Here is a 57,671-nt window from a genome sequence, read left to right as displayed (position 1 = left end):
TAAAACTTTTGCCGGAGAGTTTTCAACGCTAATTTCACGAATTCCCGGGCCACGCAATTTATTTTTCTCGATATCCAGCTGAATACCGAAGAACTCCATTTCGCTGCAAACTAATTCCCTGGTATAGGCATCATTTTCTCCTACACCGGCTGTGAAAACAATGGCATCCAATCCGCCAAGTGCTGCTGCGTACGATCCAATATACTTTTTGATCCGGTAAGCATACATATCATAAGCCAGCCTTGCTTTGTCATTGCCTTCATTCATCGACTTAGTAATATCCCGCATATCACTATACCCGGTTAAACCAAGCATACCGCTGCGCTTATTAAGCAGATTGCTCACCTGTTCTATATCATAACCCAGGTGCGACACCAGGTGGAACACCACTGAAGCATCAATATTTCCGCTCCTTGTACCCATTACCAGGCCGTCCAGAGGACCCAATCCCATACTGGTGTCTATGCACTCGCCGGCTTTAATAGCCGCCATGCTGCAGCCATTCCCCAAATGGATAGTAATAACTTTGGCATCCGGATTATTCAGATATTGCAGCGCCTGTCCCGATACATACTTATGACTGGTTCCATGGAAACCATACACTCTGATACCATAGTCCGTGTAATAAGATTCCGGAATGGCATAACGATAAGCCTTCTCGGGCATGGTTTGATGAAAGGCTGTATCAAATACAACAATTTGGGTAGCCTTTGTGAAGATCTTTTCGGCTACTTCGATCCCCAGATAGTGCCCCGGATTATGCAGAGGTGCAAGCGGAAACAACTTTTTTATCTCCTCTTTAACCTGTGGTGTAATAACTGTAGTTTCCGAAAAGCTCTCTCCTCCATGCACCACCCGGTGCCCTACTACCTCTATCTCTTCCGGATTTTGTATAACTCCTATTCCCGGCTCTGTCAGCAGGTGTCCAACCTCAAGCATACCAGCCTCATGATCCGCCAAATCTAAAACCCTGCTGATAACTTTTTCTGAACCATCTGCATATACCTTATGGGTAATGATGGAATTTTCCAGTCCTATTCTCTCTACGAGGCCGCTGCAGATGGGCTGTTCCGAGGGCATTTTAAACAACTGGTATTTGATGGAACTGCTGCCTGAGTTAATTACAAATATATTCATGTATAAGATTCATTTTAAGCTTCCTGACTTTGAATAGCGGTGATAATAACCGTATTAAATATATCGTCTACAGTACAACCCCTGCTCAGGTCGTTCACAGGCTTATTTAAGCCCTGTAACATAGGGCCGATTGCTAAAGCTCCTGTTTCCCGCTGAACGGCTTTATAAGTATTATTTCCTGTATTCAGATCGGGGAAGATTAGAACACTTGCCTGACCGGCTACCGGAGAGTCAGGCATTTTTTGCTTACCAACAACCGGATCTACCGCCGCATCATACTGGATAGGCCCTTCAACCTTCAGATCCGGCCGTTTTTCTTTTACGATCTCCGTGGCACGGCGCACCTTATCCACATCCTCGCCTGCCCCCGAAGTGCCCGAGGAATAAGAAAGCATAGCTATTCGAGGTTCAACACCGAAACGTTTACTCGTTTCCGCTGAAGAGATGGCTATCTCAGCCAATTGTTCCGCAGTCGGATTGGGGTTCACCGCACAGTCGCCGAAAACTGAAACACGGTCCTCCAGGCACATAAAAAACACTGAAGAAACCGTCGATATTCCGGGTTTGGTTTTTACAAACTGCAGCGCAGGTCGTATCGTATGCTGAGTAGTGTGTGTAGCCCCCGATACCATGCCATCGGCATGGCCTTTGAAAACCATCATTGTTCCGAAATAAGACACGTCTGTCATTAAATCTCGCGCCATTTCGAGGGTGACGTTTTTGTCCTTTCTTAAATGGTAAAGCGTGTTCACATAATCATCATAGTACTCGGAATTTGCCGGATCGATGATCTGAATTTTAGCGGGATCCGGTGTAAGACCCAGTCGTTTAAACGAGGCAGCAATGTCTACCGGGTTACCTAAGAGCGTAAGCGTAACCACATCCTGTGCAATCAAACGCGCGGCAGCTTTTAAAACACGGTCGTCATCTCCTTCAGGCAAAACAATGTTTTTTATTTTCTGCTTCGCCCATTTACCCAGCTGATACTGGAACATGTGAGGTGTAATTCCTTCCGATTCGTAGGTTACAATCTTCTTTTCGAGAGAAGAAACATCCATGTGTTTATTGAATGTATCTATAGCGAGCTGGATCTTCTTCACATTATCCGGCGTAATCCGCGGTTTCACAGCAGCTATATCAGTAATCGTTTGAAATGTGCCGGTTTTTACAGACATAATCGGGACCACATTCTGCAATCCATTTATTAAACGGACAATAGGCTCTTCAGGTTCAGATCCAGCAGTAAGAACAATGCCGGCAACCTTTGGATAACTGGTTGAAAGATTGGCCTGCAAAGACCCTATAATAATATCACCGCGGTCCCCAGGAGTAACGATCAATACATTCTCTTTAATGTGATTCAAAAAGTTTGGAACGTGCATGGCTCCCGTAACGAAGTTATCCACCTGGTTGGAAAGATATTCCTCACCAAACAGCAATTTTCCATTTAGTTCCTGGTATATATCCTTAATTGTTGGACTTTCAAGCCCCTTATCAGAGGGGATCACGGCTAGTATCGTACCTGCCGGTAACTGACTCTCCAGCAAGCGCCGAACATCGTCGGCTTGCTCCTGCTCAATTTTATTGGCAACAATAGCCAGCACCTGAATTTCCCTCGCTTCAAAATTCCGCAACATGTTTAGAACGTCGTTGACGATCTGTGATGTAGTTTTTTTTCCACCGGAAACCACAAGTATGGCGGGGGCACTTAAGTTTTTCGCGATCCTTACATTGGTTTCAAATTCAAAAGCCGCTCCTTCTCCCTCAAAATCGCTGCCTTCCAGGATGGTGAAATCATAGTTTTCCTCCAGTTTTTTGTACTTACTGATAATCGTATCGATCATCTCCCCCTGACTTTCACTTTCGAGATGCTGCATCGCCTCCTGGCGCGTAAACGCATAAACATCATCGAAATTAACCGGCAAATTGAAATGTTCTATGATGGTCTGGATATGGACATCCTTAATCTCCCTGGGATCATGATTTATGATAGGTTTGAAGTAACCAACCTTCTGAGCCTTTCCCAGCAACATATTGACCAGGCCCAAAGCGACAATTGATTTACCGCTGTAGGGCTCTGCTGATGCTATAAAAATTGTTTTAGTCATACTCTTAAACTTATGCGCAAATTACGGGAGCATCTGATCCGAATACTATGACTCAGGTCATTTTTGTTCATGATCCTTCCCCGTTATTGCCGGGAACAAAATAAACGGTTTCAGGTTCGTTATCTCAGGAATTATTTTTGTGTGATAGGCTCGATGCTCACCACCTCTATTCCATATCCCTTCAATCCGGCCCTTTTCTTGGGATTGTCTGAAAGCAATCTCATCTTCGATATGCCAAGGCTTCGTAATATCTGAGCACCGATACCGTAGTCTCTCTGATCAACAGAGGGCGCTTCACCATTTACAGCAAAACCGTGCTCTTTGCCATTATATTTATATAGTTTGTTTAGGAGACTGCCTCCAAAACTTTCGCGGTTCATATAAATGACAACGCCTTTACCTTCCTTGTCTACCCGTTCCATAGATTCATGCAATAGATTACTGCAGTTACACAGGCACGAACCAAAGATATCTCCCGCGATACAAGATCGGTGAACCCGGACTAAAACCGGTTCTTCAGGTTCCCACTCTCCTTTTATCAAGGCGATGTGATGATCACCGCTGTCCAGTTGTGTATAGGCTACCATATCAAAATTACCCCATTGAGTTGGCATCTTTACAGACACTTCCTTTTTAATCAAAGTTTCTGTGCGGAGACGATAGGCTATCAAATCTTTGATGGAGATGATCTTAAGCTTAAACTTTTGGGCTATTTCCAGAAGATCAGGCAGGCGGGCCATCTCTCCATCCTCTTTCATGATCTCTACAATCACTCCTGCAGGTTCAAGGCCGGCAAGCACAGCCAGATCCACCGTGGCCTCGGTATGTCCGGCCCTTCTTAACACGCCTCCATGTAAAGACCTGAGAGGGAAAATATGTCCTGGTCTCCCTAGTTCGGCCGGAGCAGTCTGTGGATCAATTAAAGCACTGATAGTTTTGGACCGGTCAGAAGCTGAAATGCCAGTGGTACAGCCTTTGCCGATCAGGTCGACAGAAATTGTAAAATTGGTTTCGTGTGTGGCTGTATTTTTTCCGACCATTAACCCTAACTCCAGTTCGTCACACCGTTCTTCTGTTAAAGGTACACATATTAAACCTTTGCCATGTGTTGCCATAAAATTGATCACTTCAGGCGTAGCAAAACGAGCTGCGACCATAAAATCACCTTCGTTTTCGCGGTCGTCATCGTCGACTATGATCACCACCTTACCGAGCTTAATATCATTTATAGCCTCTTCTATAGAGTTTAAGATATTTTCCATTTTAACAAATCTAATTTTTTTATGAGATATAGTTTAGTATTCAGGGAAGTATTGAGAAAATATCCAGAGTTTCTTTCGAATTTTTACGATTTATCAAGAAAAAGAATATTTCATTGAATTACAAAGATCAAACCGCACTTAATAAAATCATCCTAGCCATTGACAAAACTTTTTATTTCGATATATTTGAAAAACCAAAAATAAACGAAAGAAAACGAAAATTTCAAATACTTAGTAAGAACCAAATTTGATTTCTTCGTCATCCTGAACTTGTTTCAGGACCTCTTGAATAAGCTGAAGCGCTACACATAGTTCAAGAGATGCCGAATCCTGAACTTGATTCAGGACTGGCATGACGACAGCAACATTTAAAAACACATTGCCGGCTTGCCGGCAATCACAACAACATATATGCTTCCTAACCAAAGAAGAGATAAAATACTGGAACTTCTCAAAGAAGACGGTTCTGCTAAAGTGATCAACCTCGCCAAAGTATTTAAGGTGACAGAGGTAACGATCAGGCAGGATCTGGAAAAAATGGAAAAAGATGGCTTGTTGTTTCGTGAACATGGAGGTGCTCATCTCAAGAACATTGAAGATCAGGTGCGCAGCCTTTCATTAAGCCACCAGGATAATCTTGATAAAAAAGAAAGGATAGCCACCAAGTGCCTCGAGTATATTGAAAGCGGCGACAGCATTATCCTGGATTCAGGATCTACTACCACAGAGATCGCCAAAAAGCTGAAGGGATTTAAAAACCTCAGGGTGATCACCAATGCATTAAACATTGCAATGATGCTCGGCGCAGAACCAGGGATAGACCTGATCGTCACCGGCGGGGAATTTAAGCCTCCCACCTTGTCTCTTACCGGACAAAAAGCAGCCGACTTTTTCCAGGGCCTTAACGTCCAGAAACTATTCCTGGCAACCGCTGGACTGTCGCTCAAAGCAGGACTCACTTATCCGAGCATCAGTGATATTGTAGTTAAAAAAGCTATGATTGAAGCGGCGGAAACGACATTCCTGGTAGCCGACTCTACAAAGATCGGCAAAACTTCTTTCGCAAGCCTTGGCGCATTATCGCTGATCAACTACGTCATTACCGACTCAGGCATCAGTGAGCGCAACAAAGAGCTTTTCGAAGACAATGAAATTGAATTAATTCTAGCAAAATAAACCTATATGAAAGAAAAGGCAAGCATCGGGATCATTATCGGAAACAGAGACTTTTTTCCCGATAAGTTAGTATCTGAGGCACGTTTGGATATTATTGAACAATTTGAGAAATTAAACCTGAACTACGTGATCCTCGACGAGTTTGAGACTAAACTCGGAGGTGTGGAAACGTTCAGAGACGCACAAAAATGCGCTTCTTTATTCAAGAAACACGAAGATGAGATAACCGGAGTACTGGTGATCCTTCCAAACTTTGGCGACGAACGGGGTGTGGCTGAAACTTTAAAGCTTTCAGGTTTAAATGTTCCTGTACTTATTCAGGCATATCCTGACGAATTGAATAAGCTCGATGTAGCCCGCCGGAGAGATTCATGGTGTGGCAAGATATCCGTTTGTAACAACCTTTATCAGTATGGTATTAAATACACCATCACTGAAAAACACGTGATTCACCCAAAAGATCCTGCTTTTGCGCAGGAGTTACTGAACTTCGTTGCTGTCTGCAGAGTAGTAAGAGGCTTACGAAAAGTACGAATTGGGGCCGTTGGTGCAAGGCCAGGAGGCTTTAACACCGTTAGATACAGCGAAAAGATCCTTCAACGAAATGGCATATCAGTTACTACAGTCGACCTTTCTGAAATTCTTGGCAGGGCGAATAAACTAGACAAAGACCATACTGAGGTTAAAGCTCACCTGGATAAAGTACTTGCATACGCATCCAGGGGAAACACTCCCGACGAGGCGCTGATCCAGATTGCCAAACTCGATGTGGTACTCAACCAGTTTATGGAAGAAAATTACCTTGACGCTACTGCCATACAATGCTGGACATCCTTGCAACAGAATTATGGATGCAATGTATGCACCAGCATGAGTATCATGAGCGAAAACATGCTCCCGAGTGCCTGCGAAGTAGATGTAACAGGAACATTGAGCATGTACGCCATGCAGTTGGCATCGGGTTCGCCAAGCGCCCTGGTCGACTGGAACAACAACTATGCTGATGATGACAGCAAATGTGTGCTATTCCATTGCGGAAACTGGGCCAAATCCTTCCTGCCGGATATTCAGATCAGCAACGCACCAATCCTTGGGACCACCGTGGGCGTCGAAAACACCTACGGTGCACTGGACGGCCGGACCCCGGCTTCGCCCCTTACCTATGGCCGCATCAGCACAGACGATCCAAAAGGAATCATTAAAGCCTATATCGGCGAGGGGTTCCTTACAGACGATGCGCTGAACACTTTCGGAAACCGGGCCGTGGCTCAGATACAAGATCTGCAAGGTTTAATGCAATATGTTTGCCGCAACGGGTTTGAACACCATGTGGTGATGAACGCTTCAAAAACAGCAGGGATTTTAGAGGAAGCCCTTGGAAATTATATGGGCTGGGAAGTATACCATCATAAATAATTAACATTTACACTATGACTGAAAACGAACTGGCTCAAAAATCCAATCAATATCGGCAGCGGATATTGAAATATATTGTTGGTGCTAATGCAGGGCATACCGGCGGAAGCTTATCCTGTATAGATATCCTCAATGTACTATACAACTACACCTTGAATGTCAGCCCGCAAAACTTTTCATCGCCAGACCGCGACCGCTACATTCAAAGTAAAGGACATTGTGTGGAAGCGCTTTTCGTAGTGCTCGCCGACAAAGGCTTCTTCCCTGAGGAGGACTTAAACACCCTTTGTAAATATCAATCGCACTACATAGGCCATCCTACCAAAAAAGTTAAAGGCGTAGAGCAGAATACCGGTGCACTGGGGCATGGATTACCCATTAGTGTAGGTAATGCCCTCGCCGCTAAAATGGATGAAAAGGATTTCCGCGTGTTCACACTTATGGGCGACGGCGAACTTCCTGAAGGTTCAAACTGGGAAGCTGCTTTAACAGCAGCACATTACAAGCTGGATAACCTTTGTGCCATCATTGACAAAAACTCGCTTCAGATAACTGGCTCCACGGCCGACGTATGCAATACCGATCCCATAGACGAAAAATTTGAAAGCTTTGGATGGGCCGTTAAACATGTCGACGGCCACGACCTCAAAGCATTGAAAGAAGCGTTCGACAGCCTCCCTTTTGAAGCGGGAAAACCGAGTCTGGTTATCGCGCATACGGTGAAAGGCAAAGGAGTAAGCTTCATGGAAAACCAGATCAGCTGGCACCATGGCGTACCATCCAAAGAACAGTATGCAGATGCCCTTAAAGAATTAAGCGAAGCGTTATAAATATTAACCATTAAAGATAATTATTATGGGAAGTCCCCTTGTTGAAAGTCAAGTAGGTGCAAAACCTAATCTCGAAGTATTCTCCTCTACTTTACAGGAACTGGCTGAAACAGACAAAGATATTGTAGCTGTTACCAGCGATTCGCGGGGATCAGGAAAACTAGTACCATTCGGAAAAAAATACCCGAAGCAGATCGTTGAAATAGGAATTGCAGAACAAAACCTCGTGGGTGTTGCAGCCGGACTCGCCTCTGCTGGCAAAAAAGCCTTCGCTGTTTCGCCAGCCTGCTTCCTTACTGCCCGGGCTTTGGAGCAAATAAAAAACGATGTGGCCTACTCAGACAACCCGGTGAGGCTGATCGGTATCAGTGCGGGTGTAAGTTACGGAGCCTTGGGTTCAACTCATCATAGCTTGCACGATTACGCTGCACTCCGCGCCATCAATAATCTTATTGTTGCAGCTCCTGCCGACAATTATGAAACCGAACAGGCCATTAAACTGGCTGCAGCAAGCAATAAGCCGCTTTACCTGCGTTTCGGCAAAAAGAATATGCCATTGCTAACAACAGATGAAGAGGTTCCCTTTCAATTTGGTAAAGGCAGAGTGATCTGCAAGGGTTCTGATCTGACATTTATTGCTTGCGGGGAAACCGTTTACCCGGCTCTTCAGGCAGCAGAAAAGTTAAGGAACGAACAGGGCATTGAAGCTACTGTCATCAGTATGCATACGATTAAACCCTTGGATAAGGTTTTATTACAAGAGATTGCGGAGAGTACAGGCGCTATCATCACCGTAGAGGAGCATAGTATTTACGGGGGACTTGGGGAAGCCTGTGCATCCTTCCTGCTGCAAAATCAATACAACAAGCCCTTCAAAATTGTAGGAATACCTGATGAATATACGGTCACCGGCTCCCAGGTAGAGATCCTGGATCACTATGGCATTTCTAAAGAGGGCCTGAGCAATACAGCATTAAAACTATTAGGAAAAATGTAAAAAAAATATAAATAGACACCGAAAAGCGTCGCAAACCCAATAAACCTATTAAACCAACCAACATACAACCATTATGAAACTAATCACAGCAGTCTTGCTGGTCCTTGTGCTGGCAGCTTGCTCCTCTTCCGATAAAACCAGGCAACCAAATAAAATTGCCATAGTTGTTTCCACGCTGAACAACCCCTGGTTTGTTTTTCTGGCGGAAACCGCAGCAAAAAAAGCCAAAGAACTCGGATACGAATCAAAGATCTTCGATTCGCAGAATAACACAGCACTCGAAAGCGATCATTTTGAGAACGCTATTGCCGCTGGTTATGATGCCATCCTCTTTAATCCTACTGATGCTGCCGGATCAGTGGCAAGCGTTACCAAAGCGAAAAAGGCTGGAGTGGCAGTATTTTGCATGGACAGGGAAATAAATTCTAAAGATGCCGCTGCTTCCCAAATTCTCTCTGACAGTTATTCAGCCTGCATAGAACTCGGTAAACTCTTCGTAAAATCATTAAACCAAAAAGGAAATTACGTAGAGCTCCTGGGGATCGTTTCTGACAACAACACCTGGAACCGTTCAAAGGGGTTCCATAGCGTGGTAGATAATTACCCCGGCTTAAAGATGGTTGCACAGCAAAGCGCTGATTTCGACCGAAACAAAGCAATGGAGGTGATGGAATCCATTTTACAGGCGCATCCGGATATCGACGGCGTGTTTTGCGGAAATGATGCCATGGCAATGGGCGCCTACCAGGCTCTGGTTGCAGCGGGAAAAGCCGATAAAGTTAAGGTTTATGGATTCGATGGTGCTGAAGATGCTATTAACTCTATCAAAGAAGGAAAGTTAACGGCAACTGCTATGCAGTTCCCTAAAGTAATTGCTGAACTGGCAGCTACTTATGCCGACGAATTCTTCAAAGGAAAGACAGACTTCCCCAAAAAACTACCTATTCCCGTGGAAGTAGTAACCACCGAAAACATCGACAAATTTATTGCTTACGGAAAAAAAGACTAAACGATGCTACATATGAAGAAAGGAATTAAATACCTGCTCATAGCTGTCTGCTTTGTATTACTTGCCTATAACTCAGTTTATGTGAAAAAGCTAAGTGATATGAAAAAAACTGAAGAAAAAGCTTTTGATGCCTATGCATACGCAAAGGACTTCCTGTACAAAAAGGTACCGGCCGGAAAAGATAAGGCTTTAGACCTAAGCCAGCTTCTTGCAGATCTCAAAAACAATCCACGCCAGGCATTTTCCAATTCCCACGCACAAAACAACGGCGACATCCGCTTTTTTATGGTCAAAGGTAAGGGGCAAATTACCAGGATCGATGACAGCAATACTTATCTCTCGCTTCCTGGCAGCTCCGCACAAATTGCGCTTGCCACCGAATATATCATAGGCAATGCCGCACGGGATGGCTCAGGCATTATTTCCGTAGACGAATTTACCACCACCATGGATATGAATACGGTTTCGGAAGAGCTTAATAAACTAATCAGAGCCGAGGTACTGCCGCCTTTTGAAGCGAAAGCGAAACAAGGCGATATCGTTGATTTTACCGGATGTATTGAATTGAATCAAGCCAGAAGCCTGCCCGATACGATTGAGGTGATCCCTCTTATTCTCGAAGTAAAGTAAGCTATCAAATGACAACATGTTAGTAGCAGAAAACATAGGTAAACGATTTTCGGGGGTGATTGCCCTGAACAACGTCAGCATGGATTTACCAGGCGGAAAGGTGACTGCAATAATCGGGGAAAACGGCGCAGGGAAATCTACCTTGATGAAGATCCTTTCGGGAGTATATCCTGACTATGAAGGAAGGATCATATTTAAGGGGCAAGAAGTACATTTTGCCAATCCGAAAGAAGCGCAGCAGCTCGGCATAGGAATTATCCATCAGGAACTGAACCTTATCCCCGATCTTAGTATCCGGGAAAATATTTTCCTGGGCAGGGAAATAGTAAACAGCTGGGATATCCTCGATAAAAAAGCTATGCAGCAAAAAACGCAGGAGCTCCTAAACAAACTAAAATTAAATGTTAGTCCGGATACCCTTATCCGGGATCTCAAAGTAGGACAGCAGCAGGTTGTGGAAATTGCAAAAGCACTGCTTACAGATTCGGAGGTAATTATCATGGATGAGCCTACATCCGCCATTAGTGATCACGAAGTAGAGATCCTTTTCAGTATTATCGAAGATCTTCGAAACGAAGGAAGGGCTGTTGTTTACATCTCGCATAAGCTGGATGAGCTGTTCCGCATTGCCGATCGTTACATTGTGCTCCGCGACGGGCAGGTTACTGAAAGTGGTAGCATGGATGAGGTAAATCACGACACCATCATCAAAAAAATGGTTGGCCGTGAGATCAAAACGATCAGCAAGGTGCACCGGGAATCCGCAACGGGAGAACTACTGGATATCCGTAACCTGAGCCTCGCAACCCAAAATGGCACAAAAAAAGTATTGCTTGATAACGTTTCATTAAAACTGAACAGCGGTGAGATATTAGGCATCTTTGGTTTAATGGGAGCCGGACGAACAGAATTATTAGAGACTATTCTCGGCTTACATAACAGCTCCAGCAATGGGGTGATAACTATGGAAGGCCAGCCTTTAAAAATAAATTGCCCGCAGCAGGCCATCAAAGCCGGCATTGTACTGGTGCCGGAAGATCGTAAAAAAGATGGTTTGGTTTTAGGCCTGGATGTAAAAACAAACATCAGCCTCAGTACACTTCATGACATACAGCAGGCTGGCTTACTGAGTAAAGGGAAAGAAATGCAGCTTGCTGAAAAATACACAGCATCGCTTTGCATCAAAACCCCGTCCCCCCATCAGCAGGTAAAAAATCTGAGCGGCGGAAATCAGCAAAAAGTAGTTCTGGCCAGGTGTCTTGCCACAAAACCTAAAGTGCTGATGCTTGATGAACCAACCCGGGGAATAGATGCGAACGCCAAGAACGAGATTTACAAACTGATTATGGAACTATCTGAAGCCGGACTGGGTATCATTGTAGTGTCCTCAGAATTGCCTGAAATCCTGGCTGTCTCAGACAGGGTCCTGGTGATGTCGGAGGGTAAGATCACAGCTGAATTCAGTTCTTCTGAAGCAAACGAAGACAATATTTTAAAGGCAGCAATCCCTAAAACCATTTAACAGATATTAAAATGAGTATTTCTAAATACCGTTCAACACTCACAAAATTCCAATCATCCATAGCTCTCTTTTTACTTTGCCTTGCGTTAAGCTTACTCTCAGACAAATTTCTGACTGTAGATAACGGATGGAATGTGTTACGCCAGATCTCGGTAAACATTTGTATTTCTGTAGGTATGACCCTGGTGGTTCTTACTGCAGGAATCGACCTTTCTGTAGGTTCCATGCTGGCTTTAAGTGGTGCCATTGCAGCCGGCCTTTTGAAGTTTGGCATTGAACTGCCCGACAACGATCTGTATATAGGTTTTACTATACTGGGCACTATAGTTACAGGAATTTTAACCGGCTCAGCATTGGGTTTCTTTAACGGCTGGGTAATTACAAAATTTAAAGTGCCGCCCTTTGTTGCCACCCTCGCTATGTTAACCATTGCCCGTGGTTTGACCATGTTATGGACAAAAGGTTACCCTATTTCCAGCCTTGGAAATGAATTCGGTTATATTGGCACCGGATGGTTTTTAGGCATCCCGGTTTTGGTGTGGATTGCAGCGATCATCATCGCAGCCTCCATCATTCTCACCAACAAAACTTCCCTTGGACGCTACATTTATGCTATTGGAGGCAATGAAAATGCCTCGCGCCTTTCCGGAATCAACATCAATAAAGTTAAAATCATTGTCTATACGATAGCCGGAGCCCTGGCCGCTGTCGGGGGAATCATGGTTACCTCACGATTGGATTCAGCCCAACCGAACGCCGGTATGAGTTATGAACTCGATTCTATTGCAGCGGTGGTAATTGGGGGCACTTCCCTTTCCGGGGGAAGAGGAACCATCATGGGAACCGTTCTTGGCGCAATCATTATCGGAGTACTAAACAATGGATTAGTACTTCTTGACGTATCGCCCTTCTGGCAGCAGGTGGTAAAAGGATTTGTGATCCTTCTGGCTGTAATTATTGATAAAGTAAACTCCAAAGCAGAGTAATGACAAAAAGAACAAATTCTTTAATCCTGGCCATTGACCAGGGCACAAGCAGTACAAAAACAATTGTTTTTAATCATACAGGCCAGGTTTTAGCCAAAGCTACTGTACCTCTTAAAACCCATTACCTGGAAGGTGGCTGGGTGGAGCAAAACCCAGAGGATATTTACCGAAATGTCATCGACTCCGTACAGGCCTGCCTTAAGACCTTCGAAGGTAATGGTGGTGACCTATCCGAGATCAAATCCTGCGGCATTTCCAACCAGAGAGAAACATTTGTCCTTTGGGATAAAAGCGGAAAACCTTTATATAATGCAGTAGTATGGCAATGTAAGCGCTCTATCCAAATCTGTTCTGAGCTTAAAGCGCAGGGATTGGAAGAAATGGTCAAAAGCAAAACCGGCCTCATTATCGACCCCTATTTCTCAGGAAGTAAGCTCATCTGGCTAAATCAGAATAATGAAACCGTTCAAAAGGCTATTCAGTCAGGGGATGCTTTTTTTGGAACGATAGATACCTGGCTCCTATACAAATTAACAGGTGGCGAACAATACCTTACAGATCATAGCAACGCCTCACGAACTTTGCTTTTTAACCTCAAAAGTCTCGATTGGGACAAACAGTTAATTGACAGCTTCGGCCTGGCAGGTATCAACCTCCCTGGCATTAAGCCTTCTGCTTTTCAGTACGGGGAATCTTCTTTTGAAGGTCTGTTTAGTCAGGCCGTGCCTATAGCTGCCATGATCGGAGATTCGCATGCAGCCGCTTTTGGAGAAGGTTGTTTTTTACCAGGAACAGCCAAAGCAACTTTAGGTACCGGCTGCTCTGTCCTGATGAATATTGGGTCAGAGGCGAAAACTTCAGCCCAGGGCATGATCACTACCATTTGCTGGAGTACGGAGCAAAGGGTCGATTACGCTTTGGAAGGCGTTATTGTATCCTGCGGCTCAGGTATCGAATGGTTGAAGAACGAACTGGGACTTTTTTCCGACAGCCGTCAGACAGAAGAGATGGCCATTTCTGTAACCGATAATAACGGAGTGTATCTGATACCAGCCTTCAGCGGATTAGGAGCGCCGCACTGGGACATGAGCAGGAAAGCGTCGATCAATGGTTTAACATTCAATTGCACAAAAAATCATATCGTCCGGGCTGCCCTGGAATGTATTCCTTACCAGATTAAAGACGTCTTAGAGGCTATGGAAGGAGATACCGGAATTGAGATTAAAGAGCTTATGGTTAATGGCGGAATGACCTCCAATAATTTCGTTTTAAGCTTCCTGGCCGACCTCCTGGACAATGCCCTTATCAATAGCCAAATGCCCGATGTATCGGCCCTGGGTGCCGCCTACCTCGCAGGCCTCGGCTCAGGTGTATTTAGCAGTCTTGAAGAAATCAAAACATTGTATAGGCATAAATCTGCCGTTAGCAAAGGCAAATACGCAGAGGGAATGGAGAATTGGTATGGGGAATGGAAAAAAGTTGTAAGTTCTAATAATGAGCAGATAACCATTTAGCATGGTTAATCTCTAAAGCTCACAACTTGTTACTTATTACTAACTTTGTCGCAAATGGCCGATTTCCGCTTAGAAGTATTTTACACTGTTGCCAGGCGTTTAAGTTTCACTAAGGCTGCACACGAGCTTTTCATCACACAGCCGGCAGTAACGAAACACATTCACGAATTAGAAGAAGAGTACCAGGCAAAGTTATTTGAACGAAATGGAAATCGTATCGCCCTCACACAGGCAGGAAGTATCTTGTTGAAGCATACCGAGCAGATATTCTCCATCTATCGCCAGGCAAAGTTCGAAATTAATACGATCAGCAATCGCAGCAATGGAATTCTCCGCCTTGGAGCAAGCACTACTATTTCGCAATACCTTATCCCGCCCCTGCTGGCGCAATTTCACGATAAATTTCCGGGGATCAGAATCAACCTGATCAATGGAAATACCGAACTTATTGAGCAAGCTCTTATCAAGAAAGAAATCGATCTCGGCTTAATAGAAGGTCATACCAAAAACCCGCAGATCAGTTATTCTGAATTCGTAAAAGATGAAATAGTGCTGGTTTGCAGCAATAAGCACCCATTAGCTAAATCAGCAGAAATAAGGTTGGAACAATTGCAAAGAATACCGCTGATCCTCAGAGAAAGAGGCTCAGGAACCCTGGAAGTACTTGAACATTTTCTGGAGCCCTTAAAATTAAAGTTATCCGACCTTCAAATAGAGATGCAGCTGGGAAGTACTGAAGCCATTAAATCCTATCTATCTCATTCCAGCTGCGTGGCCTTCATCTCTATTCATGCCATACTTCGGGAGTTAAACTCTGGAGAACTTCGGATCATCGACGTGGCAGGATTAAATATAGACCGTTTCTTTTATCTCATCCATTTACATGGGATGGTCGACGGACTTTCCGACATATTTATCAAGTTCTCAAATTTATTCCGCAACCGGAAATAGCAAAAAATTATCTTTTAAACCAGTTTTTTCTTCGGTTCCTTCTGTGTTTAATAATATCACCCAGGGTGGTATATCGGGAACCTCCTTCATTAGATTTAGAAACCGCAATGCGTTGAGAGGTATAAATACCAGAGTGCCCGCTAAAATAGTAGGCTGTAAAACAGGCAACCGCGTAAAACAAAGCATATTCTCCCCCGAAAAGCTCTATTCCCATAAGGGTACATGCCAGGGGAGTATTTGTCGCTCCGGCAAAAACGGCAATAAAACCAAGAGCTGCCAGCAAGCTGGTTGGCGCATTCAGAATCTCAGACAAAGTATTTCCAAGAGTTGCACCGATATAAAACAAAGGCGTTACTTCCCCCCCTTTAAAGCCGCTGCCTAAAGTTATTGCGGTATAAACACTTTTCCAGAACCAGCTCCACCAATCTGCTCCTCCGGCTTTGAATGCAGAGCTGATAGTAACCGCCCCTGAATATTCAGCATCAACTCCAAGGCTCAGGTAGTCGGGTTTTCCCAGTATAAAGGTCAGTGCAATGATGATCCCGCCACCCAAAACAGGAATCAACCATTTCCTGGAGATAAGCTCCAGGAACAAATTCTTAATGCCATAAGTAAGTTCAGAAAAAAAATAGCTAGCCAGACCAAAACCTATGGAGGCAATGAAGATCTTTGCCAACAATAAAAGATCTAACGAAAAGTAATCCAGAAAAAGATGTGGAACAGCAGGAATGATATCAATGTGATAAGTGGTGTGATGTACGCCCAGGGCAGTCACCGTAAGGTCGCCGATAATACCGGCGATCAAACATGGGAGCAGCGCTGAATACTGTATTCTACCTATTGCCAAGACTTCAATTGCAAAAATGGCACCCGTGAGCGGAGTACCAAACACTGCTCCAAAAGCAGCTGCAACGCCCGCTGTCAGTAAAATCTTTGTATCTGGGAATTTTAGCTTACACCAGGAGGAAAACATCGATGCAACACTTCCTCCGATCTGTACTGCTGTACCTTCCCTTCCCGCAGATCCGCCAAACAAGTGAGTGATCACCGTAGTGATTAAGATGATGATTCCCATCCTTTTTGGCACTCCGGCGCCCGGCTCATGGATCTCGTCAACTATCAGGTTATTGCCCTTTTCTGAGGACTTCCCTGCTTTTTGATAAATAAAATGGATCAGCACTCCCGCAAGCGGCAGTAAATACAGTAGCCAGGTATTACTGAAGCGGTATGCAATGGCTGCATGTAATAAGGTAAGAAACAGGGCAACCATAACCCCCGACGCTATCGCAACCGGAATCACCAGGAAGGTCCATTTCAATAAGTTCTTTAAAATAGTTAGCTGTTCGCCCAGGTTTTCTTTTACTGATTTCGTTGATGTCGCCTTATCCATTCATAATCATTTGTCTGTCACGCATCGAAAACCTACATGCTCCATGCTGCTGTCTTCCGTGCTCTTCATGCGCCTGGCAACCCGGTATCCTGAGCAGTAACTATCATTGCATAAAAATGAACCGCCTCGTAACACTCTCTTGCTGGCCTCCGGTTCGTCCGGATCTAAACTTGTAGAGGGCCCTTGGGGATCGATCACTCCATTTTTTACCTCTTCATAATAAGTGTGATGATAGAGATCGGCACACCATTCCCAGACGTTACCAGCCATATCGTACAAACCATACCCATTAGGAGCGAAAGATCTTACCGGTGCTGATAAATAATACGTGTCCATAAGACTATTCTTATCGGGAAAATGTCCCTGCCAGAAGTTTGTTCTGGGTTTCCCTGTATTTACTGATTCATTGCCCCAGGGATAAATATTATTTCTTAAGCCACCCCGAGCAGCATATTCCCATTCGGCCTCGGTAGGCAAGCGTTTGCCAGCCCATTTAGCATAAGCCTGAGCATCGTACCAGGAGATATGAACCACAGGGTAATTCTCTTTTCCTTCGATATTAGTTCCCGGTCCGCCAGGATGCTTCCAGTCTGCCCCAGCTTTCCATTCCCACCACTGTGAAAAATCATTTAAGGGAACTGGGGTTTTGGGAGCATTAAACACCAATGAAGATGCTACCAGCACACTCTCGTCAGGCTTTGGAGTTCCGGGAGGCAATTGTTTTTTAAGCTCTTCCCAGTCCGGTTTCTTTTCAGCAGTAGTAACATAGCCGGTTGCTTTAACAAATTTTGCGAACTGTGCATTGGTCACTTCTGTGGCATCGATCCAAAACCCTTTCAATTTTACCTTATGTTTCGGAAACTCATCGGCTGATGCCTGATCATTGTCCCCGCCCTGCTCAAACTCCCCTGCTTCAACCCACACCATTCCTATATGAAGCGAATCGGTCTTACCTTCTGTATTAACAGCAACAGAATCCGACGCACCTGATTGCTGTGATGCCTTTCCAGACTCACCACATGATGAAATAAGCACGGTGATCAATCCGGTAAATAATATATAGCTTACTGCTTTGCAGGAAAGTATCTTCATCGCGACTAATATTTATTCAAATGTAACTAATATTAGTAAACGACAAGTTTATAGATTTAAGCACGGATGAGAGTATTGCGAGGGCTTTAAGCTATCCGGGAAGCGGCTGAAAACAACTTTTAACTAACAGCTATTCAACACGTGATTTTATGGCAATTTCCCGAATTTGGTACGGGCTTGGTAGGGGTCAGGTACCTGTTATTTAATAACCATTCCAGTGCATGTCCATAGACTCGCCTGTCCCCAGGCCTGTCATAGAGTTAGCGTAGCGCTCTGTGGGTTCAGACTCGTTAAAGCACCATTCCCGACGCCCGGTCAAATCATAGACGCTCACAAATTCAACCACGACCTAAACTCTTCTGCCCTGTCTTCACTCACTACCACCATAATATTTCCCGGCGGAGGAGGCGAAAGCTGGATCCTTATCCGGTTCCGCGAAAGTTTGAGCATCTCTTTAATAGATTGAATATGAATGATAAACTTGCGGTTTATCCTAAAAAAATTTTTCATTGAGAGTTGAGGAGCCAGGCTGGTAATTGTTTCTTCCAGGATATAGGATTCTCCATTGCGCGTAAACAGATAAAGATATTTTCCTTCAGCCATGAAGTAAGCTATTTCTTCTGCGTCTACTGTCCTTAAACGGCTGCCCAGACTAACCATAAAACGGTTTCGCTCTCTGCCAGGCTGGGCAGCAGGTTTAGCAGCTAAAGGCGAAGCAATTCCAACAGAGATACCCGAAGAAATGCTGGTCAGACCGGAATACTTTTTAAGCGCCTGCTCCACATCCGATTTATCAAAAGGCTTTAACAAATAATCGATTCCTTGATTCTTGAAAGCCTCAAGGGCGTACTGATCATATGCCGTAGTGAAGATCACAGGGCATTTTACACTGGTTTGCTGAAAGATCTCAAAGCTTTCACCATCACCGAGATGGATATCCATGAAGATGATATCTGGCGAATTTTTATTCAACCAATCGACCGCCGATTCTATAGTGCCCAGAATAGCGAGAACCTCAATATTCGAGTCTATCTGCTTAAGCATATTTTGAAGTTCGCTGGCAGCCAGCTCTTCATCTTCAACTATTAAAACATTCATCGCTGGTACCCCCGGGGATGAATGTATAAAAAAAACTCCGGTCTTTAAAAAAAGCCGGAGTTGATCACTACTAGGTGTAGTATTAGCGGGTTATCTTAAATCAGGATTTAGAGATACTGCTTCCCTTGGGAAAGGCAGCGTATATCTTGGGTCATTCTGACGAAGAATATATTGTTCTCCATCATAGGTGTGAATAATTTGCGGCTGACCATTACGGCGCAGATCGTACCAGCGGTGCCCCTCAAGAGCAAGTTCTAAAGCCCGCTCTTCCAATATCTCGTTTAATAAAGCAGCACCGCTCAAAGCATTTATACGTACAGACTCTGTTGAATAGAAGTCCGGAGTAAGGCGTTTTGCTTTTAAAGCCAACAGGGTTTCTTTTGCAAGAGGCTCGTTACTTTCGTGATAAGCGGCTTCAGCCTTGGTAAGATATAGCTCCGCATTACGGAAACTAACTACAAACTCTTCCCCGCCTTTTATCGAACTATAGCGACTGCCACTTCTTCTGAAAAACCTCGTTCTTCTCAAATCTTTATTTTCAGCATATCGATTAATAAAATCAGGAGAAATATAAACAGATCCAGAAACACTGGTCGGGAACGTATGCTCAAGGGACATTACACTTTCAACAGATTGAAAGTGGTTTGGAAGTTTACTGTCTGTCAAATTAAAATCCTCCAAACGACTGTCCATATCTAAGGCCTTTTGTGCTGCATCGAGAGACTTTTTCCATTCAGAGCGGTATAGATGTATGCGTGCTTTCAAAGCCAAAGCGGCCCGTCTGGTGAAACGATAATTTTTACCTAATTCGTAGCTATTGACACTTAGACGTGGTTCGCCAGCCTCAATATCTTTGAATATCTGTTCATAAACTGCTTCTACGCTTGCCGGCTTGTAATCCTGTTCCAAATCGATCTCTGTAGAAATCGGAACTCCGCGATCTGTAGCCGCGGTTGCAGTATTATAAGGCTTAGCAAACAAGTTCAGCAACTCAAAATGGCTATATGCTCTCAGAAGGTAAGCCTCACCCACAATTTGGTCAACCTCTACTGATTTCCCTGCATCAGCTTCAGCAGATGCAATGATGTTATTCGTATAAAAGACTACCTGGTAAAAGAACTGGTAAGGAAACGGGGTTGTAACGGGATCAAAATCGGTATCTTTCCAAAAGTAGATATCCCTGTTATAAACGAACTGCTCTGAAAAGTCATTCAGAATCAGTTCGTCCGTCCTCAAAGCAAGCAAGCTTTTATGTTGAGGAAAGTAGGAATAAGCTGATGTCAACAAGCCCCTGTAGTCTTCTGTCGTTTTCGGAAGTACCCGGCCCACAGGTTCAACATCAAGGTATTTATCGCAGGAGCTTAATGAAAGCCCTGCCAGCAAAAGTGCTGATATTAAAATTCTTTTCATTCTATTAAAAACTAGCGTTGATACCAAAGTTGATTGATTTAGTTATCGGTTGTGCGTAGATATTACCGTAGGTTTCCGGATCAAAGTATCCGTCATGATTCTTTCCGATCACAAAGAGATTATTACCCTCCACACTAATTCTTAAATTGTTAGCGCGGATTTTCTTTGCTATTACAGAAGGAAGGGTATAACCCAATCGCATGCTGTTTACTCTTAAATAACTCATGGACTTCGCCCAGAAATCAAAATATCTGTATGAATTCAATGCATCGTTTCCGTTCATCCAAATATTTACCATATAGCGGCTTCCGTCAGCTGTACCGGCTCCAATCAGACCCGGAAGTGTAGTATTTGTATTTTGGGGAGACCAGGCATTAAGAATTTCACGGCTGCGATTTTCACCCCGGTCTACCAGCGCCGGATTATAGGCGTCTGAACGCAACACCATTTGATCAAGGCTGAAGCTGGTGGTCACGGTCAGGTCAAGGTTACTGTATCTGAAACGATTGATGAAACCGCCCGTATATTTCGGATCCAGATTGCCTGCATAAGTAAACAGGTTTTTATACTCACTGGTAGCCATTGTTGATTCCACCAAATAACCGGGGGCGAAATCTGCCCACGGATCGTATAACTTGAAGAAATCTTCATAAGACAATACTTGTCCATCTTTCGTAAATTGAGGATAGCCCTGTGCATCCAGTCCTGCAGTCTTAATGACGAACAAAGAGTTTACAGGATACCCTTCTCTTGATGGTGTCAATGAATCGTCCCTCACATCCTCCCTGATTACCTCACTTTTATTATGCGCGAAATTAAAGTCAGTTGACCAGCTAAATTTAGGAGTATTGATATTTCTTGTTGATAAAGAAAGTTCAATACCACTGTTTCTTATTCTCGCCCAGTTCCGGCTGGTAAAACTGAACCCTGTTTCTGGCGACAGCTCCTGAGCACCTATCAGGTCTTCACTATCACGACGGTAATAATCAACGGTAAGCTGAATGGCGTTTCTAAATATACCGAAATCTAAACCACTGTTAAATGTTGAGGTTTTTTCCCAGCGTAATTTATCGTTCTGAGGCGAGCTTACTGTCAGCGACGTTTCAGGGTATCCGGGAAGAATAGTTTGATTCTCATAGTTACCTATTAAGTATGGGGATGTCGTTTTATCGATATTTCCCTGGATACCATACGAACTCCTTAAACGCAAGTTAGAAAGCCAGTTTTTATCTTTAAGAAAACTTTCTTCTTTTGCATTCCAGGCACCTGAAATTGAATAAACGGGCAGCCATTTATATTTGGGATCTACTCCGAAAAAGTCAGAGCCATCATAGCGAAGGCTTCCGTAGACCGTATAACGACTGTCGTACGTGTACGACGCTATCCCATAAAATGAAGCAAATGCATTTTCCTGCTTTGTTCTTACCTGGCCTCTGTAGATTGCATCATCAGTACTGCCACTTCCCTCAGGGAATATAATGGGCTTGGTTGTAAGGGTTAGTGGATTATAACCAAAACCTCTTGACAAGAAACTATCGCTGTTGGTACGACGCAGCTCAGATCCCCCCAGTAATTCCAATTCGTGTTTTTCATTGAAGGTACGTTCGTATTCCACTATACCCTTCCAGTTATACTGAAAAAACGATTGATCGGTATTTTCTAATATACCTCCTTCAGGCAAAAAGTATTTCAACACTCCCCCATCGCGATAATATGAGCCAAAACGGATTTTACGATTATAATAACTGTTCTGCCCACCGTAGCGGTTTGTGCGACTGTCCTCAAATTGCAAGCCCAGTTCGGTCCTTGCTTTAAGAGATGGAAGAATCTGCCAGCTCAAATCAAACAAGCCTTTAAGGCTTTTATTGTTTAAGGAATAATCTGTATTTTCTCTCTCTTCGATAGCATTGAAGGGCAGATAAATATCTTCTAAAGCAGTTGTCCCTCCAGCAATATCCGGATCGTATGCGAAAGCTCCATTAGCATCCCTGATGCTCAAATATGGATTTACTGTTCTTGAATATTTTGACGGATTAGTAAACGCTGATGTTTCAGTAAGATACCCGGAACGATCAGCAGATGTTCCAAATAACGCTACGCCTGCTTTTAACTTAGAAGACAGATTAAAGTCAGTTTTCAAGGTAACGTTATACCTTTTTAAACCAGTACCGATCGTCGATCCTTTCTCATCATAGTAAGCACCCGAGAAATAATAATTCGCCTGATCTGAACCACCTGATAAACTAGCTGAGTACTGCTGATTAACCGTAGTTTGAAACAACTCTTTACCCCAGTTGGTATTCGTGTTTCTTAAAGCATTGATCGCGTCCTGAGCTGGCTGACTTAATCCTGCGAAACCATTCTGACGAAAGTTGCTCAATTCATTATATTGATCCAGGATCCGCGAAACACCGCCCATAGAACTTCTGTAGGTAAGGTCCTCTCTAGCCGCTAATCCTAACTCCCAATCCACTTTCTCAGCAGAATTCATCAGGTTCAATTTGCCAAGATCAGTACGCTGGCCAATAAAGGTATTTGCACTGAACCCAACCTGCATCGGACCTTTTTTACCTTTTTTGGTAGTGATCACAATTACACCATTAGCAGCCCGTACGCCATAGATCGCGGTAGCTGCAGCATCTTTTAGGATACTAATATTGTCAATATCATCAGGATTCAGACCTGCAATCGGAAAATTTCTCAATTGATCAATCTGATCTTTTTCATTAAGATTCAAACCAGGAAAACTAGTTCCTTCCAAAGGAATCCCGTCAAGTACCCATAAAGGATCCTGTGAACCCTGAAGAGAAGCTGTACCACGAATACGGATCTTTGGAGCTGCATTAGGACCGCCATTGGTCGTAGTAACCGCAACACCCGCAACCTGTCCCTGAAGCATCTGATCTACCCCGGAAACACCTGCCTGCCTGATCTTCGCGTAATCAACTACCGAAGATGCTGTTGTATTTTTACGCTTATGGATATCGTTATAACCGGTAACAATCACTTCATTCAGTTTATTATCGCCGCTTTCCAGAACAACATTCACATTCGATCTATTGCGAATGTTTACCAGCTGCGATTCAAAACCAAGGAAACTAACTCTGATATAAGTTGTGCCTTCAGGAACGTTCAAAGAAAAGCGTCCGTTGACATCAGTAACCGTTCCAATCGCCGAATTCTGGATTACGCCCGGCACGTTTGTCTGTTCTCCTATTGTGGATTTATCCACAAAAACAGAGGCACCAGGGATCGGCTTGCCGTCATCCTTGGCGATGACCTGACCTTTTACATTCACCTGTCCCTGTGCAAAGCTGTTCAAGCCGGCACCGAGCAGGAAGAGAAGAAGTAAAAATTTATTCATTATGATATAGTTATTATTTGACATTTTAATTCATTTTAAGACTTTGTTTAATCCTTAATATAAGATCCTGGTAATGGCTTCTGGTGATCTCATCGCCTGTTTTACTCTTTTTTTCTAAAAGTGATACTGTTCTTATCAGTTGGCCGCGCTTTATTACACCAACATCAGACGTTCTGCTCATTGCGCTGAAATAGAAATTGCGCAGATCAGCAGACTCACTATGTCCAGCTCCATTGTGTTTATGAGTGTTAACCGCCAAACTCGCAGGTTCCAGCATATAGCTGCAGCCTAAAGGCTGCTCTTCCCTGATTGCTTTTTTTGAGATCTTCTCCAGCAATTTATCTGAACTTACCAGAAGCGCATCTACAAAATTCTGCTGTGCCATGCGCTCCAGAATGGAAAGTGAATGACCTTTAGAAGTTGGTTTAAACACCAAGTCAGCTGTTTTCTCCAACAGTTGCGATGCTGTAAATGTATCTTCCCTCCCCAGCATAAGCTCGGTCTCCAGCATTCTTAATAAACGATCGTCGGATAACATATTGTACATCAAATCATACTGCCAGGCGCGTCTCAGGCTATACGGGCCATCTTCAAAATAACCCAAGGGGGAATCTCTCAACGGAAAGCTTTTCTTCAACAGATCGTTATTGAAAAGCCACTCAGGCATCGGCAACAAAGCCTTGCTGAAAAAGTCAAAAGCCTCGGTCTGCCGTGCCACAGACACCGGCGTATAGGCATCTTTACCATCACCTTTTACAGGTTTTTCCAGGTAAAAACCGCCAATGTTCGACAACACATGCTCCATATAGGTTTTCCACTGACCTAATGCGGCAGAATATAGTCTCCCTGACCTTTCGTAGTTACGGTCAGTCTCTGCCGACCAGGAAAGGATTTGAGGGATCAGGCGCTTAAGGTTTTCCATGCCGTAAAAGCTTGCCTTCACATTATTATCACCCAGGTCCTCCGACTGTGCCCGAGGGTCAATAACTTCCATAGAGCTTTGCTGTTCACCGTAGTGATACAGCGGGTCATTTTCATGTTTTCTGATCCAGGCAGAAAGTGTTTCAAACTCCTCATGGGGATCGCGGGTATCTAACCAGCGATAGCCCCATGCAATGGCGTATTTATCATACACACCTATCTGGGGAGTTATTTCAGTCACGTTATCGCCCGGCTGGGCCACATAGTTAAAGCGTGCATAATCCATGATCGAAGAAGCTGTTCCTCCCATACGTTTTGTAAAGGAAGCCGAACGCAGCGAGTCTACCGGAAAGGCATGAGAAGCACTCATATTATGTTTTAAACCCAGGGTATGCCCGATCTCATGCGAGGACACAAAACGTATAGCATTACCCATCAGCTCGTCCGAAAACTTGTTTCCCCGTGCCGTTTCATCGATCACACCGGTTTGCACACGCATCCAGTTCTGTAAAGAGCCCATTACGTTGTGCCACCAGATGACGTCAGATTCCAGTATTTCACCAGAACGCGGGTCGACCACCGCAGGTCCCATGGCATTCGACTTTGGCGAAGCAGCGTAAGTCACTACTGAATAACGTACGTCATCTGCATCGAAGTCAGCAGTATCGGTTACCTCTCTGGCCTGAATGGCGTTTTTGAAACCAGCCTGCTCAAAAGTTTTTTGCCAGTCCCTGATTCCATCCTTAATATAAGAGCGCCATTGAGGAGGGGTTGCAGGATCGATATAAAAAACTATCGGCTTCTTCGGTTCCACCAGTTCTCCCCTTTTATACTTCGCGATATCCGCAGCAGCCGGCTCTAAACGCCAGCGGGTGATAAGCTCCTTCTTTTCCATCTGATGCTGTTCATCAGAAAAATACCATCTTGGGGTGCTGAAGTAACCAACCCTGGCATCTGCAAAGCGGGGAACCATCGGCTTCTCGGGCAATAACAGGATGTTTGATGTTACGGTGATACTCACCGGCATAGTGGTTTTGCCTTCCGTGACCGTAGTGGTAAGCAATGAACGCACTACCAGGTTTTCAGGAAAAGCTTTTATCACCTCTATGGCAGAAAGTGCCGACTTCGGACTACCGCCCAGACCAATACTATTGAATACATCATTGAAGCTGTTCTCTGTTCCGTCGAAAACCTTATTTACTTTAATTAGAACAGTGGTAGAATCGGAGTTGTAGGCTTCAATTTTAAAATTTTCAATCACCGAGCCTGTGAAATTATCTTTCACCGAACGAGTGATAGCATCATTTTCCGGTGATCCTACTTGTGGGACGATCGTATTCACCCAAAGTGTACCTGATCTTTTATTGAGATTAAAGCGAATGACTTTGTTCTCATAATTCATTCCCTTGTTAATTCCGGCTTCGTTAATTGCAAGCGGAACTGATGATATTTTGTTTACCAGTAAAAAATCCCGGTTGAACAAACTCAACGGAATCTCAAAGTAATAATCGTTTTCAACCAGGTGTACTGTGAAAAGACCCTTACTTGAGCTTGCCTTTTTTAAAATCTGAGCATAATTCTTCTTTTTGTCGTTTTTGAGAGAGTCTTTAGAGGAGTCACCTGCTGAATCTTTTCCGGTTTCCTTGACAATCACGGCACCTGCTCCTTTTTTCTGAGCGAAGGCTGGAAAACCTATAAGAAAAGTAGCAATTATAGCAACACAAAACCTGACTTTATTATGAAAAAAGCATTCCACCATTCCTTTTCTTTCGATATTTACTTGAAAGATGATGAAAACTTAACATTTTTGAAACAATAGAAGAGTGAAGCCATCGATTAACGGTGCGAATGCGCTGTTTCCAGGAGTGTAGGTAAAACAAACTCAGGACGGCACGACGCAATGGTCTGATCTCATTCTTTGTAATAAATCAGGGGAAGATAGCATTTATACGTATTGCCCTCCATACCATGTTTAAAGTGCTCAATCCCATAATGCTTGTAGATGTTTTCTATATAGGCCCAGCCCTGTCCGGAAGAATCGCCTTTGTCTTTTCTCAGTTGCAAATTATTCGATACGACCAGACAATCCCCCTCTTTAGTGACAGTAATAGTGAGAGGGTTAGACCTAGATACGATATTGTGCTTAACCGCGTTCTCTATGGCAGATTGGATGCTTAAAAATGGGATTTTGGCCGGCCCTATATGCTGGAGATCTGCCTGATGCAATTGCAAGGCTTCACCAAAGCGAATTTGTAGCAAAAAGCTATACTGCTCGGCAAAGCGGATCTCTTCATCTAAGGTTGACAGCCCGTCCGGGAAATCGTTCAATACGTAGCGGTAGACTTTCGATAGCCGTACTACAAATTCCTTAGCCTGCTCAGGATCCTGACTGATCAAGCCATTCAAAGAAAGCAATGAATTAAACAAGAAATGGGGATTGATCTTCTCTTTAAGCTTTCCGAGCTGAAGCAGTGCATTTTCTTTTTGTTGCTTTTCTGATATAATTTCGAGCACTTGATTTTCAAGCACAAGTTCCTTTTGAGTATTTTCAGCCTGCTGCCTTAGCAGGAATTGCCTTTGCCAGCGTTTCTGAGCAAGTATCACTATCGTAATCACCAGGAATACACAGCAGATGCCAATTGCCAGGATATAGTTCCTGATTTCCCTGGCATCTTCGTCGATCACCGAAACCGGCGTGTCCATTACAAACAGCCATTGTTCTGAACCCACAGTTAAAAAACTGTAATACCGGATTACCGGCACGTTTAAATAACTCGAAACGACGGTGTCGCTAATTCTGTAATTTTTTTTCAATCGTCTCATTAACTCCGGCACGGAGAGTCGGGTCAATATTTTGCGGCCGATCATTTGCTCGTCCGGATGAGAAATGCAGAGGTTATTTAAAGTAGTTATAAAAGCATAAGATTGCCATATATAATCGGTCTGTCTGAAGTAATTCTGTAACTCAAGCAGGTCAATATCGAATCCAAATGCGATTTGAGTGCCGTCTGCTAATAGTAGTCTTCGCCCTAGTAACCAATGCAGACGTCCCTGGAAATTTAAAAACTCCGAATTTGTATCATTCCTGGCTAAAGGGTTTACCAATACTCTGTCAACCCAGCTTTTAACAAAATCAGATTGTACAGGCACAACGGAACCTGAAGTATCCCGCTTGAAGCTCTTGAAAGAACTGTCTCTTCCAGAGATGACTGAATACCAAATTTTTACTATTTTTTTATCTGAAAAAAGGGTACTTGTTAAGGCCGGATAAAGCAGAGATACATCTTTCACAGTTTCAGCCTCCCGAAGCAGATTTTCGGCTGTGGTTATTGTTTCTACAGATACATTGAACTGGTCACGATAGAATGCTGCCTTCTGTTGATGTTGATACCCCGTTAATGAAGCCGAAATATCACTAACTGTCTTACTTAAGCGATCATTGATAAAGAAAGCTATGCTGACGAAACTTCCAAGGATCAAAAAAGCAATAAGAAGTAAATATTTGCGGTTGTTCATAGAAATGTTTGCAGGACAAAACTAGAGAAATAGATTGTCTTAGTTTATTACTCATTCCAATAAGTATTATATCATAACACTGGAATTTTTCCCGTGACAACTTCCCTGAATGAATTTCTTCTAATCACAGTCTGACCATCTTCTGAACAGTCTTCCATCATCTATTGAGATGGCTATGAGATCCCTTTGAGATGGAGGATCCTAGTCTCAGTATGATCTCTGTCTACTCTCCTTCTGAGCTGCTTCTACACTTGTTCGACAATTCTCGAACCAGCGTAGAAGAAACTCAGAGAGAAGTCGGTAGGAGGTCATTAGGAATGTAGACGCCGTATAAAAGCGTGGTAAGAGAAATCCGGATGGCTGTTAATTTGATCCGCTAATTGTCTTATCCTCACATCCTCAAATTCCGTCTCACTTCATTAACGAGATAATAAATATCAAAAGGTTTGGAAATGAAAGCGTCCGCATAGCCATCCTTAATAACTTCTGCGGAGTTTGCATGAGCCGACATCAAAATTACCGGGATTTGGCTGGTTGAATCGCTTTGCTTGACCATTTCACATAACTTTCTCCCGTCACCGTCGGGTAACATAATGTCAAGTAAAATTAAATCCGGAACGTCATGAGAAGAAAATATAGAATTTGAAAATTCAGTAGCTGAAGAAGAAGTTTCCACAGAGAACCCCTCTTCCCTCAAAATTAACTCAACTATCTCACAAATCGACTCATCATCCTCCACCACATGTATATTCTTACTCATAAATCTTCGCTAAAAAATGCGGTATATCCACAAACAGATAAAATACAAGTAAATTATAAATAAGTTTTAGAATTGTGATTTTCCGGAATGTACTCCATTTCTAACCAGGATATTATTCGCCAACCCGGTGCTGCTTTCTTTCTGATTCCTTGCTTATATCTTTTCAGCTTCAAAGCCCGCTTTCTTAACGGCTGCTATGATTTCATCAGCGTCAGCAGTACTTTCACTTGAAACGCTTAAGATCCTTGATGGATCCAAAAGATCTACGTTCCAGTAATTTTCTCCCACAGTTTCATTTAAAGCTGGCGTAACCGCATTTAAGCAGTTGCCACATTTGATCGTTGTTTTAAATTTTAAATTTTCCATTGTTGTATATTCTGTTTAAAAATATGTTGATTAAAGTTTAAGTGCTTTTAACCGTAAACTGTTGGTTATCACCGAGACGGAACTCAGTGCCATTGCCGCACCTGCAATCATTGGATCTAGTAAAAATCCGTTAAAGGCATATAACGCGCCTGCAGCTACCGGAATCCCTATCACATTATAAACAAAGGCCCAAAACAGATTCTGACGGATAGTTTTGACAGTTCTCTTTGACAGCTTTAGCGCCTTTGGAATTGATTGCAGGTCTGACGTAATTAAGGTCATTTTGGCTACATCCATAGCAATATCCGAACCTTTTCCCATAGCTATACTCACATCAGCCTGAGCCAGCGCATGCGAATCATTAATTCCATCGCCAACCATAGCGACTGTTTTTCCCTGCTCCTGAAGTTTTTTTAGAAAATCGGCTTTTTGCGAAGGCAGAACCTCTGCTTCGAACTCTGAGATCCCAAGCTCCGCCGCAACCGCTGCAGCAGTTTCTTTATTATCGCCAGTGAGCATGTACACGCTAATATCCATACTCTTCAGCGCATCAACCGCTGCCTTGGAGCTGGCTTTTATTTTATCCGCGATAGCTATTATAGCCAATACTTTACTGGTGTCGGCAAAATAAATCACAGTATTTGCTTTTTGTTGCAATCCTTCCGCAAAGGATGAAAGCTTTTCATTGATCTTAATTGAATTTTCCCGGATCAGGTTGCGGTTACCGGCAAAATAGGTTTCTCCCAAATAGCTTCCTTTCACCCCCCTGGCGGTAATGCTTTCAAAATGGTCCAGCTTACTTGAGCCAATTCCTTCGTTTTTCAGCTCTTTAACGATCGCTTCGGCCAGAGGGTGCTCCGACTGGATTTCCAGGCTGTAGAGGATACTTTTCAGCTCCAAGGTGTTCACTGTTTCATCAAGCCAGTTAATTTTGTTTACTACAGGCTTTCCTTCAGTGATGGTACCGGTTTTATCGAGAATTACAGCATTTACCTGATGAGCAAGTTCTAAGCTCTCTGCGTCTCTGATCAGGATGTTGTTTTCGGCTCCTTTTCCTACTCCTACCATAATTGCTGTGGGCGTTGCCAGGCCCAGAGCACAGGGACAAGCTATCACAAGAACGGTTACTGAAGTTAGCAAAGCATGTGTAAAAGCGTTTTCACCTCCTATCAATATCCAGGTGAGGAAGGTTAATATTGCAATGCCTATAACTACCGGAACGAAGATCCCGGCGATCTTATCGACAAGCTTCTGTACCGGTGCTTTACTTCCCTGTGCTTCCTGAACCATTTTTATAATATGAGCCAGCAAAGTGTCACTGCCTACTTTTTCAGCTATGAACTGGAAGCTGCCTTTTTGATTTATTGTCCCCGCAAAAACTTTATCTCCCTTAGATTTTTGAACCGGAACAGGCTCGCCAGTGATCATACTCTCATCCACAAACGACGAGCCTGAAATTACAGCACCGTCAACCGGCAGTTTTTCCCCAGGCCTGACAATAATTACTTGATCTTTTACAACTGACGCAATTGAAATCTCCTGCTCGGAATCGCCTATCATCACTTTAACGGTTTTAGGCTGTAAGCCCATCAGCTTCCTGATAGCTGAACTGGTATTAGATTTGGCTTTTTCCTCTAAGAACTTCCCAAGAGATATAAAAGCAATGATCACTGCTGCTGCTTCAAAATATACATGCGGATGGATGCCTCTGCTATGCCAGAACTCAGGATTCAGGGTATTAAAGGTACTGAACAGAAAAGCGATACCCGTGCTCAGTGCTACCAGTGTATCCATATTGGCTTTGCCGTGCCTTGCCTGTTTCCATGCGTTCAAGAAGAAATTTCTCCCAAACCAGAAAAGAACTACGGCTGTTAACGCCATCGAAATCCAGGCTCCATAGGGCATATCCATAAAAAACATTCCTATGATCACAACCGGAAGGGAAAGTATAGCAGCCCATATTGTTCGGTACTTTACTTCTCTATAGTGTTTCAGCTGCAAGTCCTCCTGTTTTGCCAGAGGATCTTCGGCGTCCACAATAAGATCGTAGCCAACCGAACGAATTGCTTTTTGAAGCTCTTCCGGCGATGTAAGAGCTTGATCATACTCCACCCAGGCCGTATTATTTGCAAAGTTGACTCCTGCCGCAGACACACCTGCAGCTGATTTCAACATCGACTCAACGCTTACAGCACATCCGGCACAGGACATTCCTGTAACCGGAAATGTTTTTTTTATATGGTTTTGAGTCTTTCTTCTGTTAGATAACTCTTGGTTCACTGACATAACAATTATTTATTGCAAAGTAAGCGGTAATCAGGATCCAATCTTTATATAATTATCTGAAAGAGTTATAAATTTTATTAAAAACAAGCTTATATGACAACGATCATTTTTCTCTCAACAGAAGAAAATTAGTTTTGATTGCGCAGGAAATACAGCAAATATCAGGAGGAACTAATTATAGCTATAGAAGCGTCCTAACAGACAAATTAAACGTTTCTTTTAATGCTTTTTTGGCAGCATGGTAACCGCACATTCCATGAACGCCTCCTCCTGGAGGTGTTGAAGATGAACAGATATAAATTCCCTTTGCTGAGGTTTTATAAGGAGAAAGCGAAATTACCGGTCGGGTAAAAAGCTGACCTAGATCAATCACCCCGCCATTAATATCACCACCAATATAATTGGGGTTATACGCCTCCATTTCCATGGAATTAAAAACATGCCTGGCCAGGATCCGTTCCCTGAAGCCTGGTGCAAAGCGCTCCACCTGTTTCTCGATAGCTTCGGTCATATCTACCCTCGAGCCATTTGGCACATGGCAATAAGCCCAGGCCGTATGCATTCCGGCGGGTGCCCTGCCTGGGTCAAATAAGCTTTGCTGAGCAAGGAGCACAAATGGGTTCTCAGGAATTTTGCCGCTGGCGGATGTGCGTTCACTGAGTTCAATCTCTTCAATAGTATTGCCAAGGTGTACCGTTCCGGCATTCCTGCACTGCTCTGCACTGAAAGGAATTTGTTCGTGTAATGCCCAATCTACCTTAAAAACGCCCATGCCATAACGGTAACGCTGCAGCTGCCATTTATAAATTGACGAAAACTTATGCCCGGCAATTTCCAGCAACTGTTTAGGTGTTAGGTCAAACAATAAAGCACGAGCCGAAGGCAACTGACTTAATGATGTCACATAGAACCCTGTTTCTATCTTCCCGCCAAGGGATTCAAAATAAGAGGCTAATGCTTTTGCAATTTCACCGGAACCACCTTTAGCAACTGGCCAGCCACCCAAATGTCCGGCGGCACTTAATACAAGTCCGATAGCAGAGGTCGCCAGGTTTGAAAGCGGCTGAATAGAATGAGCAGCCATACCGGCGAATAAGCCTTTAGCCTCTTTTGTGGAAAAGCATTTGGATAACTGCAAAGCAGAGGTCATGGCCTTCAATCCGAATTTTGCCATTGCAATGGGATTAGACGGAATGCTTAAGGGCGGTCCCAAAACATCTTTATTAATAGATGGCCAGGCCTCGACCAGCGGTTTCATCAAGTCTAAATAGGTATGCTTATCTTCGCCTAAAGACCCGGCTGTTTTATCGATCGATTCCGTTAAAATGGCGACCTTACCGTCATCAAAAGGATGTGCGGCAGCTATTTCCGGATAGATGAACTCCAATCCATGCTCATGTAAGGGTAATGTTTTAAAGAACGGAGATGCAGCAGCCATCGGATGGACGGCAGAACAAATATCATGTACGAAGCCAGGCAGAGTCAGTTCAGCCGAACGCATGCCCCCTCCAATTTCATCTTTTCCTTCAATAAGCAAAACAGACAGCCCCGCTTTTTGGAGAGTAATTGCAGCCGCCAGGCCATTTGGCCCCGAACCTACTACAACAGCATCATATTCCCTATAACTCAATTCCTTCTTTTATTTTAAATTGTGTACTATAAACCTTAAACTTACTATTTTAAAAGATATAATTACAACCAATGCTCGAGCTAATAAAACAACCCTGGCCCTGGTACACATCAGGCATGGCAATCGCAGCCATAATGATCACACTCTTGCTTTTCGGCAAGACCTTCGGATTTTCCTCTAATCTCAGAACTATATGTACCATCATGGGTGCGGGGAAAACAGTAGAGTTTTTTGATTTCGATTGGAGAACAAAAAGATGGAACCTGCTCTTTTTGTCCGGATCGTTACTGGGCGGATTCCTGGCCTCCAGTTTACTGAAAAACGATGAGCCCTTACAACTTTCCACCGCTACAATCCAGGACCTTAAAGGGCTAGGAATTATCTTCGATGGCAAGTTGAACCCCGCTCAGATCTTCGGATGGGAGTCTGGCACTTCATTCAAAAATGCGATATTGTTGTTAGCTGGCGGAATATTAATTGGCTTCGGTACCCGCTATGCAGGGGGCTGCACTTCAGGCCATGCTATTAGCGGCTTGTCAAATTTACAGATACCTTCCCTGGTTGCAGTTATTGGATTTTTTATTGGCGGCCTTCTAATGACTCACCTTTTATTACCCTTAATTTTTTAAAGCATGAAAGGCTTACGATATATTCTGACAGGTTTAGTATTTGGTGTGATCATGGTAAAATCGGAAGCAGTTTCCTGGTACCGTATTCAGGAGATGTTCCGTTTCCAATCCTTTCATATGTATGGTATCATTGGCACAGCCGTTTTCCTGGGTATAGTTGCGGTTTTTTTCATTAAAAAACTAGGATTAAAAGACACCGAAGGTCAGCCAATCACCATCCCGAATAAAGAACAAGGCTGGAGAAGGTATCTGATCGGCGGTTCTATTTTTGGATTAGGCTGGGCGCTTACAGGCGCTTGTCCGGGCCCCATGTTTGTAAACATCGGTTACGGCTACTGGTCTATGATCATCGTGGTGACCGGTGCGTTGCTCGGAACGTATCTCTATGGAGTGTTTCAAAAGAAACTCCCTCATTGAACAATTCATCTGTTTTGCCCCTCTCCCCTGTGACCTAAGTCACTTGATGAGCACCACTTTAGTCATTCCCAACTGTCTGCAATATTTCTTATCTTTAAAGCAAGAGATTAAGCCAATAGGATATGAGAACAATATTAGTCGCAACAGATTATTCTGAAAGTGCTGAAACAGCGTTAAAATACGTGGCATTTATAGCACGTTTCACAAAAGCCAAAATTGTACTTTTTAACAATTATAATTTTAATATTCATGCTCTAAACGGTCGGATCAGTGCTTCCGCCATGGACACACTTGTTAAAGAAAACCGGCATCGTCTGGAAAAGTATGCCGAAAAGTTATCGGAAAAATATGGAACTCCACTGAGTACCTGTACCCTTACCTCCATGACCGAGGAATCGCTGGAAGAACTAGCTAAAAAGTTAAACGCAGGGATGATCGTTATGGGCATGAAAGAGAATGCAGACTGGCCCCATGTACACAGCAACACATCAGCCACCATTATAAGCAATGTTTGCCTGCCGGTCTTAATCGTCCCTGAAGGCGTAGAAATAAAGCTGCCGGAAAGGGTTTTATATGCCTGCGATTACCATTCGGTGCCGAAAGAAGATCATTTAACAGAGTTAAAAGAAATAGCCACCACCTTCGGATCTGAACTGCAGGTATTTCATGTATGGAAATCACCGGCACTGGCTGCAGCAGGTGCCGAACTTAAAAAAGCTGTATTAAGTCAGCTGGAAGATTCGATTGGTACTTTAAATCATACCTACCGGGATGTGGATGCCAAAGATATCATTACGGGCTTAAAAGAGGGCATAAGGGAGTTTAAGGCCGATATACTGGTGATGTCGCCGCACAAATACTCTTTCTGGAGTTCGCTGTTCCACAAAAGCAAAACCCGGGAGATGGTGTTTAAAAGTGCTATTCCCCTGCTTTCTATTCCTTCTTAAGTGGAGCATTGGTGATGCTCCACAATTTCAGCAAGGAGCCGCAAAACTGGTTGTCAGTACTGCTATAAAAGAAGATGCTACGCTTAACAGCCTGTTGTCAGCCGGGCCGGAAATTCATCTGGATAATTCAGATCTGAAAATTACCTCCAGAGCTATGGATACAATTGGCTGGAGGTAAAATAAACTTGTCTATCTGGCAGTCTTTTTTCTTAAGAACAAAAAGAAACTCAATTAGCTATCTGGTTACCTATCAGATAGCTAACAGCGTATCAGCTTTCCTGGAACCTATCTATAAGCTCTATAATATTTTTAACCTGCAATTTTTCGAACAAGCGTTTTTTATAAGTGCTGACGGTTGACATTTGAAGATTTAGAGCTGCAGCAATTTCGATGGTTCCGCGGCCATTAATTAGATGCCTGGCAACATCCAGTTCGCGATTGGAGAGGGTATCTATTCTCCTGCCGGGATTATCCCTGCTAATTAAGGTGTTGATTGCATGTTCCTTTACTTGCTCACTCATAAAAGTTTTTCCGGCAAGAACAAGCTCAACAGCCCTTTGAATCTCGTTTATCGAGGTATCTTTGTGAACATAACCATCTGCCCCTGCCTGGATATATCTCATTGCATAATCTTCTTCAGGGTAACCGGAAAACATAAGAACTTTGATACCAGGCCATTTAACTTTAATCGCTTCAACCATTTTAATGTTATCGCCACCCGGAATGTTAATATCAAGAATCAACAGGTCAATATCCTCTGTTGATATAATTGCTTTTGCCTGATTTAATGTGCTCGCTTCAAAAAAAATCGCATCAGGCATAAATTCTTTGATAAGCCGGATGGTCCCGTAACGAATGATCAAATGATCGTCTGTTATAAGAATCCTCCTTGTTTTAGCACTCATGGGCAAATTTCCTAAACTCATTAGATTCTGGAAAGGTACAAAAAATGCATTGCCTTGAAACGTTCTTCAACATCTTCTGATTAGCAGAATAAAGGCAGGGCACTACGAAATATACTTTACGATCTTTTGGAAGAGCTCTTCTTCTGAAAAAGGCTTCACCACATAATCATTCATGCCAGCTGAAAGGTATTGATCGTGGTCTTTTTTCATGGCGTGTGCCGTTATTGCAAGAATAGGTATTCCCGACCTGGTTTTATCCCCATGTCTTCTTATTTTTTCAGTTAAACGGATGCCGTCCAGTTCCGGCATGTTAATATCGCTTAGAATAATATCATACCTGTTGTCCTTGAACATTTCAAAAGCCTTATTCCCATTTTCGGCAATATCCAAATCAACCTTCCATTTTTTGAAGATCATCTTGCAAAGCATAACATTCATTTTATCATCCTCGGCGATCAGGATTCGTTTTGATGAGAGAAGCGAAAGGTCCTGATCCATCCTAACCTCTTTGACCTCAGGCTCTGTAACTATCTCTGAAATCCGGAAAGGTATTTTAACGCTAAAAACAGAGCCCTTACCTACCTCACTCGAGACACTGATGGTTCCATTTTGAGCTTCCACAATTTTTTTGCAAATAGGCAGACCTAATCCAGTTCCATTTTGCTTATTGGAGTCTCCTGGAACCTGTGTAAATTCTTCGAATATTCCTTTTAAGTACTGCTTCGCGATTCCTTTTCCTGTATCAATCACTTCAAACTCTAATATTTCCCCTTTACTAAGACGAGCGTTTAAGGTAACAGAACCTTTGGCTGTAAACTTTATTGCATTATTAACCAGGTTTATCAGCACCTGCTTGAGGCGGTGCTCATCGCCCGATACAACCAGATTCTCCTTAAAATCGAGCTGATAATCCAACCTTATACTTTTCTTTTCAGCAAGTATCTTTAAAGAAGAAACAACGCTCTCGAAGGTAGCAGAAAGCATAAAGTCGGCATTTTCCAAAACCAGCTTCCCTGTTTCCAGCTTTGAAAGGTCCAGAATATCATTAACTACGGTTAACAGAACCTCCGAAGAGTTCCGGATGGCTGCAACCTGTTGTTTTTGTTCGATGGTCAGAAAAGTTCTATCCAGTTGTTCTGAAAATCCCAGGATAGAATTCAATGGCGTTCGTATCTCGTGGCTCATATGAGCTAAAAAATCTCCCTTCAGGTGAGTTTGCCGTATTGCAGCATTTTTTGCTTCAACCAACTCTTTATCATGCTGATAAAGACGCCAGACGTTGAATAAAATTATAGATGCCAGTATAAAACCGATAGCAATCATCCACTCGGTAATATCTGTCAGCTCTTGAAGAGTTCTGTCGGCCCGTACATTTAGCAGTTCGATCCTGGCTTCTTCAGTTATCTGTTGTGATTTCTTCAATTCCCTGAGGATAGATGATAACCTGGATATCAGCTCCGTATTGCTTGACAACAAATTAAGCTCTTTGTTTCTAAGATCGCGGTTATTTACCGCAAGACGTTCTACTGATTTCCTCAACAGCTTATTCAATGCTCTTTGTGTCGCGCGAAGCTGAAGCTCATAATTATGTGTTTCTGTGACATTGATAATCTTTGTCTCACCCGTATTTTTATTTGCTATGGCGTCTGCAACTCTTTTGAAAACACCTTTTTTCTTTTTTTCTTCGGCAGGAAAAACGCTGCGGCTTTGCTTCACAAACTGCCGGGCATCTTTTAAACTATATGGAGTATACCCAACGCTTTTAGTGCTCGCTGTATCATTTAAAGCCACTGTCGCCAGGATCAATGAGTCATTTATGTTTTTAAGCCGGGCGAAGATCTCCGTCCGTGCCCTTTTCTCAGCCAGAAGTTTGCCCAATGAGTTCAAGTCGTCATGATCCGGAGAAGAACTCTTATCCTCTTTCTCCAGTACCTCAAATGCGGCTTTGAGTTCGTCTAGTCCCGACACATACGCTGACTTATACCGTTCTTCACTGGTAGTGGTATACAGCCTGAGAAAATTTTCAACGGTATAAAGCTTCTCGATACTAGCGTCGGTCAGATCGATTAAATGGCTCTTCCTCCCTAAGTTATCGGTGATCTTCTCAAGATCTTCAGACACCCCTTTTTTCCTGATCGCCAGCAATGAGAGAATAAGGATCGCAAATGTAAAAACGGCAATTAAAATAAGGCGATATCCGGCCTTCCAACTTTGTTTTCTTTTCACAATAGACACCCATCTGGGGAATTATGTTGCGGCTCAAAGGTAAATCATAATTACAAGGCGGTTTGTAATGAGACTTCTAATTACTTGTAGTAACAATTCTACAAGAATCTGGTTAATCTTAACATGCATCAATTTAAGAAGCTGGTACCGGTAGTAAATTTGTTTAAATGAAACACGAAGAAATTGAACTGATCAATAACGAAAATATCCATAATTTTGAGTTGTGGATTGATGGGAGTCGTGCCTTTATCGACTACAAAAAACGCGATAACACCGTGTATATCTTACATACCGAAGTTCCAGAAGAACTGGAAGGCCGTGGTGTTGCAGCTGCAATGGTTGAAAAAGCCCTTCGATTTCTAGACACACATGGGTTAAGGCTTGTCCCTCTTTGTTCTTATACACAAACTTTCCTTAAGCGCCACCCGGAGTGGAATCACCTTACGGAAGATAGGAAGGGCTAAAAAATACTTCATAAGGCACACGCAGCACTTAAGGCTGCCCTTAGTCTGTAGCCGGGGCTTAAGCGCGCCAGGGACTAAGGGTTATCCCATAAAAAAGAGTCTCCGACTCCTCAGGCGTTTTGTATAGCGCTTTAACGGAGTCAGAGACTGCTATTTATTTCTGAATCCAGAGACCCTGCGGAACTCTCTGGACAGACAAAAGTTTAAATAACGACATTGGGCGCTGGCGCACGCGTGCAGCGTGTGTCCTGGTGTCTACTCATACCGCAACGCCTCAATAGGATCCAGCCTTGAAGCTTTTTGTGCAGGATAATATCCAAAAAAAACTCCTGTTAAAGCACAAACCAGGAAGGATATAACAATCGAAGGTTCAGAAATAACGGTTGGCCAGTTCAATATTCCCGACACCAGCACAGAAGCCGATACACCAATAATAACACCTATCACCCCACCCGTAATACTGATCAAAATAGCTTCTATTAAAAACTGCATCAATATATCAACAGGCCTGGCTCCGATCGACATCCGCAGCCCTATTTCTCTGGTCCTTTCGGTCACCGATACATACATGATATTCATGATTCCTATGCCACCTATCACCAGGGAAATACTGGCCACAGAGGTAAGTAAGGCCGTCAGCATGCCCATGGTAGTATTGAGCGTATTGATCAGTTCAGCCTGGGTTCGTACAGAGAAGTCATTTTCTTCGGTTGCTCTTAGCCGGTGCGTTTCCCGCAGGATACGTGTGATCTCTTCTGAGGCTGCTTCAGATGCTGCTTCACTTATTGCAGATGTAAAAATGCTTTGAAAGTAGGTACTTGCAAGCACCCGGTTTTGCACCGTGGTGTAGGGAGCAATAATGATATCGTCCTGATCCTGGCCGAAACCACTTTGACCCTTTGATGCCAGAACCCCTATAACCTGAAATGGGATCTTATTAAAGCGAATGATCTGCCCCACCGGATTTTCGCCGTTGGGAAACAAGTTGTCTATGACCGTTTTTCCGAGCAAGCAGACTTTAGCAGAAGAACGAACATCAGATTCATCAAAACTGATTCCTTCACTTACTTCCAGCTTCCTAATGTCCAGATACTCCGGACTGGCTCCCTGTATACTTGTCGACCAGTTTAGCGCGCCTTTAATCACCTGTCCGCTTGCCGATACCATTGGCGAGACGGCAGTAAGGTTAGTTGCCTGATTCCGAAGCGCTATCACATCATTTACAGTGAGGCTCTGAATACTGCTGCCCGACATACGTACACCGGGCGAATTGCTTGAAGGAGATATGGTGATCATATTTGAACCCATACTGGTCAGGTTAGACTCTATACTCCGCCTGGATCCCTCTCCTATTGACATCATCGTAATTACAGCGGCCACACCGATAATAATTCCCAGCATGGTAAGAAAGGCCCGAAGCTTATTTCTTTGCAGTGCCTTTACAGCAATCCTTAACAAATTAAGTGCGTTCATGAGATGTCGTTAATAATCTTCCGTTACCGGTAATGAGTTAAGCGCTTCCCTGGCCGATTGCAAATTCTCATTAGGAGTATCCTTCTGCACTTTTCCATCGCGAAGCATAATGGTCCGGCTGCTAAAAGAAGCAATATCCGGTTCATGGGTAACAAACACAATAGTCTTTTTCTGCACCTGGTTTAGCTCCTGCATCAGCGACATGATCTCGTAGGAGGTGCGGGTGTCCAGGTTGCCAGTAGCCTCATCGGCAAGGATCATTACCGGTTCGTTCACTAATGCCCTGGCGATTGCAACACGCTGCTGCTGTCCGCCCGAAAGCTGATTAGGGGTATGATCAAACCTGTCGGCGAGCTTCACCGCTTCCAGCGCCTGAATCGCCCTCTCCCGCCGTTCCTTCGTATTTATCGAAGGATTATACAACAAAGGCAGTTCTACATTCTCCAGCGCAGAAGTCCGGGGCAGCAAGTTATAAGCCTGAAAGACAAAGCCGATCTTTGTATTTCTGAACTGTGCAAGCTGGTTACGGTTCAGACTCTTCAAATCTACCCCGTCTAGCAGATAGGTTCCTGAACTCGGTTTATCCAAACAGCCCAGGACATTTAAAAGCGTACTTTTTCCCGAGCCGCTGGTACCCATGATCGTTATAAACTCCCCGGTTCCTACGTCAAACGACACACCCTTTAACGCGCGGACTATCTCAGATCCGACTTTAAATTCCCGTTTCAGGTCATGTATCTCTAAGATCTTGCTCATCGCCTTCCTCCTCCCCGTTTAGGAACAAAAGGACTTGATTGCTGGCCAGCTTCCTCTCCCGCAGCAGGAGCAATACCGGTAACAACCAATTCATTCGCAGACAAACCACTCAGTACCTGAACCTGTGTGTTATTATTCAATCCGGTTTCGATCTTTTTTTGCTTCAGCACCTTGCCTTCTAACACCCATACATAATTTGCGTCCTTAACGGCTCCTTCGCTTCCCGGTGCAGATGAAACATTGGTCTTTGCATTTCTTGGTAATGGTGTGATCGTATACTCTTTGGCCATACTCGAATCCGGCCGGAACTGCAGCGCCCTGGTAGACACCAGCAACACATTATTCGCTTCCTTAGTATAGATCGTAATGTTGGCGGTCATTCCCGGTTTGAGTTTCAACTCTTTATTTGGTGCATTAATAATGGTGGTATAGGTGACCACATTCGAGGTGCGGTTTGGTCTTAAGCGAATTTCCTGTACCGTTCCCTTAAACACATCGTTTAAAAAAGCGTCGACCGTAAAAGTAGCCCGTTGTCCATCGTCCACACTGCCAATATCGGCTTCGTCTACCGCTGCCTGAACCTGCATCCGGGTGATATCCCGTGCTATGACAAAAAGAGTAGGAGTGCTGAAACTAGCCGCAACAGTCTGGCCTACATTTACTGAGCGGTTTAACACCACCCCGTTAACCGGAGAATAGATGTTTGTAAAAGCAATGTTCTGCACCGCTGATCTGAGCTGTGCCTCTATATTCTTTACGCCTGCTGCGGCCGAGCGGTAATTATTTAATGCAAGTTCATACTCCGCACGACTGATGGATCCGGTTTCCAGCAGTTGCTTTTGCCTGTTGAAATTACTCAACTGGTAACTAAGATTACTCTTTGCTTCTGAAAGCGCCGCCCTGGTCTGATCAACCGTGGCTTGTAATAATGATTTATCAAGAACTGCCAGTAGCTGACCTTTTTTCACCGTTGAATTGAAGTCAGCATAAATAGCCTCTATAGTTCCCGAAACGCGAGTACCGACAGATGTGGTATCCACGGGCTGAACCGTACCGGTTGCAGTTACACTTTCAGTGATATTACCCCTTTGAGCTTTTTCAGTTTGAAGCACTAAAGGCTGTTCTTTCTTTCTGAAAAACAGGTACCAGATGAGCACAAGTCCAACAAGCACTCCCAGTATCCATGTTAATCTTCTTTTAGTCATAATTATAATGTTATAGGAATGCCTGAATAAAAATTATAAATGCTCACCGATAGGGCGGCATTATATTTAGCTTGTATATAGTTTTGCAAGGCCTGAACATATAAGTTGCGCTGTTGGTAAAAGGTAAAAATATTGGCCGCTCCCAGGCGTAATTCTTCATTGGATATCCGGAATACTTCCTGATTGTACCTAAACTGCTCCCGTGCGGCATTGTACTGTCCCTGAGCATTCAGCGCATTGATATATGCCTGTTCCACTTCCTGAGAAAGTGTTATACTCGCATTGCGGCGGTCAAGCTCGGCCTGTTCAATATTGATCTTTGCGAGCTCTACATTAGTTTTGTTGGTCCGGTTGGCGAATATAGGGATAGAAAGTGTTATGCCCGCCTGCTGATAAAAGTTCCGGCCGAACTGACCGGTATTTGAGCTAAACGCATTATTGTTGATAATCACTGTATTGTTCCCCCCCGTGGTGGTTCCAAGGCTGCCAGACGCACTTAGAGTAGGCAGGTACCCGGCTCTGGCTTTTGTAAGGTCAAGTTCCGCTATCTGTACATTCAGGTCACTGTTCCTTATCTCCGGCCGGTTTTGTAAAGCGTATTGCTGTACCTCTTGTAAAGGGGTAATGACAAGCTCCGACAACACTGTATCCGGCTCAACGATATCAAAATTAGTACCTGCTGGCAGTTGCAAAAGGGTTCTGAGATTAAGCAGGTCCTGCCTTTCTGCATTCTGCGAGGTAACCAGGGTATATTGGTCGTTTGCCAGCTGAGCCTCAAACTGAACTACATCCCTTCGGGCGATGCTGCCGGCTGCGTATTGTCGCCGTGCCTGTTCAAGCTGAGATTTAGAGGTTTTCACAAGATCTTCGGCATAAATTATACTTTCTTTGTCAAGCAAGATATTCAGGTATGCCGAGGTGATCTGCAAAGTGATATTGTTATCTTCCTCAAGAACCCTCAGGTTAGCGGATTGCACAGCCAGATCCTTTTGGCGAATATCTGAGCGTAAGTAGCCGCCTCTGTAAAGCGTCCAGCCAGAATTTAAGTTATAAGCTCCGGTAATGGTGTTACCCTGGTTTCTCCTGTGATTCAGATTTTGTGATCCTGAGGCAAAAAGGTCTGGAAGTAATGCTGACCGCGACAAAAGCAGTTGCTGATTTGCAGAACGTTCTGTTAGCCTGAGAGTGTTGATCTGTATATTATTCCGCCGGGCATATTCGAGCGATTGTTGCAGGTTCCACACTGCTTTAGTACCAGTGAGTGCTGCTGTATCCTGTTTGGATTGTGCCGTAATCATCAAAGGTGTGGTAAGCATCAAATGCACTATAAAACCAATGGATAAAATTCTTAGTCTTCCTGAGAACATAAAACTTAGCGGGCTGTATGATGTCTATTGACCATGTTGGTAAAGATTTGCTACAACTATAGACCTAAATAAGCAAATAGGTCCTTCATTTGTTTAGATGAATCTGACTGCAGGTGAAGAGTTAGCTTCTTTTTTTCTTTTACTTACAACTCGCAACTTATAACCTAAATGAATACCTTTGCACCTGCTTTTGGTTCCTTTCCTGTTTCATCAGGAAAGGATTAAAAGGGAATCCGGTGTAAATCCGGAACTGTCCCGCAGCTGTAAGCTCCATAACCAAAGCCCATTCTTAAAGCCACTGTCCTGCTAAAACCAGGATGGGAAGGCAGGGCAAAGGGGAGCAAGTCAGAAGACCTGCCATCGCAACATAAATTCATAGCTTTCGGGGATTGAAGCTGGAATGAGGATACCTTTCTGTGTATTTCCATTTGTGGTACTATGCCCTGTTTGCTGTAAATCAGCGAAATAACAATGACATTTTTGTTCAGGGATCCTGGTATCTATCTAAAGAAAATATTCTGGCTTTTCATAGTCATGGCTGTACCTGTACTGGTATCTGCTCAAGATTCCGATGATAAGTTCAAAATACCCCTTAATGATTCGATTAAAGCTCATAAGCTAAAGGAAGTTGAAGTAAAAAGCCATAGGATAAGCTCAACGAATAAATCACCAGTACCTGTTCAGGTACTAAGCGGAGGAGAGCTTAAGAGAACCAGCAGTCTTTCCGTAGCAGACGCCATGAGATACCTGTCTGGTGTTCAGTTAAAGGATTATGGAGGGATAGGCGGCCTAAAAACCATCAACGTGCGAAGCATGGGAACCAACCATACCTCCGTATTTTACGATGGCTTGCAGCTCGGCAATGCACAGAACGGCCAAATAGATCTTGGTAAGTTTTCACTGGACAATATTGAGGAGATAACCTTATATAACGGCCAAAGAACGGATCTTCTTCAACCGGCAACTGGTGTTGCCTCCTCAGCCTCTGTATATCTTAAGACTTTGAGTCCCCGATTCAAGACAGGAACTAAATTGAATGCCGGCTTAAACCTGAAAGCAGGCTCATTTGGCCTGATCAATCCCTCTGCCCTGCTGCAATATAAGATCAGTGATCAGATCTACGGCAGCCTTAACACTTCCCTTACAAACGCAAACGGCAAATACAAATTCCGCTATACCAATGGAACATACGATACTAGTGCCATACGAAGTAATGGTGATGTCCTCTCCAACAGGATCGAAGCGGCACTTTATGGCAAACTGTCAGATGAAGGCACATGGAATATCAAATTCTACAATTACCAATCTGAGCGTGGTCTGCCAGGAGCAACGGTTGGCAACCGCTTTGATTATAAATACCGGATATGGGATAAGAACTTCTTTATTCAATCATCTGTAAGACACAACGTTAACAAAAAATACAGCATTCTCATCAATTCAAAATATGCTAACGACCGGTTACGCTATCTCGATCCGGAGATAACCAATCTTAATGGCTTATTGGAAAACGAATATCATGAGCAGGAACTATACTTCTCTATGGCTAACTCCTATTACTTAACATCTTTTTGGCAAATAGCTATTTCCACTGACTACAGGTACAATACTATGGATGCCAATCTTTACCGCTTTCCTCACCCGAAAAGGCACACGGTTTTAGCTGCCCTGGCAACCCAACTCAAAATCAAAAAATTAGATCTTCAACTTAACGTGCTAAGCACCAGCCTGAGCGATCAGGTTCAGGAAGGCGCAGCTCCAGGGAGCAAACAAGAATTCAACCCCACTTTTATGGCTTCCTGGCAGCCATTCTCTTCAGATCAATTGAGGCTCAGGGGCTTTTACAAGTCCATGTTCAGGACGCCCACCTTTAACGACCTGTACTTTACACAAATCGGCAACAGGTTCCTTAAACCCGAATACACCAGGCAATATGACCTGGGGATCACCTTTTCTAAGACTTATGACGACATCCTGCTTTCTGCAATTAGCCTGCAGGCCGATGCCTACTATAACGAAGTAAAAAACAAGATCATCGCCCAGCCGGGCAATAATATCGCGATTTGGAGTATGAGAAACCTGGGTCTTGTTCATATAAAAGGCCTGGACCTTAACATAAAATCATCATGGGAGCTTTCCAAGGAAGTTTCTATAAGTGCATCAATGGTTTATACCTATCAAAAGGCAACAGATGCGAATCCTGCTCCAAATGAAAATTACGGCGATCAGATCCCCTATATCCCGGTTCACAGCGGTTCTTTACTTGCCGGTGCAGATTACCGGCGTATTGGCTTAAACTACAGCTTCATTTACACCGGCGAACGATACAATCAAGCTGCCAACAACATATACAATTATATGCAGCCCTGGTATACTCATGACCTCAGTGCATTCTATAAAACAACACTGAACGGCAATGAACTAAAATTAAATGCTGAGATCAATAACCTGCTCAACCAGCACTATGATGTCATTGCAAATTTTCCGATGCCGGGCCGCAATTATCGATTAACCCTTAGCTATAAATTATGAAGAATCTCAAATCCACTGTATCGGTTTTTCTAATCTCCTCTACCCTGCTATGTTCTGTTTTTTCTTGCAGAAAAGATCCTGCAGTTATACCAGAGCAGGAAGAAACAGTCCCCCCAAACGGGCAAAGCACAGAAGTCAGGGGCTTCTACCTTCTGAATGAAGGGAATTTGAACATGAACAAAGCCTCCTTAGACTACTTTGATTTTAATAGCGGAATTTATCGCCGGAATATTTACAATGAAACTAACCCGGAAATTACCAAAGGCCTCGGAGATGTGGGCAATGATATCGGCATATATGGATCAAAGCTTTATGTAGTTGTAAATGTATCCAACAAGGTCGAAGTGCTGGACGCTAAAAGCGGTAAAAGGATCAGACAGATAGATATCGCCAATTGCCGCTATATTACCTTCCACAAAGGCAGAGCCTACGTAAGTGCCTACCTGGGAGTAGTAGGAGATCCTAAAGCTCCGGCAGGTAAGGTATCAGAAGTGGATACGGCGGCCCTTCAAATCACCAGGGAGGTAACTGTCGGCCGGCAGCCAGAAGAAATGGCTGTGGTGGCCGACAAGCTATATGTGGCTAACTCCGGAGGCTACAGCCCACCAGATTATGAAAGCACTATATCAGTAATAGATCTCTCCTCTTTTACAGAATTAAAGCGAATCGAAGTTGCTATTAACTTACACCGCCTTAAAAAGGACAAGTACGGCGATCTGTATGTATCGTCTCGCGGCGACTATTTCGACATCCCTTCCAGACTATTCGTTATCGATACAAAAGACGACAGAGTTAAAAAAGTGTTCAACACAGCAGTGAGTAATTTCTGTATTGATCAGGATACTGCTTACCTCTACAGCACGGAATTCAGTTACCAGACCGGCGAGAACGAGGTCAGCTATAAAATGATCAATGTCAAAGACGAAACAATGCTGGATGGCCGCTTTATTACTGACGGAACAGAGTACCATATCAAAACCCCTCAGGGCATCGTTGTTCACCCTGTAACTAAAGATGTTTTTATAACCGATGCCAAAGACTATGTCAGCCCCGGCACCCTTTACTGCTTCAGCAAAGAAGGAAAGAAGAAATGGCAGGTAACTACCGGTGACATACCCGCCCACATAGCTTTCCATTACTACTAAAACTACTAAGCCATTAAATTTTAGTCATATATAAATAATTAACTCGAACATGATGAATATCAAGTATCACTATCTCCTCCTTATTACCGCCCTTTCGTTATTTTCTTGCGGTAAAGAAAATGAAACTGCTGAATTACCACCGCAGGTAAGCTTATCACTGGAAACTGATCAGTTAACACTTAGCCCTGGCGAAATTTTCAAGATCACCGCTTCCGTGTCGGATAGCCAATATAAGAGCGAATGGTTACTTAATAACGAGCTTGTAAGCACTGCCAATGAATACAATTTTACTGCCGGGGATGAAGGTGTGTATAGCCTGAAATACAAGGCTATAAATGATGCCGGTGAGTTTTCAAAAACATATACCATTACGGTTGTTTTTAGTCCCGGCAGGCCGGTAAGTCCGGAAAGCAATGCCTATGTAACCAGTCTTGTGGTATACAAACCTGCACCTGGCCAGTTTATCAACAAAGCTCCGGGAAATCTGGAAAGCGCTAACAGCATCGTAGGTAAAAAGGGAACAGTCTCCCTGGGTGCATATGGCGGATACATCGTTCTGGGCTTTGACCACACTGTGCTCGATGTGGCAGACAAAGAAGATATCATAGTTTACGGCAACGGATCGAGTTCCTCGGCAGAGCCCGGGATTGTATACGTGATGCGTGATGACAATAAAAATGGCCTTGCGGATGACACCTGGTATGAATTAAGCGGAAGCGCATACAACTCTCCCGGTTACGAAAGAAACTATTCGGTTACTTACACCAGGCCTAATCCGGCGACAGCAGATATTCCCTGGAGAGACAGCAAAGGAAATACGGGGGTTGTAAAAACCAATAATTTTCATAAACAGGCCTATTACCCGGAGTGGATCGCAGAAAATGAATATACCCTTACTGGTTCTTTGCTGCCCTCAAGCAATATTGATATGAGCAATCCTAATTTTATAAAAAGCGCACCATTTGAGTTTGGTTATGCAGATAACATAGCAGGATCCGATAAGCTGGACATCAAAAATGCGATAAATGCAGAAGGAAAGACTGTAAAACTCTACGGTATAGACTTCATAAAGATCCAGACTGGCATTCAGGCTAGCCTGGGCTGGTTAGGAGAATTGTCAACAGAAGTTACAGGTGTGGCTGATTTGAGCCTGGTAAAATAGTTTATGAAGAGATGATCAATACGTCAGGCACACGCGTGCCGCGTGTGCCTGACGTATTGATTTACAGAAAGAAACTACTTCCCGCCAATTTCCGCTTTAATGATCTTGAGATATCACCTGGGCGGTAAGTACTTACTCTTTGAAAAGCCGGGTTGGTCCTGATGCGTGAACGAACTTTCATTTTCATGAAAACCACCACTTTTTCTTTTTGCACTTCCCCTTTTTCTTTTACATCTTGTAATAAGCGAAGTGAAAACAAGGCGAGCAAACCACCGATCACAAAGAAAAAATTAAGTCCTTCAAGGTTCAGGAGATGAATAACCGTAACACCTTCTGCACCCTGCCAGGCTAAGTTCCACTCCAACTGGTGACTAGAGAAAAAGTCTGCCATCAATCCTCCTGCCAGAGGGGCTATTGCACCGCTGAAAGAAACGATGATATTTTTTATCGAAAGATAGGTCATCGCATCCTCTTTGGGAGCCAGTTTTAATCCGATATTGCCGATGGCCAGGTTAATCCCTGCGGTCGAAATTCCACTTAAGATATTAATACCAACCAGCAGTGCTATGCTGGAATATTTATCAGAGGGAAGCGCTGTAAATCCCATAGCTATAATACAGGCGCAATATACAGGAGCGCAGATCCTGATTATGGTCTTGTTACTATAACGGTCGGTGAACTTCCCCCAGGTTTTAATAGAAGCGATACTGCTCAACTGGCCAATGATGGTAAAAGCCATCACATAAGATAAAGGCAGACCAATCGTCTTCATCATGTATACCGCAAAGAATGGCACTGCAAGATCAAGGGCAAAGGTCCAGAAAGAATTAAAGGTAATAAGCTTACGGAAATTTTTGTCCTTTAAAGGCTTACGAAATGACTTAAGAACGTGTACCTTCTCCAGTTCCGCCTGTGGTTCCGCAGCTCTTGAAAGCAGGTAAACCCCAAGCATCCCGACTGCTGCCCCCAAAAGGAACATTACAAAATAGGCCGTTTCTACATTTTGAGGATAATGTGATTTCATGAAGTCGATGAAAAAGGCAACCAGTAAACTGGTACTCACACTAAGTATCTGCATAAGCTTTGTCCGGTAGGAAAAGTATTGCCCCAGCATCTTCTCCGGCACAAGGTCTTTCATCCAGGAGTTCCAGCTTGCAGATGCAAGTGAACCAAAGAAATAATGAATGGTAAGCAAACCAATAAGGATATTTACGTTGACGCTTTTTCCAAATAGAAAAGGGAGGAATCCTACTACCAATAAAGCAACCCTTGCTACAATCGAAGTGTACACCGCTATAGCCCTCCGGTTATTGTACTTTTGAACCAACCAGATAGATAAGAGTTGAAAAACGTTCGTAAAGATGGGTAAGGAAGCGAGTAGACCTATCTGGAAATTACTGGCGCCCATAAATACAGCCATTGAAACCAGGAAAGTCCCTCCTGTCAAATTAACCATCACCTCTCCAGCAAGGCTCTCTTTTACAATATATCGAAGCCCGCTTTGGGTTTGTGCTTCTGTAAGTTTTGTCGTTGGTGATAAAAATTTCATAGATACTCTGTTTTCAGCAGATGAGCGTTGTCTTTACTTTTCGAGAATTTTTACGCCCTGGTATCAACGATGTTACAATTTTTTATAACTATATCAGACTAGTCCAGCTTCCGCATTTTTTCAGGATTTTTAAGGGCAAAACTGTGGACCAGATTACAGGTATAATCATTTGAAAGATAAGGCGTTAAAATGTCTTTCATTTGTGCAACAGTAGCCACATCGGTATGCTCCTGAACATATCCCATCCCTTTTAATTCGCCTTTTTCCATCAGGACAATGCTTTTTTCATCATTAGTGCGACCGGCATCGAGCAATACAAACGATGGTAAAGCCGCTTTCATTCCCGCTATTGCCTGCTGAACCCTGTTATTATATTCTGGAGGGAGTTCAGTGCTTTCACAGGCCCCATAGCAATGCCCATGAGCCATTCCGATACAGCTGTCATTATTACGCTGAATGAAGCACAATTTGGGGCATAAAGAGTACTCTTTTAATAGAAGCTGGATAAGGTTATGTCCTTCAGATATCTGACTAAAGCTATAAAGAGGTTTAGAGAACTTTTTCTTTTTATCGATCATTAAACGCAGATAACCTCGCTGATCCTCATACATGAACAGCCCATAAGCAAGGTCGAAACGTTTTAAAGCCCGGTTATTCGCAGGCCATAAGCGCTTTATTTCAGAAGCTTCCAGAATAAATGCCATTAACTCTGTTCCACAGTCCTGATAGGTAACCGAGTGTATGTTACGCATAAACTCTTGTCTCTGCCTGCCCGGGTTATTGCCGGTAAAATGCGAGAGCACTCTTTTTTTAATATTCTTTGCCTTGCCTACATAAATAACTTTCCCTTTCTGATCATGAAAGTAATATACCCCAGGCAATGAAGGCAGTCTTTCAATGTCAGCCTTTTTTAAGTTAGAGGGAAGTTGCTGTTCCTTTGAGTTACGGCTTAAGAACTGCGGAATATGTCCCTCCTCGTCTTTTCCAAGCATTAAAGAGAATAGCCTGGCTGTCGCCAGTGCATCCCCTCCGGCCCGATGCCTGTTTTCAATAGTAATATCGAGACATTTACAAAGTTTTCCTAAACTGTATGAGGGATATCCCGGAAGTATTTTGCGGCCCAGCCGTACTGTACATAGTTTCTTGCACTGCAGATCATAACCAGCCGCATTAAGGTGATGCCTCACAAATGAAAAGTCAAAATTTACATTATGTGCAACGAAGACTTTATCCCGGAGCAACTCATAAATCTCGCCAGCCACCTCTGAAAATGATGGAGCATTTTCAACCATTGCATTATTGATACCTGTAAGAGCACTGATATACAAAGGAATAGGAATCCCCGGATTTATAAGAGTCTGATACTGATGCACAACCTCTTTCCCATCATGCAGAACAATAGCAATTTCTGTAATTCCATTTCCACTGGCATGCCCCCCTGTCGTTTCAATATCTACTATGGCGTACATTAAATTTAGAAAAAGCTTTACTGAAATTGCTATTGCTTACTTAGTACAAACTTAAACAATTTGCTAATTATTTTAGTCAATATATTAAACTATTTCAATGTCGCCCGGTATGCCTTTATAGCATTGGCGAAAGCTTTGGAAAGCACCTTATAGTTTTCCTTGTTGGTGAGGAAACCCATATCTTCCTCATTTGTCAAAAAACCCAGCTCAATCATAATAGCGGGAGACCTATTTTGATATAATACAGCCAGCGATTTTTGCCTTACGGCTCTCAGGTTAAGCCCCTTAAATACTGATAAGTGTTTCTTAAAATTTTCGGCTAGTATATTACTTTGGCTAACTAAATACGGATTGTTCTCCATTGATCGCTCCGTATAAATTTCCATACCTTTTATCATCGACCGAACACTGGGTCCAATACTATCAGCTACACTATTAGCATGAAGTGAAATAAATACATCGCCTTTAATCTTAGCTCTTTCAGACAGGGGAACAAATACATCGCTGTCGCGTGTCATGATCACTTCAAAACCTTGCTGCTGCAAATGATCTCTTATTTCCCTGGCAATTGTCAGTACAAGATCCTTCTCATAAACACCGTTTGCTTTGGTTACACTGTCTTTACCGCCATGCCCTGGGTCGAGCACAACTACAAAGTTTAAGGTTGGGGGCGGAAAAATGGAGGCTACCAGCTGCCAGGAACAGCATATGAGAACGAATGTGAAGAGATGTTTCATTTTTAGTAGAAAGAAGAAGGTCAAAAATAGATTTATGAATGGAGAGTTAGGCTCAATTTTAAAACATTTAAGGCTATCCTTTTATTTTAGTATACAACCAACAAGCTGCTTAATATGACAAAGATAAACAAACAAAAGTTTCTGGTATACGGGGGACTCATGCTGGTATCTGCACTTATTTCCGCACTTATTGCCATTGGCGCATATCGTTATTTTGACGGCATGGAGAAAGAGGAGACTTACCTGCTTCCGGAAGAAAACGCAAAGTTAAGCTTCGTCAACCAAAGAACATCTGATCTATCCGCCGTAAATCCTGACTTTGTGCATGCTGCAGCCTCCGCCACACCCGCTGTGGTTCACATTCAAACAACCTATACAGGCTCATCAGGTTCGAGGAACCCGCTGGAAGAATTGTTTGGATCTCCGCAGGGCAGCAGCCCATCAAGAGCCTCCGGATCCGGAGTTATTATATCGCCAGACGGCTATATCGTTACTAATAACCATGTAGTAGAAAATGCTACAAACATCAATGTTTCTCTTACAGATCGCCGGTCATTCCAGGCAAAGCTGATCGGCCGGGATCCAAGCACCGACCTTGCACTTATTAAAGTTGAGGGCAACAACCTCCCTGTAATAGGAATGGGAAATTCCGACGAGGTGCAAGTGGGCGAATGGGTATTAGCCGTTGGTTACCCCCTCTCCTTAAATTCTACGGTCACAGCAGGTATTATCAGTGCTAAAGGCCGAAGTATAGGAATTCTCGGCCAGCGGGAGCCTGGCAATTCTTCGGATAATGCCGGCGCAAGTACCGCTATTGAATCGTTCATTCAAACAGATGCAGCCATAAACCCAGGAAACAGTGGCGGAGCCCTGGTAAATGCCTCAGGCCAGCTCATTGGCATCAATGCTGCCATTGCCTCACAAACCGGGAGTTATGCAGGCTATGGCTTCGCTATTCCGGCTAACCTCGCCAAGAAAGTGGTAAACGATCTGCGAAGCTACGGAGAAGTAAGACGGGGTTACCTCGGTGTAAGCTTCCCGGCTCCTTCGGCAGAAGAACAACTGCTTAGACAACAAGGGATCAATCCCGCGTCTATACAGGGCGTGTATATCACCGGGGTCCAGGCAGGTAGTGCTGCTGCCTCTGCAGGCTTAAAAGCAGGGGATGTCATCCAAAGCATCGACGGTACAAAAGTAGCTTCCTCCGCAGAGTTTTCAGAGCGCATAGCCAGGCATCGTCCCGGAGATAAGATACAATTGTCTTTTCTCCGGAATGGAAAGACCGGCAACGCCAATGTGACCCTGAAAGGGGCGGAAGCCTCCGCAAAGCTCTCTGGCAATAATGCTGGTGCTTTACAGGAAAAACTTGGTGCAAGCTTCGGACCGCTACCTTCAAACATAAAACAGTATTACCGACTTAATGCAGGCCTGCTTGTAACGGCTGTAGTCAGTGGTGGTTTCTTTGATAGAGCCGGGATACCCAGGAACACGGTTATCACCAGGGTTAACGGCCGCGCGGTAAACAGCTCCGCAGAGCTGGATGCTGCACTTGCCTTATCCTCAAACGGAATGGCGCGGATAGAAGGTATAACTCCTGACGGCATGCGATTCGTATTTAATTTCCCGCTCGGAGCTTAAACGGGATAGATTTCAGCACAAGCGCAAGGTCGTTATTTAATAAAAAAGGTTAGTTCGGCGCTGTCCGGCGCTGTCCTTAGTCTGTAGCCGGGGCTTAAGCGCGCCAGGGACTAAGGATCAACCAATAAAAGAGAGTCTCTGACTCCTCAGGCGTTTTTATAGCGCTTTAACGGAGTCTGAGACTCCTTTTTATTTCTGAATCCTTAGAGCTCCTCCGGAACTCCTAAGGACAGACAAAAGCTTAAATAACGACATTGAGCGCACGGGTGCCGCGTGTGCTAATAAACGAACTTTTCGTGCACCACAGACAAACCTACATTTCGTACTTTTGCTCTTATGGACATTTACGGACAGGCGCTTAGTGATTATTATAACAACAAGTTTACCGATACCCTATGGATTAATAACTCCTATGCCGAAGCGGAAGAAATGCCTGTCGACGTATTCTTCAGATCTCAGGATGAAATGCCCGATATCGAACTCCTGGCTCTTGAAAACTGTAAAGGAAAAATCCTGGATATAGGCGCCGGAGCTGGTAGCCATGCACTTCTATTACAGCAGCACAAGTTTGACGTATCTGCAATAGAGCTTTCATCTACAGCATGCCATGTAATGGAACTGAGGGGCGTAAAGAAAGTAATTAATACGAACATTTTCGATTATGAAGCTGCAAAGTTCGACACACTTCTCCTCCTGATGAACGGAATTGGCCTGTGCGGAACCATCGATGGATTGAAAGCTTTCCTCAGAAACACCCGGAAACTCCTCAAAAAGAATGGTCAGCTATTATTTGATTCCTCCGATATTGCCTACCTGTATGAAGAAGGAATAAAAAAGCCAGAAAGTTATTACGGGGAAATAACTTTCCAATATGAATACAAATCTCAAAAAGGTGAGTGGTTTAAATGGTTATACGTAGACCAGAACACACTAAAAAAGATAGCCTCGGAAGAGCGCTGGTCCCTGGAAATTTTAATGGAGGATGAAGATGATCAGTACCTGGCAAAGATGCAACCGATGGAAAACGCTTTATGATCCTTTCCTTGCTTTTCCTGGCTGTACGCCTTAAGCGGAAAGAATATCGCCTTTAGTTCCCGCGAACACAGCGAAATTCTGGTTTTTGTAGATACAGTCAATATCGTCGAAACCGGCTTCTGCAAGCATGTTCAGTTGGGTTTCCAGCGAAGCAAACTTGTCAAGCTTGATACGCTCGAAGGCGCTCCCGACAGCTGTGGCCTCAAGACCTGAATCCATCACCGACTCTTTCCAGCTATCTTTATAGAATTTATCAAATCCCTTACTCCTGCCCATTACCTGATCCGCATTAATAAAGAGGCCTCCGTCGTTAAGAGCCTCGTAAATATTTCTATATAGCTTTTTTTTGTCTTCGTCTTCCAGGTGATGGATAGACAGCGCCGATATTATCAGATCATATTTTCCAGGTAGTGCGTCTGCTGCAAAGTTGAGTTCCTGAAAACGGAAGTTTTTTAAACCCTTGAATCGCTCACGGGCGGCATTCAACATCTCTGGTGAAAGGTCAGTAAGCGTGTAGTTTAACTCTGGTCGTATAAGGTAAATAAAATAGGAAAATAATCCTGTGCCCGCACCGAGGTCAAGTATCGTTTGCGCATTTCCCAACTTCTTAATCAAGGGATAGCAAGCAGTGTAGAAATCATGAAAGCAAGGAATAAGGTAAGGCCTTTGCCTATCGTATTCTTTGGAGATCGCGCCGAAATGGTCTTTTACTTCTTCCATTATGTATATATAAGTTTGCGTTCAGACTGAAAGTTTAAAGTTAAAAACTTTGGCGACATGCCGGAAACTTTCTACTCTTCACTTTCAACTTTCAACTTCCTTTCAATGGCTGCTCCAATTTCCGCGGCCGGCAGGTCTGCCGCATTACCTGATGGCAGCGATAGCTCCCAATCCCCTTCAGCGGTCTTTCCTATTAAACCTGAAAGACTTTCGGCTTCAAGCTGATAAAATCCTTCATGCAACGATGGTTCAACCTGATATTCCAAACCATTTACTTCAATTTTAAACTGTTTCATTTTTCGAGATAAGATCATCAGATAAACACTTGCAAACACTTACAGTTTTCAACTTTCTGCCCTCAACTTTTAATCTTCAACTTACCACTATTCATCACTCCCATATACAAACCTACTACCACAAGTAATGTCCCCAGTATAGTATAAGCAGTGATAGGCTCATCCATAAGCCACCATGCATAGAAAAACCCGAAAAGAGGGCATAAAAACAGCCATAAAGAAGCTTTAACCGTATCGATTCGCAGCAGGTAAAACCAGCAGATCAGGCCAATGATAGAAACTGCCAGGCTTAACCAGAGCACAGAGGCCCAGAATTGCACATCCAGACGAGCAGTAGAAAAGTCACTAAAGACCAGCGTTACAGGCAGCAAAAACAATCCCCCCAGAAACACCTGCCAGCCGTTAATCAGCAGATTGGGAAGCTTCCATTTTACTGTTGCATAATAAACGCTGGCCATAGATACGGCAACCATACTGGCTATCAAAAGTACGAGCCCCTCTATAGTGGTGTAGGCGTTTTTTAATAAGGGATATGTCGCAACAGCAATACCAGTCATGCCCAGTATTATACAAATGATCTCCATCCTCGAAGGCCGTCTGCCTAACCAGATCGCAGAAAAAACAACAATCATCAACGGGTTGGTAGATACTGCCAGACTGCCAATACCTGCTGCTGTATATTTCATCGCGAACACGTATAGTCCAAGGTATATCGTTGTATTGAGTAAACCGAAAATAACGAGTTGTGTCCATTCCTTCCCAAGGGGCAGGCGAAATTCGGCCTGCCTTTTAAATGTATAAGAAAAAAGCAAAAGCAGGATACCGGCAATGAAAAACCGCACATTTGCCAATATCAGAGGGGAAACAGATTCTACGCCGAACTTTGTAGCCACCGAGGCAGAGGCCCAAAGTATGGAGAATAGTATCCCAATGCTTATATTCTTCATTTGGAGATAATAAAACGAATGTTAGTAAGACATTTCTATTATTTTTTCCACGTCCGAAGGGCTCAGGCTTTTACGCTCTCCCAGGCCTTTCCATCCGCGTTCAGTAAAGCGTTTCGCAATCACAGCAGCGGTCCCTTCGTAATTTTCAGTATATTCAGATAAGCTGGTTGCTATATTCAGGGAATGAAAAAATGCTTCCGTCTTATCAATTCCTGCTTTTGCCTTTTCTTCTACGGAGCCTTCCGTAACATTCCATACGCGTTCTGCATACTGAGCGAGTTTTTCTTTTTTACTGGAAAAATTATACCTGTAATGACTGGGTGCTACAATAGCCAGGGTGCGTGCGTGATCAATGCCATATATAGCAGTTAATTCATGCCCCATAGCATGTACTGCCCAATCGGTAGGGACACCTTTCTGGATAAGGCCATTTAAAGCCATCGTACAGCACCACATAAAGTTGGATGCAGCCTCATAGTCTGACGGGTCTTTAAGGATCTTCGGACTGAGCTCGATCAGCGTTTGCATGATACTTTCAGCAAAACGGTCCTGAAGCTGTGCCCCGGCCGGATAGGTCATATATTGCTCAAGAACATGAGTAAACGCATCTGTAATACCATTTGCCAACTGGCGTTCGGGTAATGTTTTTACTACCTGAGGATCCAGGATTGAAAATTCCGGAAA

Annotated in this window: 47 protein-coding genes and 1 riboswitch (2 of these 48 only partly in view); of the genes, 20 read left to right on the top strand and 27 right to left on the bottom strand. The window is 43.6% G+C overall.

What is annotated here, in order from left to right; all coding sequences use genetic code 11:
• The 3 genes from J3P37_RS03820 to ribB form a co-directional block, all read right to left on the bottom strand.
• Nucleotides 1-1,137: the 5' portion of an acetate/propionate family kinase gene (locus J3P37_RS03820; protein ID WP_256009678.1), read on the bottom strand. Its footprint begins 66 nt before the window's first position; the window shows 1,137 of its 1,203 coding nt (coding positions 1-1,137); the start codon lies at nt 1,135-1,137; its stop codon lies beyond the left edge, outside the window.
• A 14-nt stretch (nt 1,138-1,151) separates the two neighbouring features.
• Nucleotides 1,152-3,245, bottom strand: a complete 2,094-nt coding sequence (gene pta, locus J3P37_RS03815; protein ID WP_256009677.1) for a phosphate acetyltransferase — start codon at nt 3,243-3,245, stop codon at nt 1,152-1,154.
• A 131-nt stretch (nt 3,246-3,376) separates the two neighbouring features.
• A complete protein-coding gene (ribB, locus tag J3P37_RS03810; RefSeq protein WP_256009676.1) occupies nt 3,377-4,507 on the bottom strand; it encodes a 3,4-dihydroxy-2-butanone-4-phosphate synthase in 1,131 nt (376 codons plus the stop codon).
• A 411-nt stretch (nt 4,508-4,918) separates the two neighbouring features.
• Here ribB and J3P37_RS03805 point away from each other — a divergent pair, with 411 nt between their 5' ends.
• The 10 genes from J3P37_RS03805 to J3P37_RS03760 all read left to right on the top strand — a co-directional run bounded on the left by J3P37_RS03805 (nt 4,919) and on the right by J3P37_RS03760 (nt 15,538).
• Nucleotides 4,919-5,683 carry a DeoR/GlpR family DNA-binding transcription regulator gene (locus tag J3P37_RS03805; RefSeq protein ID WP_256009675.1) on the top strand — a complete coding sequence of 255 codons (765 nt, stop codon included), beginning with the start codon at nt 4,919-4,921 and terminating at the stop codon, nt 5,681-5,683.
• Nucleotides 5,684-5,689: 6 nt separating this feature from the next.
• Complete coding sequence (locus J3P37_RS03800) at nt 5,690-7,099, top strand: L-fucose/L-arabinose isomerase family protein (RefSeq protein ID WP_256009674.1); 1,410 nt, start codon at nt 5,690-5,692, stop codon at nt 7,097-7,099.
• A 14-nt stretch (nt 7,100-7,113) separates the two neighbouring features.
• Nucleotides 7,114-7,929, top strand: a complete 816-nt coding sequence (locus tag J3P37_RS03795; protein ID WP_256009673.1) for a transketolase — start codon at nt 7,114-7,116, stop codon at nt 7,927-7,929.
• A gap of 25 nt (nt 7,930-7,954) precedes the next feature.
• On the top strand, nt 7,955-8,926 hold the full coding sequence (locus tag J3P37_RS03790; protein ID WP_256009672.1) for a transketolase family protein: 972 nt from the start codon (nt 7,955-7,957) through the stop codon (nt 8,924-8,926).
• A 73-nt stretch (nt 8,927-8,999) separates the two neighbouring features.
• On the top strand, nt 9,000-9,935 hold the full coding sequence (locus J3P37_RS03785) for a D-ribose ABC transporter substrate-binding protein (protein WP_256009671.1): 936 nt from the start codon (nt 9,000-9,002) through the stop codon (nt 9,933-9,935).
• 12 nt (nt 9,936-9,947) lie between these two features.
• The gene (locus J3P37_RS03780; protein ID WP_256009670.1) at nt 9,948-10,565 is read left to right on the top strand and encodes a DUF2291 domain-containing protein; all 618 of its coding nucleotides are present in this window, start codon (nt 9,948-9,950) and stop codon (nt 10,563-10,565) included.
• A gap of 16 nt (nt 10,566-10,581) precedes the next feature.
• Nucleotides 10,582-12,087, top strand: coding sequence for a sugar ABC transporter ATP-binding protein (locus J3P37_RS03775; protein WP_256009669.1), 1,506 nt, complete (start codon nt 10,582-10,584; stop codon nt 12,085-12,087).
• Between the two features lie 11 nt (nt 12,088-12,098).
• Complete coding sequence (locus J3P37_RS03770; protein ID WP_256009668.1) at nt 12,099-13,073, top strand: ABC transporter permease; 975 nt, start codon at nt 12,099-12,101, stop codon at nt 13,071-13,073.
• Nucleotides 13,073-14,587: an FGGY family carbohydrate kinase gene (locus J3P37_RS03765; protein ID WP_256009667.1), complete on the top strand. Its 1,515-nt coding sequence runs from the start codon at nt 13,073-13,075 to the stop codon at nt 14,585-14,587. Before J3P37_RS03770 ends, J3P37_RS03765 begins: the two co-directional genes overlap by 1 nt.
• A gap of 54 nt (nt 14,588-14,641) precedes the next feature.
• A complete protein-coding gene (locus J3P37_RS03760) occupies nt 14,642-15,538 on the top strand; it encodes a LysR family transcriptional regulator (protein WP_256009666.1) in 897 nt (298 codons plus the stop codon).
• Nucleotides 15,539-15,545: 7 nt separating this feature from the next.
• Here J3P37_RS03760 and J3P37_RS03755 read toward each other — a convergent pair whose 3' ends face one another.
• From J3P37_RS03755 to J3P37_RS03705, 11 genes are all read right to left on the bottom strand, one after another.
• Nucleotides 15,546-16,928 (bottom strand): voltage-gated chloride channel family protein, encoded by a 1,383-nt coding sequence (locus J3P37_RS03755; protein WP_256009665.1) that lies wholly within the window; start codon nt 16,926-16,928, stop codon nt 15,546-15,548.
• 6 nt (nt 16,929-16,934) lie between these two features.
• Nucleotides 16,935-18,020, bottom strand: a complete 1,086-nt coding sequence (locus J3P37_RS03750) for a formylglycine-generating enzyme family protein (RefSeq protein ID WP_256009664.1) — start codon at nt 18,018-18,020, stop codon at nt 16,935-16,937.
• A 330-nt stretch (nt 18,021-18,350) separates the two neighbouring features.
• Nucleotides 18,351-19,118 carry a LytR/AlgR family response regulator transcription factor gene (locus J3P37_RS03745; protein ID WP_256009663.1) on the bottom strand — a complete coding sequence of 256 codons (768 nt, stop codon included), beginning with the start codon at nt 19,116-19,118 and terminating at the stop codon, nt 18,351-18,353.
• Between the two features lie 90 nt (nt 19,119-19,208).
• The gene (locus J3P37_RS03740) at nt 19,209-20,528 is read right to left on the bottom strand and encodes a RagB/SusD family nutrient uptake outer membrane protein (RefSeq protein ID WP_256009662.1); all 1,320 of its coding nucleotides are present in this window, start codon (nt 20,526-20,528) and stop codon (nt 19,209-19,211) included.
• 4 nt (nt 20,529-20,532) lie between these two features.
• Entirely contained in the window at nt 20,533-23,892 is a 3,360-nt protein-coding gene (locus J3P37_RS03735) for a SusC/RagA family TonB-linked outer membrane protein (protein ID WP_256009661.1), read from the bottom strand.
• A gap of 25 nt (nt 23,893-23,917) precedes the next feature.
• Nucleotides 23,918-26,572, bottom strand: a complete 2,655-nt coding sequence (locus J3P37_RS03730) for a zinc-dependent metalloprotease (RefSeq protein ID WP_256009660.1) — start codon at nt 26,570-26,572, stop codon at nt 23,918-23,920.
• Between the two features lie 152 nt (nt 26,573-26,724).
• Entirely contained in the window at nt 26,725-28,329 is a 1,605-nt protein-coding gene (locus J3P37_RS03725) for a sensor histidine kinase (protein WP_256009659.1), read from the bottom strand.
• A 391-nt stretch (nt 28,330-28,720) separates the two neighbouring features.
• Complete coding sequence (locus tag J3P37_RS03720) at nt 28,721-29,089, bottom strand: response regulator transcription factor (RefSeq protein WP_256009658.1); 369 nt, start codon at nt 29,087-29,089, stop codon at nt 28,721-28,723.
• Between the two features lie 153 nt (nt 29,090-29,242).
• Entirely contained in the window at nt 29,243-29,455 is a 213-nt protein-coding gene (locus J3P37_RS03715) for a heavy-metal-associated domain-containing protein (RefSeq protein ID WP_256009657.1), read from the bottom strand.
• 30 nt (nt 29,456-29,485) lie between these two features.
• The gene (locus J3P37_RS03710) at nt 29,486-31,741 is read right to left on the bottom strand and encodes a heavy metal translocating P-type ATPase (protein ID WP_256009656.1); all 2,256 of its coding nucleotides are present in this window, start codon (nt 31,739-31,741) and stop codon (nt 29,486-29,488) included.
• 181 nt (nt 31,742-31,922) lie between these two features.
• A complete protein-coding gene (locus tag J3P37_RS03705; RefSeq protein ID WP_256009655.1) occupies nt 31,923-33,371 on the bottom strand; it encodes a phytoene desaturase family protein in 1,449 nt (482 codons plus the stop codon).
• Nucleotides 33,372-33,442: 71 nt separating this feature from the next.
• Here J3P37_RS03705 and J3P37_RS03700 point away from each other — a divergent pair, with 71 nt between their 5' ends.
• The 4 genes from J3P37_RS03700 (at nt 33,443) to J3P37_RS03685 (ending at nt 35,542) form a co-directional block, all read left to right on the top strand.
• Complete coding sequence (locus J3P37_RS03700; protein ID WP_256009654.1) at nt 33,443-34,000, top strand: YeeE/YedE thiosulfate transporter family protein; 558 nt, start codon at nt 33,443-33,445, stop codon at nt 33,998-34,000.
• A gap of 3 nt (nt 34,001-34,003) precedes the next feature.
• Nucleotides 34,004-34,417: a DUF6691 family protein gene (locus J3P37_RS03695; RefSeq protein ID WP_256009653.1), complete on the top strand. Its 414-nt coding sequence runs from the start codon at nt 34,004-34,006 to the stop codon at nt 34,415-34,417.
• A 122-nt stretch (nt 34,418-34,539) separates the two neighbouring features.
• Nucleotides 34,540-35,364: a universal stress protein gene (locus J3P37_RS03690; protein WP_256009652.1), complete on the top strand. Its 825-nt coding sequence runs from the start codon at nt 34,540-34,542 to the stop codon at nt 35,362-35,364.
• Nucleotides 35,333-35,542 (top strand): hypothetical protein, encoded by a 210-nt coding sequence (locus J3P37_RS03685; protein ID WP_256009651.1) that lies wholly within the window; start codon nt 35,333-35,335, stop codon nt 35,540-35,542. Before J3P37_RS03690 ends, J3P37_RS03685 begins: the two co-directional genes overlap by 32 nt.
• Nucleotides 35,543-35,633: 91 nt before the next feature.
• Here J3P37_RS03685 and J3P37_RS03680 read toward each other — a convergent pair whose 3' ends face one another.
• Both J3P37_RS03680 and J3P37_RS23040 read right to left on the bottom strand, forming a co-directional pair.
• The gene (locus J3P37_RS03680; protein WP_256009650.1) at nt 35,634-36,269 is read right to left on the bottom strand and encodes a response regulator transcription factor; all 636 of its coding nucleotides are present in this window, start codon (nt 36,267-36,269) and stop codon (nt 35,634-35,636) included.
• A gap of 102 nt (nt 36,270-36,371) precedes the next feature.
• Complete coding sequence (locus J3P37_RS23040) at nt 36,372-38,495, bottom strand: response regulator (RefSeq protein WP_256009649.1); 2,124 nt, start codon at nt 38,493-38,495, stop codon at nt 36,372-36,374.
• Nucleotides 38,496-38,662: 167 nt separating this feature from the next.
• Between J3P37_RS23040 and J3P37_RS03670 the strand changes: the two genes are divergently transcribed.
• On the top strand, nt 38,663-38,959 hold the full coding sequence (locus J3P37_RS03670) for a GNAT family N-acetyltransferase (protein WP_256009648.1): 297 nt from the start codon (nt 38,663-38,665) through the stop codon (nt 38,957-38,959).
• A 255-nt stretch (nt 38,960-39,214) separates the two neighbouring features.
• Here J3P37_RS03670 and J3P37_RS03665 read toward each other — a convergent pair whose 3' ends face one another.
• From J3P37_RS03665 to J3P37_RS03650, 4 genes are read right to left on the bottom strand one after another with little or no spacing between them, the layout of a single operon-like run.
• Nucleotides 39,215-40,432, bottom strand: coding sequence for an ABC transporter permease (locus J3P37_RS03665; protein ID WP_256009647.1), 1,218 nt, complete (start codon nt 40,430-40,432; stop codon nt 39,215-39,217).
• Between the two features lie 9 nt (nt 40,433-40,441).
• Nucleotides 40,442-41,188: an ABC transporter ATP-binding protein gene (locus J3P37_RS03660; RefSeq protein ID WP_305121103.1), complete on the bottom strand. Its 747-nt coding sequence runs from the start codon at nt 41,186-41,188 to the stop codon at nt 40,442-40,444.
• Nucleotides 41,185-42,393 carry an efflux RND transporter periplasmic adaptor subunit gene (locus J3P37_RS03655; protein WP_256009646.1) on the bottom strand — a complete coding sequence of 403 codons (1,209 nt, stop codon included), beginning with the start codon at nt 42,391-42,393 and terminating at the stop codon, nt 41,185-41,187. Before J3P37_RS03655 ends, J3P37_RS03660 begins: the two co-directional genes overlap by 4 nt.
• Before the next feature lie 2 nt (nt 42,394-42,395).
• On the bottom strand, nt 42,396-43,691 hold the full coding sequence (locus J3P37_RS03650) for a TolC family protein (RefSeq protein ID WP_256009645.1): 1,296 nt from the start codon (nt 43,689-43,691) through the stop codon (nt 42,396-42,398).
• Between the two features lie 243 nt (nt 43,692-43,934).
• A riboswitch (cobalamin riboswitch) is annotated at nt 43,935-44,136 on the top strand.
• Between the two features lie 95 nt (nt 44,137-44,231).
• On the opposite strand from J3P37_RS03650, the gene J3P37_RS03645 reads away from it, so the two are divergent.
• The 3 genes from J3P37_RS03645 to J3P37_RS03635 are packed head-to-tail and all read left to right on the top strand — an operon-like array spanning nt 44,232 to nt 48,596.
• A complete protein-coding gene (locus tag J3P37_RS03645; RefSeq protein WP_256009644.1) occupies nt 44,232-46,289 on the top strand; it encodes a TonB-dependent receptor in 2,058 nt (685 codons plus the stop codon).
• The gene (locus J3P37_RS03640; protein WP_256009643.1) at nt 46,286-47,434 is read left to right on the top strand and encodes a YncE family protein; all 1,149 of its coding nucleotides are present in this window, start codon (nt 46,286-46,288) and stop codon (nt 47,432-47,434) included. Before J3P37_RS03645 ends, J3P37_RS03640 begins: the two co-directional genes overlap by 4 nt.
• 49 nt (nt 47,435-47,483) lie before the next feature.
• On the top strand, nt 47,484-48,596 hold the full coding sequence (locus tag J3P37_RS03635; protein WP_256009642.1) for a PKD-like domain-containing protein: 1,113 nt from the start codon (nt 47,484-47,486) through the stop codon (nt 48,594-48,596).
• 61 nt (nt 48,597-48,657) lie between these two features.
• Here J3P37_RS03635 and J3P37_RS03630 read toward each other — a convergent pair whose 3' ends face one another.
• The 3 genes from J3P37_RS03630 to J3P37_RS03620 all read right to left on the bottom strand — a co-directional run bounded on the left by J3P37_RS03630 (nt 48,658) and on the right by J3P37_RS03620 (nt 52,351).
• Nucleotides 48,658-50,145 carry an MFS transporter gene (locus J3P37_RS03630; RefSeq protein WP_256009641.1) on the bottom strand — a complete coding sequence of 496 codons (1,488 nt, stop codon included), beginning with the start codon at nt 50,143-50,145 and terminating at the stop codon, nt 48,658-48,660.
• A 98-nt stretch (nt 50,146-50,243) separates the two neighbouring features.
• Nucleotides 50,244-51,614: an exonuclease domain-containing protein gene (locus tag J3P37_RS03625; protein WP_256009639.1), complete on the bottom strand. Its 1,371-nt coding sequence runs from the start codon at nt 51,612-51,614 to the stop codon at nt 50,244-50,246.
• Nucleotides 51,615-51,703: 89 nt separating this feature from the next.
• On the bottom strand, nt 51,704-52,351 hold the full coding sequence (locus tag J3P37_RS03620) for an N-acetylmuramoyl-L-alanine amidase family protein (protein WP_256009638.1): 648 nt from the start codon (nt 52,349-52,351) through the stop codon (nt 51,704-51,706).
• Between the two features lie 114 nt (nt 52,352-52,465).
• Here J3P37_RS03620 and J3P37_RS03615 point away from each other — a divergent pair, with 114 nt between their 5' ends.
• Entirely contained in the window at nt 52,466-53,989 is a 1,524-nt protein-coding gene (locus J3P37_RS03615) for a trypsin-like peptidase domain-containing protein (RefSeq protein WP_256009637.1), read from the top strand.
• Between the two features lie 336 nt (nt 53,990-54,325).
• Nucleotides 54,326-55,024 (top strand): class I SAM-dependent methyltransferase, encoded by a 699-nt coding sequence (locus J3P37_RS03610; RefSeq protein ID WP_256009636.1) that lies wholly within the window; start codon nt 54,326-54,328, stop codon nt 55,022-55,024.
• 30 nt (nt 55,025-55,054) lie between these two features.
• On the opposite strand, the gene J3P37_RS03605 is transcribed toward J3P37_RS03610, so the two are convergent.
• From J3P37_RS03605 to J3P37_RS03590, 4 genes are all read right to left on the bottom strand, one after another.
• Nucleotides 55,055-55,744, bottom strand: coding sequence for a class I SAM-dependent methyltransferase (locus J3P37_RS03605; protein ID WP_256009635.1), 690 nt, complete (start codon nt 55,742-55,744; stop codon nt 55,055-55,057).
• Nucleotides 55,745-55,815: 71 nt separating this feature from the next.
• Nucleotides 55,816-56,040: a hypothetical protein gene (locus J3P37_RS03600; RefSeq protein WP_256009634.1), complete on the bottom strand. Its 225-nt coding sequence runs from the start codon at nt 56,038-56,040 to the stop codon at nt 55,816-55,818.
• 62 nt (nt 56,041-56,102) lie between these two features.
• Nucleotides 56,103-56,987, bottom strand: a complete 885-nt coding sequence (locus J3P37_RS03595) for a DMT family transporter (RefSeq protein WP_256009633.1) — start codon at nt 56,985-56,987, stop codon at nt 56,103-56,105.
• Nucleotides 56,988-57,008: 21 nt separating this feature from the next.
• Nucleotides 57,009-57,671: the 3' portion of an iron-containing alcohol dehydrogenase gene (locus J3P37_RS03590; RefSeq protein WP_256009632.1), read on the bottom strand. 498 nt of this gene lie beyond the right edge of the window; 663 of the gene's 1,161 nt are visible here — the last part of the coding sequence; the start codon falls outside the window, past its right edge; its stop codon occupies nt 57,009-57,011.

Origin of the sequence: Desertivirga xinjiangensis (genome assembly GCF_024436435.1) — a bacterium.
In the GTDB taxonomy this organism is placed as follows: domain Bacteria; phylum Bacteroidota; class Bacteroidia; order Sphingobacteriales; family Sphingobacteriaceae; genus Desertivirga; species Desertivirga xinjiangensis.
Note: the sequence above shows the minus strand (reverse complement) of the source record. Positions and strands in the feature narration are given on the sequence as shown.

Excerpts from the sequence above, each read along its gene's own strand:
- J3P37_RS03655 (WP_256009646.1), bottom strand. The coding sequence starts at position 42,393 with ATGACTAAAAGAAGATTAACATGGATACTGGGAGTGCTTGTTGGACTT.
- J3P37_RS03805 (WP_256009675.1), top strand. The coding sequence starts at position 4,919 with ATGCTTCCTAACCAAAGAAGAGATAAAATACTGGAACTTCTCAAAGAA.
- J3P37_RS03615 (WP_256009637.1), top strand. The coding sequence starts at position 52,466 with ATGACAAAGATAAACAAACAAAAGTTTCTGGTATACGGGGGACTCATG.
- J3P37_RS03780 (WP_256009670.1), top strand. The coding sequence starts at position 9,948 with ATGAAGAAAGGAATTAAATACCTGCTCATAGCTGTCTGCTTTGTATTA.
- J3P37_RS03765 (WP_256009667.1), top strand. The coding sequence starts at position 13,073 with ATGACAAAAAGAACAAATTCTTTAATCCTGGCCATTGACCAGGGCACA.
- J3P37_RS03630 (WP_256009641.1), bottom strand. The coding sequence starts at position 50,145 with ATGAAATTTTTATCACCAACGACAAAACTTACAGAAGCACAAACCCAA.
- J3P37_RS03750 (WP_256009664.1), bottom strand. The coding sequence starts at position 18,020 with ATGAAGATACTTTCCTGCAAAGCAGTAAGCTATATATTATTTACCGGA.
- ribB (WP_256009676.1), bottom strand. The coding sequence starts at position 4,507 with ATGGAAAATATCTTAAACTCTATAGAAGAGGCTATAAATGATATTAAG.
- J3P37_RS03665 (WP_256009647.1), bottom strand. The coding sequence starts at position 40,432 with ATGAACGCACTTAATTTGTTAAGGATTGCTGTAAAGGCACTGCAAAGA.
- J3P37_RS03730 (WP_256009660.1), bottom strand. The coding sequence starts at position 26,572 with ATGGTGGAATGCTTTTTTCATAATAAAGTCAGGTTTTGTGTTGCTATA.
- J3P37_RS03660 (WP_305121103.1), bottom strand. The coding sequence starts at position 41,188 with ATGAGCAAGATCTTAGAGATACATGACCTGAAACGGGAATTTAAAGTC.
- J3P37_RS03760 (WP_256009666.1), top strand. The coding sequence starts at position 14,642 with ATGGCCGATTTCCGCTTAGAAGTATTTTACACTGTTGCCAGGCGTTTA.
- J3P37_RS03595 (WP_256009633.1), bottom strand. The coding sequence starts at position 56,987 with ATGAAGAATATAAGCATTGGGATACTATTCTCCATACTTTGGGCCTCT.
- J3P37_RS03735 (WP_256009661.1), bottom strand. The coding sequence starts at position 23,892 with ATGAATAAATTTTTACTTCTTCTCTTCCTGCTCGGTGCCGGCTTGAAC.
- J3P37_RS03600 (WP_256009634.1), bottom strand. The coding sequence starts at position 56,040 with ATGAAACAGTTTAAAATTGAAGTAAATGGTTTGGAATATCAGGTTGAA.
- J3P37_RS03755 (WP_256009665.1), bottom strand. The coding sequence starts at position 16,928 with ATGGATAAGGCGACATCAACGAAATCAGTAAAAGAAAACCTGGGCGAA.
- J3P37_RS03620 (WP_256009638.1), bottom strand. The coding sequence starts at position 52,351 with ATGAAACATCTCTTCACATTCGTTCTCATATGCTGTTCCTGGCAGCTG.
- J3P37_RS03745 (WP_256009663.1), bottom strand. The coding sequence starts at position 19,118 with ATGAATGTTTTAATAGTTGAAGATGAAGAGCTGGCTGCCAGCGAACTT.
- J3P37_RS03670 (WP_256009648.1), top strand. The coding sequence starts at position 38,663 with ATGAAACACGAAGAAATTGAACTGATCAATAACGAAAATATCCATAAT.
- J3P37_RS03720 (WP_256009658.1), bottom strand. The coding sequence starts at position 29,089 with ATGAGTAAGAATATACATGTGGTGGAGGATGATGAGTCGATTTGTGAG.
- J3P37_RS03640 (WP_256009643.1), top strand. The coding sequence starts at position 46,286 with ATGAAGAATCTCAAATCCACTGTATCGGTTTTTCTAATCTCCTCTACC.
- J3P37_RS03680 (WP_256009650.1), bottom strand. The coding sequence starts at position 36,269 with ATGAGTGCTAAAACAAGGAGGATTCTTATAACAGACGATCATTTGATC.
- J3P37_RS03775 (WP_256009669.1), top strand. The coding sequence starts at position 10,582 with ATGTTAGTAGCAGAAAACATAGGTAAACGATTTTCGGGGGTGATTGCC.
- J3P37_RS03795 (WP_256009673.1), top strand. The coding sequence starts at position 7,114 with ATGACTGAAAACGAACTGGCTCAAAAATCCAATCAATATCGGCAGCGG.
- J3P37_RS03740 (WP_256009662.1), bottom strand. The coding sequence starts at position 20,528 with ATGAAAAGAATTTTAATATCAGCACTTTTGCTGGCAGGGCTTTCATTA.
- J3P37_RS03715 (WP_256009657.1), bottom strand. The coding sequence starts at position 29,455 with ATGGAAAATTTAAAATTTAAAACAACGATCAAATGTGGCAACTGCTTA.
- J3P37_RS03695 (WP_256009653.1), top strand. The coding sequence starts at position 34,004 with ATGAAAGGCTTACGATATATTCTGACAGGTTTAGTATTTGGTGTGATC.
- J3P37_RS03710 (WP_256009656.1), bottom strand. The coding sequence starts at position 31,741 with ATGTCAGTGAACCAAGAGTTATCTAACAGAAGAAAGACTCAAAACCAT.
- J3P37_RS03605 (WP_256009635.1), bottom strand. The coding sequence starts at position 55,744 with ATGGAAGAAGTAAAAGACCATTTCGGCGCGATCTCCAAAGAATACGAT.
- J3P37_RS03690 (WP_256009652.1), top strand. The coding sequence starts at position 34,540 with ATGAGAACAATATTAGTCGCAACAGATTATTCTGAAAGTGCTGAAACA.
- J3P37_RS03725 (WP_256009659.1), bottom strand. The coding sequence starts at position 28,329 with ATGAACAACCGCAAATATTTACTTCTTATTGCTTTTTTGATCCTTGGA.
- pta (WP_256009677.1), bottom strand. The coding sequence starts at position 3,245 with ATGACTAAAACAATTTTTATAGCATCAGCAGAGCCCTACAGCGGTAAA.
- J3P37_RS03770 (WP_256009668.1), top strand. The coding sequence starts at position 12,099 with ATGAGTATTTCTAAATACCGTTCAACACTCACAAAATTCCAATCATCC.
- J3P37_RS03635 (WP_256009642.1), top strand. The coding sequence starts at position 47,484 with ATGATGAATATCAAGTATCACTATCTCCTCCTTATTACCGCCCTTTCG.
- J3P37_RS03700 (WP_256009654.1), top strand. The coding sequence starts at position 33,443 with ATGCTCGAGCTAATAAAACAACCCTGGCCCTGGTACACATCAGGCATG.
- J3P37_RS03610 (WP_256009636.1), top strand. The coding sequence starts at position 54,326 with ATGGACATTTACGGACAGGCGCTTAGTGATTATTATAACAACAAGTTT.
- J3P37_RS03645 (WP_256009644.1), top strand. The coding sequence starts at position 44,232 with ATGACATTTTTGTTCAGGGATCCTGGTATCTATCTAAAGAAAATATTC.
- J3P37_RS03785 (WP_256009671.1), top strand. The coding sequence starts at position 9,000 with ATGAAACTAATCACAGCAGTCTTGCTGGTCCTTGTGCTGGCAGCTTGC.
- J3P37_RS03625 (WP_256009639.1), bottom strand. The coding sequence starts at position 51,614 with ATGTACGCCATAGTAGATATTGAAACGACAGGGGGGCATGCCAGTGGA.
- J3P37_RS03790 (WP_256009672.1), top strand. The coding sequence starts at position 7,955 with ATGGGAAGTCCCCTTGTTGAAAGTCAAGTAGGTGCAAAACCTAATCTC.
- J3P37_RS03650 (WP_256009645.1), bottom strand. The coding sequence starts at position 43,691 with ATGATTACGGCACAATCCAAACAGGATACAGCAGCACTCACTGGTACT.
- J3P37_RS03800 (WP_256009674.1), top strand. The coding sequence starts at position 5,690 with ATGAAAGAAAAGGCAAGCATCGGGATCATTATCGGAAACAGAGACTTT.